The organism is Bacteroidota bacterium, from assembly GCA_016718825.1.
In the GTDB taxonomy this organism is placed as follows: Bacteria; Bacteroidota; Bacteroidia; order J057; family JADKCL01; genus JADKCL01.
Genome location: JADKCL010000028.1, coordinates 1 through 57671 on the forward strand (window position 1 = coordinate 1; position 57671 = coordinate 57671).

Sequence of the window (57671 nt, forward strand, 5' to 3'; positions counted from 1 at the left end):
CGAATTGAAGATCAACCCAAGGTTCAATACCATGGAATTCAACGAGGACAACGAGGAATACGGATTCTGATTGTTTTGCCACCAAGGCACGAAGACACGAAGAAAAGTACGCATAACTTGGTGTCTTGGTGTCTTGGTGGCAAAAAACTGCGGGGGCACATCCTAATTCGCTGAAATTTTGATATTTAGGCCCGAAGGTGTTCGTCCTATTCTTCGCGTCTTGCGTCCAAACCAAGTGGTGAAGACCACAAAACTGAAAAAAATGTCGTTAGCCCGACCCTGTGGCAGCCCATTGAATTCAAAAATTCCGTTATTTTATCATGACGTATCAATTGTTGCGTTGATACGTCATGCTGAAGAACCAAATGTATTGTAATACGATGTTAAATTCTGGAAAACTGCTTCTTCTATCTCTCTCGCTGTTGATTGCCTTTCGGGACAGGTGAATGGTCAAGCCTCCGCTACTGCGTCGGCACGCGCCATGTTAGAAACCGCGTCGCGTACGCTTGATGGCATGGTTACGCTGCAATGCCGCGTCAAACGGTATGAGCGCGTCAACGGAAAGATGGAAAGCGGGGACATCCGGGTGAAGGTGAATACAAGGCCGCACAAAGTCTACGTGTACAACATCAATCCAAACGAAGGCACGGAGTTGCTCTGGGGGCGAAGGCTACAACGACGGAAAAGCCTACATCCACCCCAATCAATTTCCTTGGGTCAACATCAGCCTGAGCCCCGATGGCGGACAAATGCTGGACGATCAGCACCATCACATACTTCCACGGGATTTGCTGCGGTGCAGCGCGTGTTGCGTCATCTGTTGGGCAAATGCAAGGACCTCGACGAACGCGCAAAATATGTCGGCAAGGAAAACTGGTACGGCAAGCCGCACGATGTCATCAAAATCACGCATCCTGACTACAAATTCGTGAACTACACCGTTGCGGCTGGCGAAGACCTCCTGAAAATTGATGCCAAGTTGGGCGTGCCGAGCTACAAGTATGACTATTTTGATGTGACCGCAGGGCAAGTCATCAAAGTCCCAACGGCCTACAGCAAAGAAATGGTGCTCGTGATCGATCCGACAACGCACCTGCCCGTGGTGCAGCTGTTCTACGACGACAAAGGCCTGTTCGAGAAATACGAATACAGCGAGATCAAAGTCAACCCAAGGTTCAGCACCCTCGAATTCTCCGAAGACAACGAGGCTTACGGTTTTTGAGCCGCGCAGCGGCGAACCCTCCGCGCTCACACTCGGACTCACACTGACTTGGTTCTGCCGGCTTTCCGCTTCGCCGTGCTGCTGCATTTCCCTGACGAGAATCAGTTTTCCGATTGACGCCGACTGTCAATGGTGCACCCAATTCCCTGCAGCTTTGTATTGCTCAGTTTGACCTGAGCGACAAAGCCCATGAAAGCCCGCGCAATTTTCTTGTTAAGATTCATCCTCCTCGCCACCTTCGGCTTGCCGGCGAAGGCAATTGTTGCCCAGACAGTCATCACCGAAGACTTCAACGACAATTCCCGCAGCTGGTGGACCGGCCATGATTTGGGGCGCGCCATCATCGCGGAAGTCAAAAATGGAAGTTATTTCATCGTCGGGGGCAACCAAGGATTTGTGACCGGCCAATATTTCCCCGAATTGCTCGGGCAGGAGAACTTCACGATTGAATTCAGTCTGCAAATGCTGTCCGGCGATCCCGGGCAAAGTTACGGCGTCATGTATGGCGATTTTCTCACTGGCAACAACCTTGACTTCGGCCTCAACGATGGAGGGGTATTCATCCGGCAGTCCATCAATCGAAATCTATCGTTTCTTCGAGGCGGTGCGGAACCCTGCCCGCCACGTGTGGGCGATCCGTTAGGCACGCCGGACTGTAAGATCAACAAATTCTCCGCGAATCAGCCTGTTCCCAATCGCTTCACCATTGTAAAAAACGGTACCCGCTATCAGTTTCTCCTCAACGATAAACTTCTCACCGAGTCAACGGTCCTGGAGCCTCAAATTAACCTGGTGGGCATCATGGTTTGGGCCGGACTCACCATCGAAGTCCAGAAGATCACCATTTTTCTTGGAGCCCAACAAGTCAATAATTCCCGTGGAAAATTGGAACTTTTGTCGGAGGATTTGTCCTACAACGCGGACAACATTGATGCAATTCGGAAGAAGGCGAAGATCGTTGTGGCAAAAGTCGAGGTGGACAATGATTTGCAACATGCGGTCACGGCCCACTTTTATGCGCCTGAACGGCCCACAGAAATTGCCTACTCCATGACCATTCCCGCAGGTAAATCGATGCGGCTTGAGGACGAATACGGCTTGCCCATGTCGATTGGAGACGATTGGGGGATTTCGCTCACCTACCCTGATGGTCGGAAAACGGCGGTGAATCCCGTCCTTTTGATCTATGCGAAGCGGTCGGGAGGTGCATTCATCGTGCATGCGAGCGAGATGTTTGCAGAGTAATCCACCGCGTCATTGGAGGCATTCCGGTCTATTCCAAGATAGCTGGATCAACATTGCATTTGCGGGCAGTTGATCTAATGGTCCCGTGAAAAAGTAGTGCCACTCTCGCTCTCAAACTCCGCTCTCACACTGCCTTTTGGGTGCGTAAGATTTTGTTCTAACTCGTTTTGTTCGGATTCACAAAAAAGTGCTGATTGCATAAAATGTTGTGAACGCCATGAAAAGAATATTTGTTTGGTCCCTGCCTTTACTGTTGTTGTTGGGTGCCTGTAAAGATCAAGATGAGCCCACCGCGCATGTCGGCGGTTCCATTCTTGCGGGGGAAACAGGTCCTGGAATCATCTCGGAGGAGTTTCCTGATGGGATTCAGCTTGTCGGTGGAGCAGCTTCGGGCTTTCAATATGAGGTCTTGTTAGACAGCGCCCTCGGCTACAAACTAGACTATAATACTTCGCAATATTCGGGCTCCAGTTCTGGTGTTTCCTACAATCACGGAACGAGTTCGGTCGTCAGTTCTCCCATTGCAGTAGAGATTGCCTTTGCGGAAGTGCTTGACACGATTTGGCACTGCGAAGAATGGAACTTAGACTCAACCGATGGCCATATTTATCATTACAACCGTGCCGCCGGAACGTTCTGCCAGAATCCATCTACCTTCGAAGTCCTTGATACCTTGCAATATCCCATTGCCCATGCATTCGGAGACACCATTCACAGCGGAAGTCTTTGGGCCTCCGATCGTTTTGATTTCGCGTTTTACCATTCCGATTTAGAAGTGCAATATGACGGTGCCCGTACGGTCATCGACGATAGAAAGACCCGCGCAGACCATTGGCAAAACCTAGGCCGTCGCTACGTCGCCTTCCGCTGGAAAAACGCCGGCATCTGGAAATACGGATACGTGGAGGTGGAGGTGGTCGGGGACCATATCTTGAAGATTTTTGGGTATGGGGTGGAGGGGTGAGGCCACCTTTTCCTAGGCGGGTATCAACCCCCGATACAACGCAAAGTTCTCCGCATCAAAGCAGACAAACACCACGCGTTCCAATTCTGAATTTTCCGCCAAAAATTCCTTCACGGACCGTACAGCGATTTTGGCAGCCAATTCTTTGGGGAAGCGGTAGATTCCAGTGCTGATGTTGGGGAATGCGATGGACTTGACGTGATGGGCGATGGCCAACTGAAGGCTGCTTTCGTAGGCTTTTTTGAGCAAGGCGGGTTCGTTGCTGTTGCCGTCGTTCCAAACTGGGCCGACGGTGTGGATCACATATTTTGCGGGTAATTTTCCTGCGGTGGTGATGACCGCCTCGCCGACTTTGCAGCCGCCTTGTTTGTTGCGGATGCTTTGGCATTCCTCCAAAATCGCGGGCCCACCTGCTCGGTGAATGGCGCCGTCCACGCCTCCGCCGCCCAATAATGAGGTATTGGCAGCGTTGACGATCGCGTCCACGGCGATTTTGGTGATGTCTCCTTGGAAAACTTGGATGATGGAATTCATTCTTGTAGCAAATTGGTTGGTGGGGAAGGGAGCAATCAGCGGGGCGAGTGTTCTTCCTAGGAGGTATGTTCATAGCCCTGGGACGGCTCAACCTCACTCCCCAAACATCCCTTTCAAATAGTCATTCAGAAACACGCCCTTGGGATCCAATTCCTTCCTTACGCGATGGAAATCAGCCCAGTTGGGGTACAATTTGGCGAGCGAATCTGCGGTTTGGGTATGCATTTTGCCCCAGTGGGGACGGCCGCCGTATTTTTTGAGGATGGTTTCCAGCGCATCGAAATATGCGCGGTGGGGCATGCCTTTGTACATGTGCACCGCAATATAGGAACTGTGGCGACCCTGCGCTGGACTCAGCCAATTGTCATCCGGCGCGGCCCAACGGCATTCCAAGGGGAAATGCACACGGAAATTCTTTTGTTCGATCAGGGCCACAATTTCCTTCAATGCCGGAATAAAATTCTCGGTCGGCAGGTTGTATTCCATTTCCTGGAAACGGACCAAACGTTTGGTCGCATACACCAAGTGGCTCCAATTGGTATTGGTGCTGCCGGAAACGCCCCATGCGCTGAATTTGGCAGCTGTTTTCGCCAGAAAGGGGAAGAAACGTGCCTTTTTGCTCAATATCCAGAAGACGCCGTTTTCCAGCAGGATGTCATTCAGCCATTTGCCGATGCCGCTCTTTTTGGGCGGTTCGTCCGTAATATTCGTTTCCTTGGTTTGCACTGTTTGGGTGAATGGAAACCAATAAAATTCAAAGTTGCGGTTGCGGGTTTTGTAGTCTTCCAATTGTGCAAGCACGTCATCGAGTTTGGCCTTTTTGGCGACGTATTTGAGCTTGTAAATCGGCCGGAGCTGCAATTCCATCCGCGTGATGATCCCCAAACATCCCAACGAAATCCGCACGGCAGGCAACAAATGGGCATTTTCCTTCGCATTCACCTGCAAAATTTCGCCATTGGCCGTCACGAGCGTCAGTCCGAGGATGCAAGTGCTCAATGTGCCGAATTCGAGGCCTGTACCATGTGTGCCGGTGCTGAATGCGCCTGCAACCGATTGGACGTCGATGTCGCCTTGGTTCACGAGCGCGAGCCCCTCCGCATGCGCGAGCGGCCCGAAGTCACGCAGGCGGGTACCCGCCCAAACGACGGCAGTATGTTTCTCCTTGTCCACCGAGATAATCCCGCTCATTTTGTCCAGCGAAATCAGCACGTCACCCGTTTCGATCAGCCGCGTGAAACTATGCGCCGCGCCGACCGTGCGAATGCGTTTGCCCTCCGCAGCACAACGTTTGACGATGGCGGCGACCTCTGCTTCATTCTCCGGATACAGGATTTCATTCGGCTGAAACCGCACGGAACCCGACCAATTGGACCATTTACTTCCCATGGCTGGAAATTAGTGAAAAGTGGGAAGGGAACAGTGAAAAGTGACGACGGACAGGAATTTTTGTTGGGTTTGGCAGCATTGCCAACGCATTCGCGGGTTTGGGAAACGGCTAGGGTGTGGAAAAGTTAACCGCGTTGCCAACCCTATCAGTGGCTGGTGTGTGGGTTGGCAACGCTCTTGCTGGTTTGGGTTGGTGTTGAAGGGGTTTGGACCCTACGTTCCGCTAACCGGAAAGGTCAAGGGCGTGGAAATCTGCTGGTTGGTCGCCGCCGGGGCGGTTGCCCGTTATGTTTGTCGCCTCAACCCCGGCCCTTCTCCACAGCTTTTCCTAGCGGAAAAACTGCGGAGAAGGGAGCCGAAAATGCTGATCTTTTTCCGAAGGAAAATTGGTTGTGTTGGCCCCCTTCTCCGCCGATGCGCTTGTGGCGCGTCGGTGGAGAAGGGTCGGGGATGAGGCGAATAGAACAGCGTCGCAGACGCCTAAACATGAATTTTACCATGAAATCAAGCAATCTTCACCGCTGCGCAGCAGCTACTTGCGACTTGGTCGCCTCAACCCCGGCCTTTCTCCACAGCTTTTCCTAGCGGAAAAACTGCGGAGAAGGGAGCCGAAAATGCTGATATTTTTCCGCAGGAAAAATGGCAATGATGGCCCCCTTCTCCGCCGATTGCGCTTGTGGCGAATCGGTGGAGAAGGGCAGGGGATGAGGCGAATAAAGGAGCGTCGCAGACGCCTACTGGAAAACTTTGGTGAATCCGCATCCACTCCCAAAGAAAAAGGATATGTTTGTCAGCCCAATGGTGTTTGTTGGGTGCTTGGCAGTTGGTTGGAAAGGACTGCCAAGTGAATGGATACTTCTTGATCATTCTGAAAATGGGAAAAACAATACTTTGGCTCTACATCCTCGCGATTGCGATGGGCCTGTTGGCTTGCGAAAAGAAAGCTGCAACGACGGAAGCAGCAAATCCGTCGACCGAAAACGCGACGGCGGCTGCGGAGACATCGGATGCCGGCGAGACCGTGCTCGCATTCCTGAAATGGTACAACCAAAATGAAATGGCGCTGTCCAAGATCGAAAAGGTCAAAACGGTCGAAGGCGAACCCTACGCACTCAACAAACCGGGTACTGAAGAATACCTCGCCAAACTGAAAAGCAGCGGATTCATTGCGGATGCTTACCTGGATAACGAAAGGGCCGATTTTGCTGAATTGGAGAAGGGATATTTGGCAAATCCTGAATTTGACGGACCTCCGAGCGGCTTTGACTACGATCGCATTTTGCAAGCTCAGGATTGGAATGACCTGGACCAAGCAAAAATCCTCAGCAAGGAACAGTCGGTAAATGAAGCAACAGTTACCGTTGATGTTGGAGGTCGTTTGCGGGTTGAATTAATTTCTCAAGATAATTCAACTTGGTTGATTTCCTCGATAACTCGCCTTTTTGACCATGAATAATTAAAGGATTGTCGATGAGCCTCACGCTTTTCATTTACCCCGAACAAAAGACCTCCAAAGGATGGAAACTTCCGTTGGGCACCATGGACAATCCCGATTTTGATACGACGAGCTCGCATTACATGTCTCGGCGGTGCCCTGTCGAATTGTTTTGGAGTACCAACAAGGCCTTGCGGGCGATTTTAGGATCTTCTGACAAACGCTTTTGCAGCACCACGGACTTTGAATCGGTGAAAATACAACCTGGGCTGCCGCCGGACCATTCTTACGGGTTGCTTGAGCGGTTTCCCTATGAGACCATCGGGGAAAATTCCGAAGTCTGGTCGATTGCGTTGGAAGACTTGATGGCTTTTCCGTTTCATTCGAAGACGATTGTGCGGGAGGCTGATGTCTCCGAAGATGTCGCGCACCATTTTAAGGCCACTTTGGATGGCCCAAGGAAAGGTTGGCCGTCAGAAATCCCTTTGGACTATTCCCTTGCAAAACGCAACGGGGTCAAAGTGGAATGGGTCGAAACCTACGCAGATGCAATGGGAGAAGATTTTTTTGAGGCTCTCAAAAAGCTCGAAGGATTGGAAGGCGAAATTCGGCTGGTTTGCATCGTCGAATGAATTTTGCCGATCCACCAAAACCGATATCTTTGTTCATCGGGATTTGAATCCGTTTGAAATGGGAAAAGCAATCATTTGGCTGTATTTGCTGGCGATTTTGATGGGATTGGTCGCCTGAGTCATTTTTTCGCAATTCCGCTTGTCGTCCAACGCAATAGTATGAAGCAAAGCCATCTCCTCTGTCTGTTTGCGAGCTTGCTTTTGTTCGCGGCTTGCCGTCGGGAACCATTCACGGATTGTCCTCCCGATTCGGATTTGTTGGAAGCGTATACCATTGACAAAAAGGATGTTGCAATCTATGTGGATGGCAAAGCATATCTGATCAAAAAGGGGGAATGCAGTTTCCTCACGCAATATTTTTCTCCCGACTTTTTCACTGCGAATTATGTGATCGACAGCAGCGGGGTCTGGATTCGAACCGACGACGGTCAGCTTTTTCCGACACACAACCGCTTTCAGGACGATTTTGAAGGTTATTCGGATCTTTTGGACGTTTTTGCGACGAGCATCCAGGATACCGGCAAGTTTTGGGTGACATTCACCGCGCAAAGCCCTGACAATCCGGAAATTGCTGATTACGTGGCTTTGCGGCAATGCATCTTGGATGGATCCTGCGATTTTTCAGACAACAAGATGGAGTTGATCGACGATCCCGATCCTGAAAATCTGGGCAACCGCCTCATTCGGTTCACTGCAGTGGAACCGAGGCGCAACATGGTGACTTCCAAGATGAGTTTTGATTCGCCATTGCCCTACTTTGTCAAGGGAATGGACCTTTGGTTTCAAGCAGAATTCAACATTCAAGGCCCATATCCTTACAGTTTGGTCGATTTTGAAAATCCTTTTTTCGAAGGCAGTCCTGGGCCACGGGTCGTGATTGACGATGGGGCGCTTGCGGTTGAAAACAAATTCGGAGAAAAGCTCAAGTTCCGGCAGACCAATCCTGTTCCATTGCCTCAAAATGAATGGTTTACCTTGAAGGTGCATCTTTTCTTGGACAATGGAAATAATGGCAGGATGGAAGTCTGGCAGAATGGAAACCAAGTTTTGAACGTCACCGCCAAGAATTTGCCGACGTTTCATTCGATTCAGAGTTCGCTGGAAGTCGGTATTTCCGCGACTTCGGAGGCGACGACCGTGTTGCTGGACAATTTTCGGATTTCAGACGTGCCGTTTTAAGGCTGGGGCAAATTGTTGCTTTTCTGGCTTCGAATGCGGATTTTAGGCTTGTATTCGCAGGATAAATGGCTATTTTCAACCCTTCATCCCACAATTGAAAGTAGAAAATGGCTAAGTCCCCCGAAGAGCAGATTCGCGACATGATCGCCAACCTGCAAAAAAACACTGGCAAAACCATCGACGAATGGAAGGCCATCGTTGCTGCCTCCGGTTTTCAGAAGCATGGCGAAATCGTGAAATTCCTGAAGGAAACCCACGGAATCGGTCACGGCTTCGCGAATATGATCACGCACGAATCCATGCAATCGCATGCCGGCGCCATGGTCGCCAATGAGGTCGACCTCGTCGCCGAAATGTTTGTCGGCAAGGAAAACATGCGTGCGTGGTACGACAAGGCGATGGAAATCATTCTCGCATTTGGCAACGACATCGAGCAAAGCCCGAAAAAGGGATATATGAGTTTGCGTAGAAACCGACAATTTGCCTGCGTGGGGCCGTTTACCAAGGCCAAGATGGACCTCCAAATCCACTTGAAAGGCCATGCCGACACCGACCGTCTCAAGAGCGTCAAAGCCGGCATGACGAGCCACGTCGTCAAAATCAACAGCATCGATGAGATCGACGCTGAGGTGATTGCCTGGCTCAAGGAGGCTTATGCGGCGTGTTGATGGGGAAAGTCCGGCGACGCAGGCGATTTCCTCAGGAGGATCTTTAGAGAATCGGTCATCCCTAATCCCTTGAAATTCAACCAAATTTTGGTTGCATTACGTGGATTGCTTTGGCATCCATCGTTATATTCGCTGACTGAAATGTCCGAAAACGATGGAATGGAAAAACCGCGAACGCAGTACCAATGTTGATGACCGTCGTGCGGGCGGCGGTTCAAACACCACGCCGTCCAACAATCCGGCTCCCAAACGGAATACCGGGTTGAAGGCCGCAGGCGGATTGGGTTTTGCAGGCATTATCATTGCCGTCATCGTGATGTTTTTGGGCGGAGATCCTGAGTCCGTCACTGAAAATACGCCCGCAACGGGTCAGCCCAAAACGGACATAAGTCCTCGCCCCAAGGGTCGTTCCGCCAAGGAAGAGGAACAGGCCGAATTCGTCAAGGTGGTCCTTAAAGACACCGAAAATGCCTGGCATCAGATTTTTGAGGAGCAACTTGAGCGCGAATACGTCGAGCCCACCTTGGTTTTGTTTACCAACAAAGTGAAATCAGGTTGTGGCAAGGAAACAAAGGAAACAGGCCCATTTTATTGTTCCTACGACGAAAGCCTCTACATTGACTTGAGTTTCTACGACGAATTGAAACGCGAATACGATGCTCCCGGCGACTTTGCCATGGCCTATGTGATTGCGCATGAAGTGGGACATCATGTGCAGCACCTCCTGGAAAGATGGAATGGGTCGATGAAAAATCAGAAAATCTGAGCGAAGCTGAAGCCAACAAGCTCAGTGTGCGGCTCGAATTGCAGGCCGATTTCTACGCGGGCGTATGGGCGCATTATGCGGAAGATCAGTTGGGGGTTGTCGAAAACGGAGACATTGACGAGGCACTCAATGCAGCTGCGGCACTTGGCGACGACGAATTGATGCGTGAAGCAGGGGAGGAGGTACGGCCTGAATCGTTCGACCATGGCACAAGCGCCCAAAGAAAACGTTGGTATCTCAAGGGGTACGAAACTGGCGACCTCAAACAGGGCGATACGTTTAAGGCGAAGAAACTCTGATGAGAGGTTGGAATTAGACCTTTACGATCATTTTGCCTTCGTTTTTCCCTTCGAAGAGATCCAAAAATGCCTGCGGAATCTGATCGAAACCCTCGACAATCGTCTCGGCGTTCTTCAATTTGCCTTCCTGCAACCAAGTCGCCAATTGTTTGACCCCTTCGGGAAACGATTTGTAATAATCACTCACGATAAAGCCGCGCATCGTTGCACTTTTGACCAGCAGAATCGGCTGTAAGCGCGGACCCATCGGCTGCTCCGTCGCATTGTACAGGGAAATCGCCCCGCAAATGATGATGCGGGCATGTTTGTTGATGTTGCCAAGCACCGCATCCGAAATCTCGCCGCCGACATTGTCGAAGTAGATGTCCACACCATTCGGACAAGCCGCTTGAATCGCTTTGTACATGTTGGGCGTGGTTTTGTAGTTGATTCCGGCATCGAATCCGAAGCTGTTTTTCAGCAATTCCACCTTCTCGTCGGACCCGGCGATGCCGACCACGTGGCAACCCAGCAGCTTGCCGATTTGACCTACAACGCTGCCCACAGCACCTGCCGCGCCGGAAACAACCAAGGTTTCCCCCGCCTTCGGTAGGCCGATGTCCGTGAGCCCAAGGTAGGCGGTCAGGCCCGTGAGGCCCAAAATGCCGATGTAGTAGGAGAGCGGTGCCTGCTTCGGATCGACCTTCATCAAACCCTTGCCGCTGCTGGTTTGGAATTGCTTCCATTCCAGGTAACCCATCACAAAATCGCCCTTCTGATATCCCGCAAGGTTGGATTCCACAACCTCGGCAACGATCGCCGATTGGATCGGTTTGTTCAATTCGAAAGGAGGCGTATAGGAATTTGCATCGTTCATGCGCCCCCGCAGGTACGGATCGACCGAAACATAACAGGCTTTGAGCAGCAATTCGCCATCGCCGGCCACGGGAATCGATTCGTCCACAAATTCGAAATTGGAAAGCGTGGGTTTGCCCGTCGGGCGTGAATGCAGCAAAATGACCTTGTTCATACGAAGCGTTTTTCAATTGAATGGATGGCCAAGTTCGGGAGAGGTTCTTTCGAATGCAATGGTAGCATGTACTCAAAGACAAAATCGCGTGTGCACGGCGAATGAAAATCCCGCTATCTTCGTTGCTTCGATCAGTGTTGCAAAGTACTTCATGGAAAAAATTCTCGGTTTTCTGACCCCGTTCATCGTGTATGCGGTCATTTTCGCGCTCAATGCCTGGATGCCGGGCCGCTGGGTGACCGGCTATGTGACCAAACCGAATTCGACAGAAAAACTCAGGTACCGCCTGAATGGCATCTGGGTTTTGTTCACCGTGGTCGGCGTCTGGGCGCTGCTCTGCTACAGGGAGTTGCTCGCTTGGGATTGGCTGTTTACCGTGCGTTGGTATGCTTTGGCAGGGGCGATCACATTCGGATTGGTCTTTTCCTTTGCCATCGTGGTCCCTTTTGAGAAGGTCAAAAAGTCATTCCTGGCGGATTTTTTCTTTGGACGGTTGGAGAATCCGCAGCTTTGGGGCGGTCGAATCGATGCCAAAATGTGGCTGTATTTGATCGGAGCAGTCATGTTGGCGCTCAACATTCTCAGTTTTGCCGCCCACCATCACATTCTTTACGGTGCGCAGGCATCTATGGGAATCTATTTTTCGACCGGCCTGCTCTGCTTTTTCCTCACCGAATACCTGAATTTCGAGGAGGTTCACTTGTACACCTACGACTTCTTTGCCGAACGTGTCGGTTTCAAACTGGGCTGGGGATGCATTGCCTTCTATCCATTTTTCTATTCGATCCCGCTGTGGACTACCGTCGAATTACCGAGCGCGCAAACGCCGATTTGGCTGCTCGTGATTTATTCGCTGATATTTTTCGGCGGATGGAGCCTTGCGCGTGGGGCCAACATGCAGAAATATTACTTCAAGAAGGATCCAAGCCGTAGCTTCTTGGGAATCAAGCCCGTCATGCTCACGGATGGTAAACGCACTTTGTTGGTCAGCGGTTTTTGGGGACTCAGCCGCCACATCAATTACCTCGGCGAAATCCTGATGGCGACCGGAATTGTGCTGTGCACCGGTTATCCTTTGTTGCCTTGGCCATGGTTGTATCCCTTGTACTATGTCGCGCTGCTGTTCCCTCGTCAAGTGGCTGACGACAAACGTTGCGCTGAAAAATACGGCCCGCTCTGGGAAGAATACGTCAAAAAAGTGCGCTGGCGGATCATTCCGGGAATCTACTAGGACACCACTCTCGAAATAGCTGTATCCCATTGATTGGTGTGAGGTGCGACCCCTCTGGGGTCGAATAAAACCTGCTGTAATTTTTTCTACAAATGTGAGACCCCTCTGGGGTCCTTTCACAACCCAATGGCAGTAGAAACAGGACCCCAGAGGGGTCAAACCTTTATAGAAACCCGAGGCACACCATGAATCGACCCCAGAGGGGTCGCACCTCGCGAAACATGAATCCTTCGCAATAGGCCTGTAATCTAGTAAATTGAATACTAGTATTGGACTCCAATTCTCTTTGGAAACAGAGGCTAAAGCCGGTACATCTGCCGCGTGGTATCGCCCATGATTTTGATGGCCATTTTGCGGGGCATGAGCCGCTGCATGAAAAACGAGGCGATGCGGTTGCCGCGTCCGGTGATGTAGGAGGGCCGTTTTCCGAGTTGTTGAAAGCATTCCTTCACGACATCGGCGGGCAGTTGGACCTTCGGGGCGAATGCGCTTGCTTTCTCTGGTTTCGTATTGAGGAAATTGGGGGTTGTGGTCGCGCCGGCACAGCAGGCGATCACGTCCACGCCCCGGTCCTTCCATTCGTACCAAAGGCTCTCGGCAAGCACGCGGTCAAAGGCTTTGGAGGCCGCGTAGGCAGCCAAAAATCCGCTGCCCTGGAATCCAGCCAAGGAGGCCATCATCACCACAGCACCTTTTCCTTTGGCCAACATCTGCGATCCGAAGATGTGAATCAGATTCATTGGTGTCACCATATTGGTCTGCGCGATCGCATTGTGGTGCGCAATCGGATCTTCTTCAAACCTTCCGATGAATGGAATTGCAGCGTTGTAAACCAGTATGTTAATGTCTTTTTCTTCAAGTGCTGCTTTCAGTTGCTGTGTGGCATCGGGCGACGCCAAATCGCAAGCAATTACCTGCGTTTGGATCCCGTTAAGCTGCATCAGCTCATCGGCCAATTGTTGGAGCGGCTCGATCCGGCGCGCCACAAGCACGAGGTTGATGCCCTCTGCCGCCAAGCGATGTGCAAAGGCTGCCCCAATGCCTTCCGATGCCCCGCAGATCAAGGCAAGTGAACCGTATTTCTGTTTCAGTGTCATCCTTCGAATTCAATTTCGTCCATCAGGCCAGGAGAAATATTGCATCACATAGCAGAGCCTGACAGGCCGCAGTTTCGGCAATCATTGGCAATTGTCCAAGTTCGACGAAGTTTATTCGAAGCCAGGGAGGGTGTTTCCTGAAAATTCCAACCAAGCCTTGCAGTAGGCACGGGAATGGGGTCCTACCAACCGATTCACTAGCTCAAGGAAGGGGGAATCGGCAGTGATTGGATTCAGAATAGATTCCAAAAAGCCAGTGCAAGCGGCATCCTTCACTTCCTCCGTTCCCTCAACAATCATGGATTCAATAAGATCAAAAATCACCTGAAGCTCTTGCTCCTTGAACTCCTCGATCAATGCATTGGCGTATGCTGCCAATTCAATCATGTCATTGGTGATGCCAGCGGGCTCGCCGTCCCAAAAATCGACATGCTCCTCCCAAATGGGGTGAAATCCCGGAACGGCCTCCAGTACTTGTTGTATCCAGTTGTCTTGGGTGAATTTCATACCTATAAGCTTATCCAGCATAAGTTCCATCTAGGGCATCTTTCAAATCTTCTTCCAAATCGAGTGCTGCTTCATAATCCTCTGGACTCAAACGAAATGGAGAACGATCATTCTCATGCTTATCCAACAAATTGGAAACGCCGTTCAACAAATCCTGACATTTTTTGATGTGATCGCAACCCCCGACCTTGGCACCGCCGCCCTTTTCGAAGGCACAAGCAGCAAGTGCGCTACCGTCGCCAATTGCCGCACCGCCAGCGGGTGCAGCCTTGAACAAGGCGTTGACAATGTTTTGAAGCTTAGGATTAGCGACGATCGGTTTTAGTTGCAACTGCATTACTGCCATCATTCGTTGCACGGAGGCAAGCTGCGTCGCCTTGGAAGGGAGCAGCTTTTCTATAACCTCCCCATCGCCTTTCATCTGCAAGGCCTTGGCACCCATGACATCGGCTTCATTTTCCAAGCCGGCATCGTCATTGATCGGAGTTTTTCCCTTCAATTGTTGGGTCGGTTGCACGCGGCCTTGCGCCTGTTGCACGACGTGCCATGCTTCATGCGGGAGATGTTTTTCCTGCCCCGGCGCTACGTGGATTTCGGAACCTTGCGCGTAGGCATGGGCATTTAGCTGCGCAGGCTTGTCGGAATTGTAGTGCACCTTCACGTGGTCCATGGACATTCCTGACAGTGATTCAATGCCAGTTTTTAAGCTGTCAGGTAGGCCGGTATTGTTTTCCTTGCGCTGAACCGGACTGCTATTTGCTGCTGCTTTCAACTGCAGCGCATTTTGAACTTGGGCACTGTTGTTGGCGGCAAGTTGCAGGGTTTTCAGTTGCTGCACTTGTGAACTGCTGTTGGCAGCGGCCTGCACCTTGCGTTGAGCAATCACATTGGGATGCCCAGCGGTTTGCAGTTGCATTGCTGAGCCTCCTTCAAACGATGCTTCTCCGCCCTCCATACTCGTGGGGGCATGACGATGTTGCGCCTTTTCGACCTGATTTTCCATAGAACACGTTGGTTTAGACAAACACACAAAAATTCACCGGTTGGCGTCGGTGATTATTTCCGCAACGAAGTTCGGTCAAATTAATGGATCATACAAGAAGGATTAACACAACTCGTCAATTCGCGGGCATAGACACTTTTGCTGGAATATTTTAAACACCGAACTGTGCCAAATGATGGTCTAAGTGCTTGTAAAACATTGCATTCCATTCGGATTCTTTAAGTTCTCCAAAGGAGTGCGATTCCTTGCCGTTGAAAAAGCTGCCACCCAATTGTTGGGTTTTGGTGATGTAGTCAATGAGGCGGCTTTTTTCCAGCTCAAAGTCCTGTGGGTCGGTGATTTTGAAGGCCGGTGCGGTTTGGCCATTGTGTTTATAGGGTTTGTCGCTCAGGACGGCTTTCTTGACGAATAGCTTGAGAAGGAACTTGGCGAATGCCCCCGGTTTGGGATGGATGTCATCATAGACCATCTCGTAGGTCACGTTGCAGTGGGCAAGCATTTGGCCGACCGACATTTTGCCCCATTTTGGCTGCGTCGTGGCCGTTAGTTGCTCGATGCGGCCAATGATTTCAGCGGTTACTTTTTTGTCGAAGATACTTTTCATTGCATACGTTGCTTGAAGGGTTTACATGATTCGGCAGCTATGCCGTTAATTTTTTCGGATGTGAAATTAAGGGATTTCTGACTTCGAAGAAAAAAAACGGTCGTTACATGGATTCAATTGTGCGCTTGATTCTCCTTTGTGACCATGGGACGGTTATTTCGTGACCATTCGCTCCAGGATCCCACGTACAACTTGGGAATTTCCAAGCCCGCGGCTGCGACTGCAAGCAAGGTATGGCAGGCCGTGACGCCCGAACCGCAATGCACGACGATGTCGTTTGGTTTGCGGCCGGCAAAAACGGACAGATATTTTGTGCGGAGCAATTCAGGCGACAAGAAAAATCCGTTTTGGTCCAAATTCGTCGAAAAAGGGACATTGATCGCACCCGGAATATGCCCTGCGATCAAGTCAATCGGTTCGCTTTCGCCTTGGTAGCGGTAATTATCCCGCACGTCGATCACAAGGTGCGCAGGATCTTGTGCAATGCGGTCGATTTCCTCGATGTCGGCCAAGGGCAAATTCCATTCGGCAACAGGGTAGGGGGCGGTCGGAGCAACCTCGGGAACCTCCGAACTGACTGGAAATCCAGCAGCCACGGCCGCTTGCATTCCCCCATCGACAACTTGCACCTTTGCATGGCCGATGGCCCTGAGCATCCACCAAAGGCGAGCAGCTGCATTGGCGGCGTTGCTGTTGTCGTAAATGACCACGCGGGTCGACGGATGGATGCCCAATCGGGTAAGCAATGCCGCAAATTTTGCAGGAGATGGCAATGGATGCCGCCCGCCAATGGCGACGTCCGGTAGAATGGTAGCCAACTCCGTGTTGAGATCCACGTGTTTGGCACCTTCCAAATGGGCTTTTTCATAGCTTTCCTTGGCCCCGGGGCCATTGCTTGCATCGATCAAAACCCATCCGCTCCACTCCCGCAGTTGCAGAAGTTCGGCTGCTTGAATCAGTGGCGAATTTTGCTCTAACATCTTGATCACTTTATTGCGCTACGAATGAAACCCGATCGGTCGACCTTGGATCGGCCCGCATCGAATTTACGAGTTTGATTCTAATTGAAGGTCCGAAGGCGAATTTGATCCCGGACCTTTTTCGGCAGCCGTCATTTGTAATCCATATGGGAGAAATTTCCGCTGGAAGCGGATGGATTTTGCGCGGGCGGTGTCGGAGGTACTTCGGGAAACAAATCCGGCTGCGGTACCGGGTGGATGAATATAAAGTTCCGCTTTAGCATCGGCTGTTGATAGCATTCATAACCAGGAAGATAAAGTCGCGAAACTTTTGCTTCTGCTTCCGAAATTTGCGCAAGCTTGGCATTTCCCGTTCCGATCGCGAGGCCCTTGAATGCTGCCAACGCATCTTCCGATTCTGCAATGACACGCAATTCCTGCACATAGCCGTTGCCGAACAAGTAGACGAGGAACATCAAATCCGTTTCCAAATTCCAGGATTCTTGACTGGGTTCGGCATCGGGAGGCGAACCGTTTTCGATGAGTTGGGCAAGGATGCGCATAGAATTTCCGGGTTTTGAATCAGTGGCTCACCACCAGCTTTTTCGTCATCGATTTTCCGCCGAAGGACGCATGCACCATGTACAACCCTGCTGGCAATGCCGTGCAATCCAGAAGCACCGGCGTCACCCCCTCTGTATTTTGCGTCCAAACCTGACGGCCTGCGGCATCCAAAAGTGTAATGCGCTGATTTTCTTCGGTCAGTGGTCGAATCAACACCTGCGATGGCGCCGGATTGGGAGACATTTCGAAGAGTTGAGTATTGTCGGCCGCTCGATCCACCAAGAGGGTCGACAAAAGGACAGAGGTTCCGTCTTCACTGCGTTGAATCAGTCGATACCAAGTATTTGTAAAAGGGGAATTGTCAGAGATTTCGTAGTTGCCTTCGGATAAATGCGCTGCGGAGCCCATTGGAAGAAAATGCTGCCCATCTGCGCTTTTTTCGAGCAAAAAGGTTTGACGTTGCCCTAATTCGGTGGTGGTCCAAGTCAATAGATTGGCTGTTGCCTCCGGCTTACCTTCGAAGGAGAGGAGATTCTGCGGCAAAACACTGCAGCCTCCACCCGTCGGCGTCATCGTCAAATTGCTGATCGAGATATATTGAACCGCAGGGCGAATTCCAACCGAATAGTAGGCATTGCTGGAATTGGTACCCACAGCAGGCCGATAAATGATCCGAATGGAACGTAACGGCGTATTGGCAGGTGGGGAGACGCTCACACTCGTCAGGTTGCAGGGCGTGGAAAAATAAGGTCCGCCCGTGACCACTTCTGATGCGGAATTGTGCCCGACGATTTTCTTCGAATTGCCGACGGTCATGACGGTTACATTCACTGGCGGGGTCACCACGATATTTCCCGGTGGAATTGCGGCGTTGTTGCCATCAATTGCCGAAATTTCAACGACATCGAGGAAATCCGTGAAACTCTCTCCGCTGTTGATGTCCCGAATCGTAAATGCGGCCGAATTGCAGGTGCCGTTGTTGCCGCCCGAGGTGAAATCCAGATCAACCTGCACCCGCGACGCATTGGCAAGATAGCTGTTAAAAAATCCGGTGTTGATGGCGAGGCAGCCTGCGGCAATGTAGCAATCCGGACTCGTGGATGTGCTGAATTTGGGCGTGCCATCGTTCATCGTCGTGTTCACCCTTGTGACCGTGGCCGTCATCAGCCCGTTGACGTAGGGAACGCCGAGCGATCCTGCCGGATATCCTGTCCAATTTTGCGCTTGCAAGCAGCCTGTGAGCAGCAAGCCCACTGTCAAAATCCAATTCGCTTTCATTTACTACCCCTTGTGGGATCCAAATTAATACGGGTGCACTTGGAAAACAAGGTGTCTGGCGACGAACGCGTGGGCCTTGTTAATATAGGAAAAGGCGTGGGGTGCCTCAAGTCCGATAGACCGGGAGGCTGTTGAAAGCCTCTGCCTGCTTTTCGTCCAGCAACATGTCCTTCACGGCCATGACGATCGCTTTGTTGGAGGTGAAAAGTTCGCGGTTGAAATTGAGGACGATGGTCATGTCGACATCTTCAAGCTTGGCTGTCAATGCATTTTGATAAAAGTCATTCAGGGATTCCTGATAGTTGTTTTCGACGAGATGGTAGAGCTGTTGGAGTGATTCATTGGCATTGGTGTCCTTGGGAGTGGCTTGCATAAGGTTGGCCAACTGCAAATAAAGCTCCCGTGTTTCACTTTGATGGTGTTGGAAAAACGAATATTTGATCTCCTTGGAGGAACTGTTGAGGTTGTCGATGTTGTTGCCGATGTCTTTGATGCACTTGGTCGAATACATCGCACTGCGCACCGCCGAAATCAATTGATTGAGTTCCACCATACCGGCCCCGCCTTCCATTTTGGCCCGCAAAGTCAGGTAAAAAGCCTGCAATTCGCCGGTCAATTCCTTCAAAAAGTCGTATTTCTGGGTGAGGTCCATTGCCGGCAGCTTTTTCGCAACATTGATCTGCTTAAATTCAGGATTCGCAGGCAAAACCTTCCGATCGAGCCCGAATTGCTCCAAGTTGAAGCGCATGGCATTGTAAACAAGATAGTTGGCTTCCCTCCGAAACAAGTCGAGTGCCGTTTCCGGCTCGGTCGCGATCGCCTGCCCGATGTAGGCGGCTGCCGCACGTGTGGAACCTTTGAAAAACCGTTCGAGAAACCGTGCAAATGGATCGAGAAAGGGCAAAAACAACAGGATTCCCATCAAGTTGGTCAGCGTTGAAAACAACGCGAGGCCGATGAGCGGATCTGAAATCGCAAACAGGTCGGTGATGATCCATAAAATGGGTTTCAACAAGGCAAAGACCACGATCATCAGCAGGAGGTTGAAGGTGAAATTGCCCAATGCCACGCGCTTTTTGACGGGTCCGCCCCCGATGGCGCTGATCAGCAATTTGATGATCGTACCCACCTCGGAGCCGAGCACGAGCGCTGCGGCAGGCGCAAACCCGAGCGCGCCCGTATGCAAGGCGCTGAGCGTAAGCGCCATCGTGACATTGCTCGACTGGACAATCACCGTGATCACAAATCCAAGCGCCAGGAAAATGAGCAACGGCATGTCGTTGAATTGGCCAAGGTTGAAATTCTGAACCTGACCTTCCATGGCCGTTTTCATGAATGCCAAAGCCACAAACAGCAATCCAAATCCTAACAGGAAAAAGGAAATGTAACGGGTGGTTTTGCGCTTGCCGCCGACCATCAACAAGATGCCCCCTACACAAATCGCAGGATAGGCGATCAATTCCAGGTCCATCGAGAAGCCAATCGTCGCAACAATCCAACTTGAGGCCGTTGTTCCGAGGTTGGCGCCCAAAATCAAGGCCAAGGCGGTGCGCATGGAAAAGATACCGGCCCCGACGAAGGCGAGTACCATGAGGGAGACCATCGAACTGCTTTGCAGGATAGCCGTCACGAGCGCGCCGCCGGCGGCGGCTCCGTACCGGTTTTTCGTAATTTTCTGCAACAACAGCTTGAATCGACGCCCCGAAAGGTTGCGCAGAGATTCCTCCAGCAAATACATCGCAAACAGGAACAGGCCGATACCGGCTGCAAGCCTTAAAAGATGCGGCAGCAAATCCATACAGCAAAGGTGTGGAATTGAAAGGATGAATGAAAGTAGACAGCAGTTGCAGTTCGATCCGAAAATCAACGCAATGGGCAATTCATTGCGTGCCTGAAGCGAAAGCTATTTTTCGGAATAATCCACGCTGAGCGTCAATTGTGGTTCGGATTTGCCCCTGAGCTGTCGGCAATCGACCCTGATTTTCATGCCATTGGCATTTCTCCATTTGGCTTCGCACATCCGTAGCATGTTCGCTTCCATTTCCTCCATTCCCCGGTACATAATTTCCTTGGAATAATATTCATCTGGGGCTCCATACACATTCTGCAAGGAATCAATCATCTGCTCCGCCGCATTCATGCAGCCTTGGATGGAATTTGCAGAAACTTCCCCGTCATAATGCGAAAATCCTGCAAAAGTCAATTTCCCTTCATCGAAATTGAAGGTCCATTTCCCTGGCAGGCCATTTTCGGTTGCGTCATGTTGCCATTGACCGGCCCACTGAACGCCTTCGGGAAACAATTCAGGAAATTCCTTGGCAAAGTCTTGAACATGCATTCCAAGCCAGAAACGGCATCCTTCTATGGGTTTCGGCTCCATTTTGGTCGGCACTCGTGTATAAACGATGCTAAATTCGTAGCTGGACCGCAGGCTTGGGCCATTGGGATGGTATTCAGGTTTTTCGGCCGAATGCTGTTTGCCAAAATCGCAATTCAGCCGGATGCGCATGCCCGAGGTGACCCAGACCGCCTCGTGAAAAACCACCCGTTCGCCATTGGTCAAATCATAGTCCGAAGGACGCTCCACATATTCTTGGGGACCCTTCCATTGCTCGGACGGTGGGCCAAACAACTCGGAATATTCTGCGACGACCGCACCCGCACTTTTTACCCAGGCATCAAATTCGGCCTTGTTTCCCGGCGAATTTTGCCCGTGGAATTGAGCCTCACCTAGCCGATTCTTGTAAAAGCCGATGCTCCAGGCCCCTTGAATCGCATTCATGGAATCCTGAAATGCCAATTGCTTCGAAAATTCCATTGCATCGGGTAGAATTCCCGGGTTTTGAGCGGAAAACTCAGCCGCAGACATACGCATTTGAATGGCATGCTGACCAAAAAGCGGAAGCGCATTCATACAGCAAATGGCAGTGAAGAATAAGAACAGCGACGATGAATTCCGTTTCATTGATGGAATCTACGGATTTTCGATGGATAGTAGCAATTAGAACCTCGCCGCCAAGACCGCTTTTGCGATCACGGCATTTTTATCGCCTTTCCCGGCATAGGGCACAAGGAGATAAATCACCTCATTTTCTGCGATTTCCGTCGGAAGTTTTTCTCCGGGGGCTACCACTTTGATCGTTTCGTCTGGCAAAAACTGCATGAAAAGCGGCTCCATCATGTCCCGGGCATCGTTTTCTTCCTGAATCGACCCCGCCCAGTCGGCGCTTTTGACAGCGGCTTCGGTGACTTCGGGATCACAAGCAGTCGTGACGTTCACGACCAGCAAATGCGACTTCCCATCCAAGGAAAGCCAGGCTTCGTCGTAATCGTCCGTTTGTTTGGTCGCTGCATTCACGATCCGCTGATAAAAAGACCCTTTTTCATCCTCGTGCATCCGGTACTTTTTCTCGTCCCCAGCGAATTCACGGTCGGGCAACGTGAGCGTGTTTCCGCCTTTGGTATCGAATCCGACAAACATATACGTGCCTTTTTCGAGTTCGCGGGCTTCAAAAGAATGCGGTGCGACTTTGCCATTTTCAATCAAGCCCTCCTTGGTGTCGTCGGCAATGACAAAGCCCAGCGTGTCATTCGTCGGATTGAAGAAGTTGACAATGCGGGTGGTCGGAACTTTTTCGGGCGCTGTGGCGGTACTGTCGTAGCTGATGACCGACGTGGGTTCGTTAGACGCGCCTTTGCCCTTGATCACCAACAGGTAAATGCTCAGGACGCCAAGCAACAAACCCCAGACAAACACCGGAATCCAAAAGAAATCGTGCTTTTTTTTGACCTTGTTGCCGTTTTCGTCTTCGCTGCTGCCCAACAAGGCCAAGCCGAGCAGCAAAATGACGATGCCGGAAAACAGCGACGTCCAACCGATGAAGTTGGGGTTGCCAATGCGAGTATCGGGATCGCCGCTTACCCATTTGACAATCAGGCCAGTAAGGAAAAAAATGATGGGAACTGCAATTCCCATTCCGCGCCAGATGAGCATCTTGTATTCAGATTAAGGGTTCAAATTCAATTTCGAAGGCAATATAAGGTGTTTGCCGTTCGAATGGAAACTTCCTCAGTGCGACTTCTTCCAATCCTCCTTCACGTGGTTGTTGAGCAGGTAAACGAATACCTTCTTGATTTCGAGGTCGGTGAGGGTTTCTTTGGTGAGGCTCGGCCGGTGTTCATGCGGCTTGAGGCGAATGAGATAACTTTCGAGCTGCAAGGGCAGAAACCGTGGTTCGACCTTTTTTCCGTCGACTTCCTTGGTATGGCAGGTGGCGCAGCGCGTTTGGTAAATGCTGTGCCCTTCCTTGTACTGAGCCAGAAAATCCTTGCGGTCCTTGACCTCATGCTTTTCGGGTATGCGGTATTCGGCCTCTTTGGGGAAGGAGCAGGCAGCAAGGAGCAGGCAGAGGAAGAAGGGGAGGGCCAAACGCTTCATGGGCTGAATATCGCAAGCAATTCGGTGGACGCCAAATTGGGAGTGAAAGTTGTCAATGCCCGCTTTCAGCGTCTTATTCTAATTCTGGAAAGCCTGTCGAAAAATTCGTTTTGCTTCCCCATGTCATCAGTTGCTTCTTGACACCTTCCATGGTTTCATTTTTGCCAATTTCTTCTCCCACCGCATTCAGCACGTGTCTTACGCTCCAAGGTATATCTCCAATTACCGCTGCTCCAGCATAGTAAACATGGTAATAAATGCTCCCTTGACCAGGATGGTCGATACTCCAACGCACGAAAAGCTCGTCAATTACCGCATATTCTGAGCATACATTGTTGTAATTCAGTGCTGTGGGATTCTTAAGCCAGTTTCGAATTGCATTGAGGAATCTGCCATAGTCGAGGTGATCCTCCGTAAGACAAGCCGCCAAATAAGCAACCAGCACACGAATGGGCTTTGGTTGTACCATGATGTATTCAGCCCAAGGCTCAAAGTCAAGAATCTCAGCGATACTGGTTGCCGACATCGCGTTTGGGTCGCCGTTCCTGGCCAGAAAATCCAACTTATTGAATTCCATCTTCTGCGTCCAAATACGAATTTAACAAATGATGCCTGAGCTGAAAACTCCGGTTATTTCCCTTCGACGTAGCGCTTGAAGTTGTCCAGAATCATCTGCCAGCCAGTTTGCTGCAATTCCAAGGAATTTTCCGTTTCGGCATCAAACGTCTCGGTCACGACCGTGTGGTCGCCGTCTTGCACGAATGTGATACGCACCCGACGGGCATCTTCCAAGCTGTATTCGATCTCGGCATGGGCTTCGACAACGTCATAAATCCCGTTGAAATCAAATCCGAAGCTGCCGTCCTTGGCTTCCATGCGGTAGCTGAACGATCCGCCGACGCGGAGGTCGTTGCTTGCAGCCGGTGTATGCCAGTCGTCGCTTGCATTGTTCCACTGTTGCACATCCGCCGGATTGGTCCAGCAATGCCAGACAGTTTCAATCGGACGGTTCACGGTTGTTTGAACGGTGATGGATGCTTTTTCTTGTTGCATTTTCGAAATTAAAATTTATGGGGGGCGGGGGCCCCGGAAACCCCCCCGGGGGGGGGCGAAAGAGGGCCGGGGGGTAAGTCTTTGGGCATGTCTTATCGGGGTGTGGCGTGTTTCGGGGGGCGTTTGATGTTTGCCTTGCAGTCCAAACGCTTTAAAGGAATTCAAACGTGGGTGATGTGGGGGATTCAAAGGCAAACTGGGGGGGGGACCCCCCCCCAAGGGGGGGGGGGGGAATCTCCCCAGTTGGTGGGGTTTTTTTTCCCCCCCAGGGATTTTTGCCCTGTGTTGGGGGTGGGGGGGGAGGGGGTGTAATTTTCCTTTTCCCCTTTGCCAACTTTCCCCCCCCCCGGGGGGGGGGGAGAGGAAGGGGGGGGGGGGAATTCAAACTTTGATCGCGCGGGCCATCGGCTTCCCGGGGCCCAGTCGAAGGGGGTTTGGGGGCCGGGGGAGGAAATTGGGCCGGGCCCCCGGGGGGTAATAGCCCCCCCCGGGGGGGGAGGTAAAGTCAGGGGGGGGGGTTTCCTCGGCCCCCCCCGGGGTTTGGGAGGGGGGGGGGGGGGGGGGGTGTTTTTTTCTCCGGCCGGGGGCTCCTCGCGGAAGGGGGGGGGGTTCCATAACAATAGCACGGGGGGGGTTTTGGTCTCCCGCTGTTTGGGGGGGGGGGTGGTTCGGTTTTTTTTTCCCGGGGGGCCTTGGGGGAAGAAAAAACTCCCTTGGGTCGGCTGGTGGATTTCCCCCCGATATCGGGGTGGTTTTTGGTCTTTTTTCTTCCCCCGCGGGGGGGGGGGGGGCCTTATTAACTTTGTCTTGGGGGGGGGCCCGTCGGGGATCGGGGGGATTCCGGGGTTGGAGTAGGCCATTTACCGTATTTCCCTTTCCTTTTTCCGAAAGGGGAAAAAGGGGGGGGGGGGTTGTGGGGGGTTGGAAGGGGGGGGGGGGGGCGTTGTTCCCCTCTTCCCCCCTTCTGAGGGGGAAAAGGGGTGGGGGGGGGGGGGCCGGTGGGATCCTCCGGGTTGGGCAGGATGGGTAGCCCTCGGTTGGGGGGGGGGGGGTCGGGGGCCAATCAAGAAGGGGGGGGGGGGAGGGGAGCCCAGAGGCGGGGTTTCCCCTCCCTCCCCTCGGGGGAAAGGGGCGCCCCCCCGCGCCCTTTCCCTTTGTGTCCTTCGTGGAAGGGCGGTCGGGGGGCGGGGGCCGTCGGGCGTCGGGCTTTGTTTTTTTTTCGTGTTTATTTGTGATATAGGGAAAAAAATAACCCTTTATTTGGCCCCACCCCCCCCTTTCCCTCAATTTGGGATTAAAGTTTGATTCCGGAAAAAAGGGAAATGAAGGCCTGGGGGGTGCGGGGGGGGGGGGCAAGTCGGGGGGCAGGGAAATCGTAAAATTGATGTGGACGCTTACTTCATATCCTTCCCTGGCAAATAACCACGCTGCAACAACAGACCGTGGATCGTATCTTTCATGTCCCAAAATTGTTGGGAACCGCTGACCTTCAGCGTAAAAACCAAGTCGGTAAATTCCCTTTCGAAGGTCATCTTGTAAAACAGGTTGGCAAATGTGATCGTCGGAAATTGCTTTTGGAATTCCCGCACGACGTCGATCAGTCCGCCATCGACCTTGGGTTTGTGCGGAATGCAATAGTAAGCCTTGCAGGTCGCGGGTTCTTGATTGGCTTCGGATAGGTATTCGGGAAATCGGCTGTTCAGGACTTCGAAGATCTTCCGTTCCAAGGCAGGGGCCCAAAACCGTGAACCATGAAGCTTTTTGCAGGCCGCGTACAGGGAATAGGCCTCGTCATGCCGACCGGCAAACTGATAAATCAGGTGCAGATCGCGGTAGATTTCGAGCAGCATGCCTTTTGCCGGGACCGAATTCGTCAGGACTTCAAACGATCGTTGCACAAACTGCTCTACATTTCCACGCAGGAGTTCTTCGCGCAGGGACAGAATCTGCTCCTCGGTCTTCCTTTCATCTTGACCATGCTTCAATTTCAAGGACTGCGGCGGAATGACGGGCAATTCCAGGGTCTTGCTCCGCGTTTCCGAACCCACGTATTGGCCCTCCGAGTTGGTGTCTTGCTGTTGAAGATGATTGTTTTCCATGCAATGTTTTGCCGTCCTTGAGCTTGTCGCAGCCATTGCCGCCGACGCAAGCATCAGAATCCTTTTCCACTGCGATTTTACACATTTTGCCCCCGAATTTCAAATCCGGCTTGCAAGTTCGCTGAGCGCTGCGAAGCAGATTGCCTTTGGATGCACGTTATGGAGTGGCCGGAAGTCACGTTGAACGGGAACTGTCACGGACTCCCCAAGGTTGGCAGAAAATTCGTTGATTTGCATTCTCAAAGCTGAATTGGAAATGAAGTTCAAGACAAATATCAAATGTGGCGGCTGCATCGCGGCGGTGACACCTGTTTTGGATGCTGCTGTCGGCAACGGCAATTGGCAGGTTGATCTCAGCGATCCGCTGAAGGTGCTCACCTTGCCCGAAAATGCATCGTTGGAGGAAATCAAGTCCAAGTTGACCGCCATCGGTTATCAAATGGAGACCTTGTAGTCCAAGTGTTTGCAGCATGAAAAAGTGGCTCGTCATCCTGGTAAAGGTGCTGATTCTCGCAGTGGCGATGTACGTGCGCTACCTTTCGGAATATGTGCCCAAGACGTTGACCGAACGCAATGTGGTGTACACCTCCCTGCGTTTGGTCATGGTGCTCATCGTGTTGAATCTCGTGTACGAGGTGATGAAAAGCATCTACCGGAGCCGCAACCGCATCAAAGGCTTGGTTCACGATGGATTTTTGCAAGGGCTCCGCAATTTGTTCATCCTCTTCTCCGGCCTCGTCGTGAGTGCCACCCTGTTCGGATTCTTCGGGATTGACTTCAAGACGCTGTTCACGACCTTGAGCATCGTCGCTGCAGCGATTGCCATCGTCACCAAGGAGTTCATCAACGACATGATTGTCGGCATCTTTTTGGGCTTCTCCAAAGACTTCGAAATTGGGGACTACGTCAAAATTGACGATGAGAAGGGTAAAATCGTGGAAATTGGCCTCACCAAAATCAAGTTGCTCAACGACGACGATGACCTCATGATCATCCCCAACAACAAGGTTTACGCCAGCGAAGTCACCAATTACACCAAACGCGACATTCGCATCTTAAGCATTGATTTCCAGATCGCGATCGCCAAAATCACGAGCATCGATGCCCTGGAAAGCGACTTGATCCATTCCTTGGATTCATTTGCAGAATACATCCACGAGGACTCCTTCTTGCTCAAGATTGTGGAAGTGAAGAAGGAGCATCTGGACCTCAAGTTCCAATACCGTTTGAAGAACCTCGACCGGGAAATGCAGCGGCAGATTCGACGGAAGACTGTGCGCCAAGTGTTGAGCTACGTGACACAAAAGCCTTCCTTGGACAAGGTGGAGAAGGCCTGACGTACCTTGGTTTTGTCTTGGAGATTCATCGTGCAGATGGCTGCTTGTGAGGCGCAAGGATTCGTTTTGTTCGTGAAAAACAGGCAATTCGAAGTCCAATTCGCCTTTTTTAACGAAAACATACAACAAATTCACAAATCAGCTGTTCCTTTGTCATCTAAATCTCGGTATGCGAATTCGTAGAATTTCTTTGTTGTTGCTGTTGTTGACGGCATCCCATTTCAGCCTTCAAGCCCAAAATCCTGCACGTGCGATCATGGACAAAATGATTGCGAGCATGGACAACATTCTCACGGTCAGTGCCCGTGTCAAGCGACTTGAGCGTTTGGCCGATGGCGAAGTGGTGACCGGCGAAATGGAGTTCAAAGCCATGTTTGAGCCGCGCCTCAAAGCATACGTACGCATCAAAAGTCCGCGCGAAGGAACTGAAGTTCTCTATGTCGATGGATGGAACGACAACAATGCCCTCGTCAACACGAACGGATTTCCATGGATCAACGTGAGCTTGGATCCTGAGGGAAGCACCATGATGGACAAGCAGCACCACAGCCTGCGCTGCATTGGTTTCCGGTTCACGGAGGGCGTTGTCAAGCACGTGTACAAACGCCATACCACTGATTTTGATGATCATGTCATCTACATGGGGCAGCAAAAATGGTACAACCGCACGACGCATGTCGTGAAGATCATCTATGATGACTATGGCTCATCCAAATACACCGTCCAAGGCACCGAAAACCTCTCCCAAATCGAAAGGAAAATTTTTGTTCCTGCTGCCAAAATCCTGGAAATGAACCCTGGAATGGACGATTATTGGGACTTGAAGCCTGGACAGGTAATCAACGTGCCAACGGTGTACGGCAAGGAATCCATCTTCATGATTGACACGGAAACCTATCTTCCGATCGTCCAAATCATCAACGACGAAAAGGGATTGTTTGAGAAATACGAATACCACGACGTCAAGGTCAATCCCAAGTTTGGCGCCAACGAATTTTCCAAGGACTTTCCCGACTACGGATTCTGAGCCTTTACAGAGCTGAGTCCTGAACGCAGGGCGAGGTAACCTGCAAACAGGAATCCTGACAGCACGATGGTCATTACCACTGCTTCTTTGTGTGCAAACGGGTGGATGAAGGGTTGCAGGCAATCCATTGCCAATCGCATGGGGTGTCTCAAAATATCCCAGCTGTTCCAACGCAACACGCGTCCGAGATAGATGCCATAGGCTGCGCCAATCGACGACAAAAGCATGATCGCCCAAGCGTAGGCAGGACGCACATGGTCTGCGAGCAAGTGATGCATCTGCTTCATGGAAAAGAATCCGAGCAGGAGGCCGTTGAAGGCAAAGCTTGTCATGAGCAGGATGTCGTACCAATAGGGCACGTGCGGACGTGGGCGCAGGTGCACAAGGTCGGTGATGATATAGGGTGCATTCGGAAGGAAAAGCAGCCAAGGAATGAAGAGGATGGCCCCGACGAGCAATTTGTTGCGTTTCAGCGTCAGCCCTTCGGCAAGGGTTGAAAAAAACACCGGCATCCAAGCCAAAAAGAGATTCCACCCCAGAAAGGAGAAGGCACCTTTGCCCGTCCATACGTAGCGTAGGGCCACAAGACTGATGCAATAAGCGGTGAACATGGCCAAAACACCGAGTTGATGGGAGGTTTGACGGCTAAGGGGAATGCCCAACGGGCGTTTGAAAATGTGCAACATCAGGGAACCGGATTTGAGGTACGGCTGCTGTACGTTGAATGTACCGCCCAGGTTGCAGCGAATTTTCAAAGAAAGTTCGGCGAATGATTGGAGAAAATTGCTACCTTTGCACTCCAAATTTGTTCTGGCGCGATAGTACAATGGATAGTACATGAGTTTCCGGAGCCCAGGATGAAGGTTCGATTCCTTCTCGCGCTACTTCAAAACGGATGCCAATGGTGTCCGTTTTTTTATGGGTTACCAGCAACACATTTCCCAAATGCTCAACAAAACGACTGTCCAATCAAGATTTTTCCAAGGGCAATCATCTTCGTGGTGCGTAGCCTGAATGGGAACCTAGCTTTGCGCCTGTTGGTGGGATGATTCTCATGAAGCGAGGTAAAAAAGTTCGTACATCTGGGTTTTTGTGGCATTGGTCAGATGTGCTTCTCCTTGCTGTGATTATCTTCATTGCGGCATTGCTGATGCTTTAAGCTGTCGATTGGGATAGGTAGTCATCGAAATCCATCAACTGGAAAAGTGAAATTTGGATATCTTGATTACCTTTAATACCTGTGAATAAGGCAAAATCCAGAATACTGAACTTTTCCTTTTGGACCTGTATCTTCTGGATGGGTTACATCAGTGCCTATTGTCAAACAGGCAAATTGCCGGAACGCAAGTTTTACTTCAACCATGTGGGCGTCGCCCAAGGGTTGCCCAATGGCTTTGTCAACGCAGTATTTCGTGATCACCTTGGAATGCTCTGGATCGGCACCTACAATGGATTGGCATGTTTTGATGGTGCCCATTTCAAATTCTGGAAAGTAGATATTAAAAACCCGAAATCAATTGAAAATTCTGTGGTACAGGGTATTACAGAGGATGCCAATGGCAATATCTGGTGCAGCACGGAAAAGGGGGTGAGCAGGTTTGACCATAAAGAATTCTTCAATTACCATCTCTTTGACCAAGAGACGGGGGAAATGTCTGTCATCTACAATTGGGCGGTTCAGCGCACACCGGCTGACGAAATCGTAGCCTGCGGCACAGGAGGCCTTTTTTTCTATGACGCAAAGGCTGACAGTTTTGTTCAAGCGATTCCCAAAGGTCCCGATGGCAACCGCTTGTTCAGAGGAGTTCACAAGAATAGCATGGCGATCGACAGTGTGCGCAATGGGATATGGCTTGGTACAGATCGCGGAGTCGCCTACTTTGATCTCAAGACGCGGCAGTATGTAGGAGCTTTGCACAATCCCAAAAATTGGAAAGCGCTGTCAGGGAATGTTGCTCACCCGGTGGTTTTGGACCGACAAGGACGGCTTTTTTACCATGACGAATTCCTTGAGGCGTTTGTCACGTGGAACCCGGAAACGAATGACAGTACCGCACGTTCCACGGCAAAATGGACGGACCGCAAACAAACATTTGCGACCTCCTATATCGACCCGCTAGGCAATATTTGGATCAGTAGTTGGCATCCGAACGCCTATTTTTGGGAGGCAGCAACAGGCAAGGTCTATCAGTTTGCGCACAATTCAGGTGATCAATACACCATTGCTTCCAATTTTTTCTGGGACGTTCACCGCGATGCAGATGGTACCATGTATTTTGGGACCGCCAACGGATTGAGTATCGTCAATCCGCAAAGCACCTTTTTCTCCATCCTTGAATTGCCTGATAGCATCGACCATCGCAGCAACTATGGGACGCCGCTGCTCCTCAACGTGGACTTGCAAGATAGGCTATGGCTTGCGCCCTCCTATGATTTCCTGCTGAGTTATGATTTGAAATCAGAGAAATTTCGGCGATTTGACCTCTTTGGTGTACCAAACCCTCGAGATCCGGATCGCAAGCGCGTTGCGAGCATGACGCCTACGAAAGACACCTTGTATTTTGGTACAACTGACGGTATCTATACCCTTGACCTCCAAACAGATCGTTTTGCAAAACTGCCTTTCCTTCCGCCTTCATTGGGCTTGGAAGGCCATTTTATCCTGGAGATCATGCTCAATCGTCACCACGAAATTTGGGCAGATGTCTCGCAAAAAGGTCTTCTCCGTTACAATATCAAGACGCATGCAGCCCAAATTTATCCGCATGACCCCAACGATTCGACTTCTTTCTCAAATCGTGGTGCGTATCAGATTTACGAAGATGAGAAGGGGGAGATGTGGTTCAATTGTGCGGATGAAGGCATCGTCCGATTTGATCGCGCTCATGATCGATTTGAATACCTGCCAAAATCCGTACAGACGAAGATCGGTTCTTGCAAAACATTTTACATCAATCGGCACGGTAATCCATGGATCCTCAACACTTTCAATGAGCTTTTTCATTACGACATCCAATCGAAAAAACTGACCCGGGACTTCCCAACCGTTGAGTTAGATCACTTGAGTTATGGCGACATGTTATTTGACAAGGATCAAAGGCTTTGGCTTACCATCCATAACGACTTTGCAATCGTGGATGGGAAAAAAGGCACAGTCACCAAATTCAGCATCAACCATAGCCCGGATGATTCACGTTGGGCTCATTCTCTTTATTCCCTACGCGATGGACGCATCCTCTCCGAAAGCCGGAATGCACTCATCTTTTTTGACCCGGATGTGCGGAAACAGTCCGTTTTGATTGATCCTGTGCTGATCAGTCATTTTTCAGCAATCGACACAACGATTACCTTTTTGGATGATCTTGAGACGATTCACCTGGGATATTGGCAAAACTATTTTTCGCTGGATTTTGGCAGCATTGGGTTGTTGAAAAGTGGCGAACGGCAATGGCAATATCGACTTGAAGGGTTTGATCCGATCTGGATCGACTGTGGTGAACGTCGCACTGCCTATTATACCAATGTTCCTTCCGGCGAATATACATTTCAAGTGCGCGTCAAGGACGGTACGGGGCAATGGCATCCGTCTAACCATCCTATCAAAATCAACATTGGCCGCATTTTTTACCGCACGTTTTGGTTCAAATCATTGCTGATCCTTTTCATCATCGCCATCGTGCTTTGGTGGATGAATACTTGGACTCAAAGAGCCAGAAACCGTGAGTACGAGCGTGCAATCAGCTATTTTGCCAACTCGATGCATGGCAGCAACCAAGTCCAAGACATTCTGCGAGACATCACCGACAATGTGATCACACGAACCAATCTGGTGGACTGTGTGATCTACCTTGTCGATGAATCGGGCCAAGCGTTGATCAAAGTCGCGGCTTATGGCGAAAACAATGCGGAAGAGCACGATGAGATCAATCCACTGTCTATTCAGATCGGCAGCGGCATCGTGGGCAAGGTTGCGGCATCTCGGCAGGCCATGGTCATTGCAGATACGCGCAACGAGCCAGAATACATTCCCAGTTTGTTGCAAGGCAGGTCAGAGATTGCAGTTCCGATCGTACACGATGGTCGTGTTTTGGGGGTAATCGATGCCGAACATCCGCGGCGGAATTTTTTCAAAAAAGCTCATTTGGACCTCCTCACGACCATTGCAAGCATCTCATCGAGCAAGATTGCCAATGCGCAAAAGGCAACGGAGATCGAGGAAAATGAACGCCGACTCAAGGAACTTCAGTCCATGGTTTCCGAAACCAGGCAATTGGCATTGCGGGCGCAAATGAATCCGCATTTCATTTTCAATTGCCTCAATTCGATCAACAGTTTCATCCTCGACAACGACCAGGAGACGGCAAGCCGTTATCTCATCAAGTTTGCCAAGCTCATTCGTTTGATCCTGGAAAATTCGAATTCGAAGCTGATCCCGCTCCAAAGCGAGCTCGACGCCTTGAAACTCTACATTGAAATGGAGGCCCTGCGGTTTGAACCCAAGTTCAGTTGGCAAATCGATGTCGACGAAGAGGTCGCGGCGCATCACGTGATGGTGCCCCCCTTGATCTTGCAGCCTTTTGTCGAAAATGCCATCTGGCACGGCCTCCTCCACAAGAGTGGGCCGGGCAATTTGACCGTCGCCGTCACGCAGCCGGAAAATACCTTGACCTGCACCATTACCGACAACGGGGTAGGGCGGGAAGCCTCCCGCCAAAACAAGGCTGCAAGCCTCAATCAGAAGCAAAGTCTTGGGCTCAAGCTCACACAAGAGCGGCTCGCGCTCATGCACGAGCAGGAACAGAAAAAATTCAAGGTCGAGATTTTTGACCTGCACGACAAGGAAGGGAACGCTTTAGGTACCCAGGTTGTGATAGAAATGGAACTCAACGATTAATCACGCACGCTATGATTACCTGCATTATCATCGACGACGAAACGAAATGCGTTCATACGCTGGAACTTATCATTCAACGCCATTGCCCTGAATTGCAGTTGCTTGCCAGTTGCGACAGTGCCGAATCCGGACTCGAAGCGATACGGACTCACCGTCCGCAGGTGGTGTTTCTTGACATCGAAATGCCCAAAATGAATGGCTTTGACATGCTCGACAAGGTGGGCAAAATTGATTTCCATGTGGTGTTTACCACGGCCTACAGTCAGTTTGCCATCAAGGCCTTTCAATACAGTGCCCTTAACTACCTTTTGAAACCGATCGATCCTGACGATTTGATCGATACCGTCAGCCGCATTCAAAACCTTCAGCGTCCACCACAACAGGAACAGATTGACATTTTGCTCGAAACACTTCGCCGACCTGAACCCAAGATGCAGCGCATTGCCTTGAGCACGCACGACGGACTGATTTTTGTGCAAACGACCGACATCATGTATTGCCAAAGCGAAAACAACTACACTTGGGTTTACCTGACCAAGGGCGGAAAACACCTCCTGGCAAAAACACTGAAGGAATTCGAAGAAACTTTGCCCGCGCTGGATTTTTATAGAATTCACAACAGCTATCTGGTGAATCTCAATGAAATTCAGCGTTTTGTGCGTGAGGATGGTGGTTATGTCATCATGAACAATGGCACCCAAATCACGATCGCGCGCGCAAGGCGGGAACAATTTTTCTCGTTGTTTGACAAGTTTTGAAGCCGATCGAGGGTTGTAAGTGAGCAGTTCAAACGCAAAGAAGGGGCTTCCCGTTTGAGGAGGCCCCTTCTTTGTATTCAAAATCAGTGATTAACGCTTGTTCAACTGCATCAAGACCTTGAAGATGGCGTCGCCATTGTCATCGGAATCGGTGCTGCGCATCAATTGCAGGGTAACGCCGGTGCTTTCGTAGAAGTAAATGTCACTGTCGACACGAGCCTTGAAACCCGCAGCGGTGTTAAGGCAACCGTCGAGCTGGGTTTTGATCGTCTTGAGGAAGGCATCGGCATCCGCTTCGTCAGAGATCAAGGTATAGAATTGAATCTTGCTTTTGCCTTCTGTGAATGTAGGAAGGATCAAGGCATGGTCAAAACCTTCGAGGCTTGCCGTGGCATTGAAGACGTCTTCGCCTTCCATCTCGGTTTCTTCATCATTGAGTTCGCCTTTGACCTCACCGAAATTAGTCGCGGCCATCTTGGTCGTCGATTTAACCGTGGTACAGAAGTCGGGTGCTTGTGCAGTAGCAGTTTGCGCAGAGAAAAGGATGCCTGTGGCGATAAAAAGGCCGAATACGAATTTTTTCATGTGATGTTGTTTAAACAAAGGATTGAACGATCGCTGCTCGGTTGTGAACAGCCGCGCAAAGGTAGGCCATGGCGGGTTCAATCCCAAAACGAAAAAAATGCCGGGAGAATTTGATGCAATGGCTCAAGGGTTTGCTTTGGTGCCGATGCCCCAAAAAACAAGCGGCACCCTTGTTAAAAGGATGCCGCTTACTTTTTACAGCGAAAGTATTAGTGACGAACGATCACTTTGCTGGTCAACGTGGCGCCATTGGCACTTGTGAGCTTCACGAAATACGTTCCGTTGTCCAAAACGCTCGCATCGATGGTGGTTTCGTGGGTGCGTGCTTTTGTGACATAGCCTTGGACGCCGTCCACAACACGACCGGTCATGTCATATACCTGCATCGAGACCATTCCTTCGGTTTCAAAGAAGAAATGAACCGTCACCAAGTCCTGTGCAATGGTTGGATAAACCTTGATCTGATTGCCGACGTTGTCGCCTTTGCCCGGATCAAGCTCGATGTCCTTCATTTTTCCGGCGCCAAAAGAGAACAAATTGACGCAAAGCAGCATCAGCACCATGGAAGCCACAAACAGATTTTTAGTAAATTTTTGAATCATACGATGTTTCATTAAGCGTTGAAGATCAAAATAATGAAATGAAGTTAGCGGGATTCGGATGCATTTCCAAATCTCCTGTTCAAAATCATGATTCGATGGGTATTGAAGTTTTCAACACCGTTTTTCAACAGCGGGAGGGATGTTCCACTATGTTATGCCCGCATTTTACTCAAAGCCCGCATCGCAAGCCAAAGCATCAAGGCGGTAAAGGCAACCATGATGACAAATCCCTTCCACACCATCGGATCCTCCGGATGTGCCTCAAACAGCGCCCGCGAACCTTCCACCACATAATAAAAGGGATTGAAGCTTGCCGCTGTTTGCAGCCATTGCGGTGCTTGGTCGTTGATCGGAATGAGAATCCCCGAAAGCAATGTCACAGGCAAATAAAAGGTGTTCGTAATCGACGCCAAGGCGCCTTCGTCCTGTATCGTCAACGAGATTGCATAAGATGCGGCCGACATGCACATGCCGATCATCAGCACCATTACCATTGTCAAAGCCAATCCGCCAAGGGAGACGTCCAAACCGAAGAAAAAGGCGACCGTGATCAACAGCACACATTGCAAAATCAATGTGACCAACTGATTGCCGACCAAACTCAAGATGATACTCAGACGCGAGGCGGGCGTGACCAACCACCGTGCGATGATACCCGTACGGATTTCATCGATGAAGCTGAATCCGGCAAACAATCCCCCCATGCCCATGATGATGAGCATCCCCGGCGTGAAGCTGCGCACAGTTTCCACCATCGTTTGGGATTGGCCATTTTCGCCGGGCATGTTTTTGAGGAGCGGCATGTACAGCAGCAGGTACAAAACCGGCTGCAACATCCCGATAAACAACCACATGGGTTCCCGAAGGGTCTTTTTCAAGTGCCGCATAAACAGCAACCACGTGTCTTTGAAGAAGTTGGTCATGGTCTATTCCTTTCCGTCCTCCCTCAGGGACCGTCCTGTTTGTTGCAAAAACACATCGTCGAGTGAGGGTCGAGACATCGCAATCGTTTGAATGGCAATGCCTTCGCGGTCGAGGATGCGGAGCACCTCGGCAATCAAGGCGCCACCATCCCTAACATACAGATGCAATTTGAATTCTTGGAGAATCGTCTTTTGAATGAATTCACGTTCGCCCAGCAACTTCAGCGCTTGCTCGGCCTGCGCCTCGTGGTTGAATCCCACCGTGATACATTCCCCGCCGGTCTGCTTCTTCAGTGCCTCCGTCGTATCCACGGCCACAATCGTGCCGTGGTCGATGATCGCCACGCGGTCACAAAGGTTGTCGGCTTCCTCGAGGTAATGCGTTGTGAGAAAAATCGTCATTCCCTCATTCTTCAACCGCACGATTTCCTCCCAGAAATAGGCCCGACTTTGCGGATCAAGTCCTGTGGTCGGCTCGTCCAAAAATACAATCGTCGGATTGTGGACGATGCCCAATGCCAGATCCAGCCTTCGTTTCTGACCTCCCGAATAGGTTTTTGCTGCCCGGGAGGCAAATTCCGTCATCTGAAACCGTTTGGTCAGATCCGCAGCGCTTTTGGCTGCCTGCGCCTGCGAGAGCCCGTACAGGCGTGCCTGCAACACGAGATTCTCAATGGCATTCGAATAGGTATCGGTTCCGCCAGCTTGGGAGACGTAGCCGATGTTTTCGCGGACTTTCTGCGGATCTCGGAGCAGGTCGTGGCCGACAATCGTGGCCTTGCCGCTGCTCGGCGCGAGCAAGGTCGTCAGCATTTTCAAGGTCGTGCTTTTGCCTGCTCCGTTGGGGCCGAGAAATCCGAAGATTTCACCCTGGCGCACCTCCAAATCGACGCCTTTGACCGCCTCCACAGTTTTTTGTGCCTTGCCACGGCCCGTGACAAAGGTTTTGGTGAGTCCCGCTGTTTGCAGGATGATGGATCCGGTCATGGAACGCGCTTATTCGCCCTCTTCCGTTTCGTCAAACTCTTCCTGCAACTCGTTCTCCTCCAATTGAATGTTGTGGTAGTTGGAGAATGACTTCTGCGCTGACTGAAACTTCTCGTCGACCACCGCCTCATTGGTTTGCACCTTGACGAGGATTCCCTGCATCAACTCCATGTCAGGTGTTTCGGTGTACAATTGATCGATAATCGTGCGATAGTCGGTATCCATGATGTCATGGTAAAACTGAAACAACTCAATCGCGGCTTGACGCATCCCGAATTCGTTGGGGATTGCCTTGAGATTGTTCATGTTTTTGATGCCATCGGTGCATTTTGTGATCACAACATCGAGCTGTGCAAAGGTCTCGCCTTTGTCCTCGGGAAGCGCGTCAAACATCGCGATCAACTTCAGAAGTTCTGTCCCGATGATGTTTTGCTGCCCGACAATGTAGTCATTGTATTTGACGGGATCTGTGATTTTGAGCGTTTGTGCGTTCAATCCCGCAATGGTCATTGTCAGGAGAATCAACAGAAACGACTTTTTCAACAATGCGTACATAGTTTTCATGCTTTTAAACCAACGTGAACAAAGTTAACAACTTGCCCGAATAATTGTCTTCCTTCAAATTCCTTGCCAAAAGCCAGTCGGGCGAGGCACTGCATGAGAAAAACAGGCAATCAATTGTTTTTTAATTTCAATTCGACAGGGCCAAATGAAAGCTCATAAGACCGCTTCCATTCTTCTGCAACACCTTCCAACTGAATCGCGACCTGTAGAGAATAGGGGGAATGCGTGTCCAGGATCGGAAGCAGGCAAGGATAGCCCGTTGATTTGGCATTTTCCAGCAACAAAGCTTTGGATTCCGTTTGCTGACCACCTTGACTTACTTGGTAGCGAATTCTTGCAATCGGTGGCAGCTTCCCGCGTCCCACAGCAAAAACAGCCGCCTGAAGGTGGGGTTTACCTTCCAGAAATTCAGGTGTGAGTTTGATGTCAATTTTCGCGAAATTTTCAGATTCAGGCGCTTTTGCCTCGGCCAAATAGGCGACCAAACCTTCTCTTGCATGGTTGTAATGGTAGGCAAAACTCATTCGCCCATAGCCGCCCTCGCCCCATTGAGGTCCCCAGGAATTCTTGAAAATGAAACTGCTGTCTTGGTAGCCGACGATCAAAACCGTGTGTTGACCCTTTGGACGGTGTTTTTTTTGCTTCAAGCGAAGAATTCCGTTGGATTTTGCCCATTCTTTGGGGCAGTAGGCGTAAGTGACCACGATGCCTTTGATGCCTTCGTTGAGAAAGGAAACAATTTTTCCCGGTTCGCTGATCTTGGAGGCATCTGAAAACGACAAGACGGAGCCCGTGGGGCAGAGGTAGCGCGTGAATTCCTTTTGATTGGTCGAATCCATATCGGATTCTTGACGCAAAATGCCCTGTCTTTCAAGCAAATATTGGTAGTAGAGCGCCAAGGAACCGGCCTCTCCACGTGCTTGTTCGTGTGCGCGTAACGCCTCTGCATCCAACTGCAAGGGTACCCCGGTGAAGGTCTCCATCATGTCGCAAACCGCGTAGGCAGGCGATTTTGGGCCCATGGGAAGCGAACGAACGGCACTTTGTGCATACCGGTAGTCAACGGATTTTCCCTCCGCAACTTCAGGAGCCGCAGACGGAAAAAATAAGCCAATCAACGCAAAAAGGGGGATGAAGATGTCAATCATTGCCAACAAAACTGCGCAAAATCCTCGAAATGGAAGCCCAAGATTTCAAAGGCACGTAACATCGATTCCGGGGGTGCTGCTTCGAATCTCATTTTTTCACCCGTAATGGGATGCTCCAAATCCATTCGCCAGGCAAACAACTGCATGGTCGTTATCCCGTAATGCTGTTCCCAGGCATGGTTGTGATGCCGGTCGCCGCGCTTGAAATCGCTCAAAACCGGATGACGAACATGCGCAAAATGTCGCCTGATTTGGTGCATGCGTCCCGTATGCAATTTGATCGCTGCCAAGGAATAACGTGCCGTGGGATACCGGTCGACAGGCATCGGCAATTCGGAAGTCGCGAGGCGACGGTAGGAGGTATGCGCCGTTTGCAACTCGCCGGTGCCGTCCTTTTCCAGTGGCGTGTCGATCAATCCGCTGTCAGGAATCCAGCCCCGCAAAATTGCCAGGTAGGTTTTGGTCGTTTGCTCGGATTCCAAGGTCGCCTGCAATGCTTTGGCCCCTGCTGAGTCGAATGCAAACAGCAAAACGCCTGCCGTGCCGCGGTCCAACCGATGCACCGGATAGACATGCCTCCCCAATTGGTTCCGCAATTCCTGCAAAACAAATATCCGATCCGCCGAAATGCCGGTGCGGTGAACGAGAATGCCAGCCGGCTTCTCGATTGCCACGAAAAATTCGTCCTGAAAAAGAATGCGGAACTCCATCGCTGTGAAGTTCCGCATTCCTGCCGCGACGGACAAGTAAAAAGGAAATCAGTCGTGAACCATCAGCTTTTTGGTCAGCGACCGACCGTTGGACAGGTCCAAACGAATGTGGTAGCTACCTGCCTCGAGGTTTTCGCGCAGAATTTCGATTTCAGATGCATTTTCCACTGCCACCGATCTACAAATACGTCCGACATTGTCGATGATGCGCAGGGTTCCTGAAACCGGTTCGCCTTCGACCACCAAACGGCAGCCATCGTTCATCGGATTGGGATAGAGCCTCGTCCGATAGGCGGGATTGACCTGGACTTCAATCACATCGCTGAAGGAAAATGCATTGTCTGCATCCACTTGTTGAATGCGGTATTGGTTGATGCCGGAAACAGGGTTGGCATCGATGAAGTCGTAGCTGCTCGGCGTTCCTTGGGCATCCACTGTTCCGATCGGGGTATAAGTGCCATCTCCCGCAAGTCTCTCGACGATGAATTCCCGGACGTTGACTTCTTCTGTCGTGGTCCATGCAAGTTTCACGGATTCGTCCAATTGCTGCCCGGAGAAACTCGCCCATTTTACCGGAACAATCACAGTACCAAGAATTTGAATATTGTCAAATGCAAACTCCTCGGTACCTCCGGCTTGGTCGGCATCAATCCGCCAACGTAGACTGGACCCCGTACCAGGGATTGTAAATGTATATGTGGCGAATGTAGTTTGATCCACGTTGGTTACCGGATCAGCGCCGGTAATGGCTCCATCAAGGTTGGAGTCGATTCCGAGATTGCTTCCGACCGTGGGCGTTCCTTTGCCCATGAACCGGCCAACCGTTCTGAAGGCTCCGCCGTTGATACTTGCCTGCAAATTGACAGAATCCGCACTTTCCCACCGTGCACCATTGTTGTTGGAGCAGGCGACATTGATGCGCATTTGGAGGCTTCCATACGAGGTGATATTGATCAGTGTGGATGTGATTTGGCCTGCACTACGACAACCGACACAAGCGCCGGTACTGCCTCTGATATCCTCAAATACCCACATGAAGGTTCCTGTGATGCCCGTTAAGGCAGATCCAAACACAGTAATTCCGCAGGTCGGCGCTCCCAAGGGATTCATGTTGGTGCGCATGAAAACGTCTTGTTCAGTAGCACAGTCCATGAATGTGTTGCTGGTGTAACGTGAGCCTTCGCCGTCGGTTTCAAAGCTCTCTGTGTTCAGCACGGTCTGCGAAAGTAGCGTACTCGCATGGAATAGATACAGTGCGCCTAATGCCAACACTTTTTTAAGTGTCGAATCAATTTTTTCCATAGTCTAGTTGGTTGAGCGGAAGTCCGCAGTATCAAATAATCGGTGTGCAAATTATGACAATGGTCAATATTTTCCAAAGCAATTTGTTATGAATTCAACACATAAGCGTACAAATGTGTCCAAATAATCGTTCATACGGAGATCATGGGGCTGTTGCCCAGGTTTGTTTACTTATATGGAATTCAAAAATTCGCGCAGGTCGGTTTCAGGTCCGAGTCCCATCTTCTTTTTGAGCCGGGTTTTGGCGATACGCACAGACGCCGGAGCAATGTTTTTGCGCAAGGCAATGTCCTTGGAAGAATGTCCAAGGCGCAACATGCCACAGAGTTCCAATTCACTGCTGCTCAACCCCGGGAACTTCTGCTTCAGGTCGTCAAAAAAGGCATGATTCACTTTTTCGATTTGTTCTGCCTCCAAACTCAATTTTCCTTCCCCTTCGATTTTGCCTTTCAGCGTCATGATCAAGTCCTGTACAGCTTTCTCCGGATTGGGTTGTCGCCTGATTTGCTTGAGGTTGTCCAAAATTTCCTCAAAAGCATTCCGCCGCTGCGAATACACCAATGCATAGTCGGTAATGTCGCGGCGTTTCATTTCCAATGCCTGATTGAGCTGTGCATTTTGCAGGCGTTCATTCTTGAGGTTCAACTCAGCGAGCGCTCGGGCATAGGATTCCTGCGCATGCCTTGCATTCTCTTGGATGGCACGACGGCGCAGATTGATCAGGACGATGGCCAAAATGAGGATTGCCGTGATCGCGGCACTTGCGACCAGCAAAATTTGAAAGCTCGCTTTGGCTTTGGCTTCCGAAGCTACACGCCGCGAAAGGTAAATTTCGGTGTTGAAATGCGTGGTTTTGTCAATGAGCATGCCCTCCAAGGTCCTGACTTTCGTCTGAAAAGCCTTGCCTTGCAGACTGTCCCGCAGTTGAATCAGTTCTTGCTGAAATTGGGAGGCAACTTGCCAATTGTGCGTGTTTTGGGCGACCAAAATGCTGGTTTCAAGCAAATCCAAGCGGTAACGCAGCAAAATGGAAGGAGCGCTTTTCGCGGCAAAGGCTTTCATCGTCGCCAACATTTGTTCTGCCTCAGATAGGCGGTTCATCGCTACGAATGTGTGTACAAGCCTGAGTCCCGCTTGCAGGTGCACACCCTGATTCGGACGAAGGTCAAAATCATCAAAATTCACTTGGAAATAGGGGAGGGCCTCCAATGCACGGTTGGATTGCAAAAGCCCATCTCCGATGTTGTCGCGCACGCTGACGGCAAATCCCTGATCAGTTTGGTCGGTCGGATCGAGCATTGCAAGCGCAGTTTGATACAACCTGAGGGCAGAGTCGAGGTTGCCTACATGGAGCAACGCCATTCCCAAATTGTTGCGTGCAGAGGCTTCCCAGATGGGCTCATGGAGTTCGGTTGCGATGTTGATGCAGCGTTGGTAATAATGGAAGGCGCTGTCAAGTCTGTCGGCTTGCTGAAAGCAAATCGCAGTTGCGCTGCAATGCCTGAATCTCCGGGGGGTGGGTGCTTGTTCGCGTGCTTCGTCGATGGCAAGTGCGAGTTTGTAGTGGGGCAAAGCCAAATTGTGGGCTTCAAAGTCAGTGTAGGTTCCGGCGATGTTGCGGTGGATCCGTTGCCGGATCGGGGATAGCGGATCAATGAGGGAGTCCAGCGCAAGCACTTGGTTGATCCAGTCAAAAGCCTCGGAAACCCGTCCTTGACGGAGTAATACAGCCGCGATCTCGGTACCAATGATGCCCTGCGCAGCAGGGTCCGCGGATTGTGTGGATTCTTTCCACAATGCCTGGTACTGCGCAAGTCCCTCCACGGGATCGGCCTCGCACAATTGCTGACTTGTCAAGAACCGCGCACCGAATTCAGGTCTTTTGAAGAATCGGGGATCGGTCAGGCTCACCGAGTCGGGCACTTGAATCGGGTGTGCCGATACATTTTGGGAAAGCAAGCAGATCACAAGACCCAATACCAAACGTATACAAGCGCGTTGCAAATCGCCCGATCGCTGCAACGCTATCCCTTCGGATTTTTGAGGCATATTCATGGACATTCCATCGAAATTTAAACAATCACGCCGATTTGAATGCGAATGAATTCAAGGAACAGCCCGAAGGAAACCAAATTTTAGTGTTTACAACGCGTTTACAGGGCGTTTGCAATTCTGCTTCTGTTCTCATCATTGCGCCATGAAGGTGATCCCAGCCATCCGACATGTTGAGATTCAAAAGGTGAAACCCAAACGTCCAAATGTGCGGTTTTGTACACCGCGGCAACTTGAATCCCACAAAGAAGCAATTTGGTCCATCAACGCATCCTTGGTTGATTGGAGCCGGGAGGAATTTGATGCAGACTTTGGTGCTGCAAAGCTGTTTGCGGCCTTTTTTGTGGATGGAAAGGTCGTCGGTTTGGCAACGGTGATGGAGGAGGAATTTGAAATCAATGGAAAACGTGTTTTTACCATTGGGTTGGGCAAAGCGGTGATACAGCATGCCTACCGCAATCAGTTTTTGGTGCAACGCGCTTTGATCTTTCGGTGGATTCGAAGGTTTTTGCGCAAGCCTTTGCAACCGATTGTCATTTGGGGGAGCTGCGTGAGTTACAAGAGTTATCTTTCCTTCGTCAAGGTTCTGAGGGTCGTCTATCCGGTTGCAGGTGTACCGATACCGGAAGCACAGGAGCAAGTGATGGATAAAATCGGCTTCCATTGGTACGGAGATCACTATCAACAAGCCTCCAAAGTCGTCAAGGTTCCCAATTTCCGTGTCAGCGATGAGGCTGCGGTGCCTCGAAAGGAGGATCTGAATGATCCTGCCATTCGATTCTACTTTGACCGCGTCCCTCAAACAGCAGAAGCCACATTTGGATTGCTCACCATTTCGCCCTGCATTCGCAGTAATTTCTTTCCCATGGGGGGTTCTTGGGCCAGAAACTTCTTGAGGAAGGCGCTGGGAATCAATCGAAAAGCAGCTAAAGCAACAAATTGACCAAAGTCATGAAGATTTTGCCCATCTAGCTGCGCGAGCGGCAACGCAGGGATTCATATTTTCCGTAATTTTGCAGTATGTTGATACTCGGATTGTTTGTCATTCACTGGTATGCCTCGCTTTTTTTCCAATCGTTGTTCAACCATCGATATGCGGCGCATCAAATGTTCAAGATGAGTCCATTTTGGGAGAAGACTTTCTTTATCGGAAGTTGGATCGCCAATGGATCATCTTACTTGAGTCCTACGGTCTACGGCATTTTGCATCGGATGCACCATGCCTACGCCGACACGGAGCTTGATCCGCATTCGCCCAAGTATGACAAGAACATTTTTGCGATGATGTGGCGCACCCGTGCCGAATACCTCTCCATCGCCCACAAGACCAAGCCGATTGATCCGAAATTCACCAAAAACATGCCCGAATGGGTTGCTTTTGACCGTTTTGCCGAGCACATCGCGACGCGTATCGGATTCGGATTGCTGTATGTCGGCGTCTATGCGCTGTTGGCAACCGCATGGTGGCAGTGGCTGCTCCTGCCGATGACCATCGTGATGGGGCCGCTCCATGGTGCCGTCATCAACTGGTTTGCGCACAAAATCGGCTATACCAACTTCGAATTGAAGGACACGAGCAAGAACTTCCTTCCGGTGGATTTCCTGATGTGGGGCGAAAGCTACCACAACAACCACCACAAGAATGGCTCAAATCCCAACTTCGGCCACCGTTGGTTTGAATTTGATCCGATGTGGCCTGTCATCAAATTTTTGAACTGGGTGGGCATCATCCGACTGCGCAACAAGGCTGAAAAGACCAATCTGCGTGTGCGGTTCACCAAGCGCCAAACCGAACGCATTACTGCGGCGTTGGCGAGGTTGCCACATTTTGCAAATGTCCCCAAAATCAAGCCGGAGCGCCGTTTGGGCCAATTGGTCAATTCTTGGAAGCATTTCGTGGACAGTGATTGGAAGGGCAATCTCACCGATTATTTCAACAAAATCTCCGTGCGGGAGGAGTTGGAGGTCATCATGCAAAATGCCAATGGTTCACTTCGTCGGCAGATCGCGAGCATGATTGAGCCGTTTGACAAGCGATTCCAGTCCAAAATGAAGCCCGTTGACATGAAAAAGTTCAGCGACCGCTGGAAGCTGAACGGAAAACATTTCTGGCAGACGCATACGATTTTCCAAGGCGAATTGGCCTAGGTCAGTGATTCGTCGACAGCAGGCGCTACAATCTCGAATTGTAGCGCCCCCCCCCCCCCCCCCCCCCCCCCCCCCCCCCCCCCCCCCCCCCCCCCCCCCCCCCCCCCCCCCCCCCCCCCCCCCCCCCCCCCCCCCCCCCCCCCCCCCCCCCCCCCCCCCCCCGCCCCCCCCCCCCCCCCCCCCCCCCCCCCCCCCCCCCCCCCCCCCCCCCCCCCCCCTTTTGCTGCTCTTTGGAGGGTTTTAGGCGCCATTTTCAGAGGTCTTCCACTCCGCTGTTTAGTCTTTTGGAATGGACGGTCTGTGACGTGGAAAAGTTTCCCGTATCAACCCGAATCGAAGTTGGAAATGCTGGAATTTCTTGGTACTTTAGGCGTGAGTTTATAGGGGATACGCCCATTTTGATCAATTGCCAATTGTCAACTATGAATAAGAACGCCAAGATTCAGCGCAAGAAGACGGACAATCCGTTGCCGATGCAACACAAAGAGAGCACATCCAAAACGATGGCTCCTCCTCCGTTTGCGCTCACTTCGTCACCTGTCCAGAAAAAAGAGGAGCCCCAAAGTGGTGGCGCCAACAAATTGCCTGAATCGGTGCGTGGCAAAATGGAATCCACCATCGGTACGGATTTCAGCGGCGTTAATATCCATGCCAATTCGGGCAAAGCCGTCGAGGCGGGTGCCTTGGCTTATGCGCAAGGGTCCGACATCCACTTCGCGCCAGGGCAATACGATCCAAATTCCAAGAGCGGTCAGGAATTGCTCGCCCACGAACTCACCCACGTGCAGCAACAGAGCGAAGGTCGCGTAAAAAGCACAGGGCAAGTGTCAGGCATGCCCTTGAATGATGACAAGTCGCTTGAGAAGGAGGCTGACGATATGGCTTCCAAGGCTGCAGGCGCTGACATGTCGGCAGCCGGCACCCAAAAACAGCTCAAAAAAGGGACAAAGGGGGATGCCGATGGCACTCAAAAGCAACTCAAGAAAGCAACGGCTAGCTCCACTGCTGCACCTGTGCAGCGTTTCAAAATGCGGGACAGCGACATCGCGCGTTATCCAAAATTTGCGCAGTTTGTCTCCACTGACATGCCCAATAATGTCAACGATCCGCGATTGGCCTACTTTCTCAACAAATTTGGCACCAACGAGGGCGATACAAAACGCGACATTCGCAGTGATCTTGCTTGGGGCAGTGGACCGGAGATTCACCCATTCAGCTTGCCGACCAACAAGGTGAGTTTTGCAAGCAATGGTGGCTCTGAGATCATCCGTTTGAGCCGCGGCGACATTGAAGGCTACGAGAAAAACGATACCTATCAGCAGAATTTCCATCGACTTTCGCTGGAATCCAATATCCTGAATGGTTATACACAATTCCTTGATGATCAAGATGGAAAGGATCTTTGGGGCAAGGAAGGCGCTATGCTCGAAAAGGCCGAATTTGGCCATGATATCAATACGGTTTGGGATGCCAAAGATGCACGCCGCTGCAAATTTGGGCAAGGACAGTGGGAAATGCAGGTCGTGAGTGCAGGCGGAGCCAATGCACAACGCATTCGCCTCTGGAACTCAGGGGATGCTGACGGTGCCTATGCAGCCACTCCCGGCTCTACGGTGAGTGTCAAGTCCCGCAAAGGTGTCGATTGGAGCATCAGGACCCAGTATTTGCCCAATGGAGCCGAAGGCAAAAAAGACAGCAGTTGGAAATGGAGCGAAATGCTCACCAACAAAGTCGGCAAAGATGAATTCATGGTGCGCTCGGAATTTACCGGCGACAAAGACAGGACGGACTTGGTGTTGCGCGTCAAGCGCGTTGGCAACGCCTGATTCTCCCGATAGTACAATTTTGGAATGGCCACTGCTTGCATGTGGCCATTCTTGTGTTCCGGCCAATTTTTACCGGCATACTTCTGATATCCATTTGCCGTGGTCGCGCATCGATCGATTCTCAGATTCAACGTTTTTTCATGGAATTGTTAGCTTTGGTTGTGCGTATGCATTGATTTTGAGTTAGTTACGTTTTGTGATTGCTGTGGATAAAAAATGTGCAGGACGATTAAAAAATGCAACACAACAAAGGTAAAAGTCGTATTGTTGCCGACACGTTTAAAGCTTAAACTGACGTTAATTGAAGACGGTTTCACGATGCAAACCATGCGCCGATTCCCAGCCAATTTTGGCTGCCCAAAATGCGCCATGGTCGGTAATAAGTGGACCTGATTCCCGAATTTGGACTTGAATATGATTCACCCTTCATTAGAACTACGAATGATCAGCCCTGAAGTGGGCTATGGTGTTTTTGCAACCGAGTTGATTCCAAAGGGAACCATTACCTATGTGGAAGACGAGTTGGAAGTAAGGATTCCCGAAGCTCAGTTTCTGAGTTACCAAACACCGATCCGGGCAATTTTGGACAAATTCAGCTACATCGATGCCCACGGCGATCGGATTTTGAGCTGGGATTTTGGCAAGTATGTCAATCACAGTTGTGATTTTAATTCGATTTCAACTGGTTATGGCTTCGAAATTGCCATTCGTGACATCGCAGCTGGCGAGCAATTGACGGACGAATACGGGATTTTTAACCTGGAGCAGCCGATGGAATGCTTCTGCGGAAGTCCGAAATGCCGTGGAATGGTGGGCAAGGAAGATTTTAAGAAGCTTTATCCTGAGTGGGATACGCTGATTTTGGAGGCTTTGCCTTTGATGTCAGAGGTGGCGCAACCGCTGTGGAGTTTGATCGATGAAGAGACGTTGAAGTCCTTGGACGACTTCCAAAAAGATCCCTCACTTTACCGAAGTGTCTTTTCCCTTTACCGGGCACCAAAGGCAGTCGGAGTAGAGCCTGCAAATTAAGGGTTGCCAAGGTGGCTGAGGCTTGAATGCGTACAGCAGCAAAACCGTTTCCACTTGAAGGCGATTACAAAACGAGATAAAAGTAAAAAAGGGCTGCAATTGCAGCCCTTTTTTATGCTCGATTGGAAACTGCAATGCAGCCCCGTGTCAGTCGTCGATTCCCTCGAAGGATGCATCCTCCTCATAATCGTCATCTCCTTCTGCATCGGGGCTATCCTCGCGCTCGAATTCCTCACCCTCTGCGGCTTCCTCTTTCTCCTCAGCTTCCGTGAAATTGGCGCGAATGTAATCGTCCATCTTCACCAAGTACAAGGTATCAGCGTCTGCATCCAGAAGCTCCACGCCTTTGAAGCGTTTGCCTGTATGGTCCTGAAAGGTCAGCACGATACCAAGGGAAATGCCCTCTGGAAATTGTTTGATGAACAATGCCTGTAAGTTGGCATCCATCTTTTCATAACTCTTGATAACTCGCTTCATGCCGAAAAATATCTGTATCCCAACAAACTTCCGCTATCCTTTTCTTTTTCCATCGCGGATCATGGCAGTTGAACAAACACTGTTCCGTTTCTGCGGGCAAAGTGCAAAAAAAGTTTGAATGCCAGAAAAAAAAACATTCCCACTATGATTTTGCGACTAAAATAATCTACAAACCCGCAAAAATTGTTTCCAGGGCCTATTTTGAGCCAGTTTTTCTCCCGAATTCATCCCCGATTCAGCCTGTAATGAAGGTTGTGGACCTCCCAAATCACAGGCTGGGACACCGATTTGTGGAAAAAAAGCCCTCAGGATCATTGAACCACGAGCTTTTGTGTCACCTGCCGACGTGTTTCGGTCCCCGTGATGCGCAAGAAATACATCCCTTTGGGCAATTCCTCCGTCTGCAAACGATGGATTCCAGTTCCTACTTTTTCCTTGCTCAGGACCGTACCGGTGACATCCAGGAGTTCCAAAGAAAACCAGGGATCGCCGGAATCCTGGATGCGGAGCTGGCAGTTGGAAAGGTCGCCCGAACTTGGATTGGGCCAAAGGTCGACCCTCAATTCGTCTCCTTTGGCTTCCATTGCGACAGGCTGGGAAATCGGGATATGGTAGTCACCGCCACCGTTGTTGTCCCATGTGTTGTTGTCGTAGTGAATTACGAAATCCACCATGGAAACGGATTGGGAGACGTTGTTGAATGGCCCCAATTGGATCAACAATTCACCGCTGAGCGTATCCATCCGGGATTGGAGCGCAGGTCCGGTGCCTTGGAAGAGTGTGGAACCAATGGGCCAATAGGCTGCATGGGGTTGGGTCCAGCCGTTGACGCCCCAATGGAGCAACGCGGTGGTATCGGGAGCGGGAACGTGAATGGTCACCGTGTCGTTGATCGACGGGTACGTTGGCACCCAATAGATGCCATTTTGGCCGCTCCCGGGTTGCTCGCGCCCACATACACATGTTGAATCGGCGTTTTCGTCAAATTCCCGTTTTGGTCGACGGCCTCGATGTAGTAATCCACCAGGGTATCGTGCAGTCCGGTGATTTCAGCATAGTACTCCGTGGCAATGTAATCGGGCAGAATGAAGAAGTTGATGCTGCCGTTGCCAGTGACATTCCCCGTTGGAAAGGTCCTTGACGTCATCGTCATCGATTGCCACGTCGTCACCCCGCCTCCGCCCGCATAAACCTCATTTTCATCGCTCGACATCGGATTGCTGCCATCCAGGTCGGTGCGGAACTTGAGCGTGACCGATTGCATGCCGGAAACATCATACGCAAAGGTCCATACATGAAAGTCACTGCTATTTTGATGTTGCTGATAACCGTACACGGGGCCGAATCCAATTCCACCCGGATTCCATGGAAAACGCTGCGGAATGAATACATTGGGCGGGGTGTTGTCGGTCCCTGCATGCGCATTGATGACTTGGTTGGCGAATCCACAAGCAATATTGGCAGCCAAACTGGGCTTCACCTCCATGTCCAACGAGGTACCGTAATACATATAGCCGCTGTTGAAGGCCGGCATCAGGTGATGCCAAGCGCGTTCCGCGGCGTTGGAGCCTGAGGTTGGTGCCACGATGTCTTGAATGTCAAGGGTGCCTTGAAGGTCTTCCGCCATTTGGACGCGGTTTTCCGCAGCGACGAGCACAGCCCAATTGCGTGCATCTTCTGTCCAACCATTGGGGTCGAAGCGTTTTCCGCTATTGTACATCGGCCAAAGCCAGTTGATGAACTGGGCATGCCCCCAATCGTTGTCGGCATTGACCCAAGCACCGTCTTCCACATGCACCACGTCGTTGTTGGGGACGGGATGATCCGTCAAAAACTGCTGAATCGTCGTCGGAACATAACCTTGACCGACGGCAGCATTGGCAAAACCCGGCACCGAATTCGTATAATAATCATAGCCTCCGCCCCAAGCATTGTCGCCATCATGGGCCATCAACACCAACGACGGTTGATTCGGATTGTTGTAGGGAGCGATGTGCTGATCAATTTCGCCGGTTCCCATCAACGAATAGCCGTCCTTGTAGCTGAGGAGATCGCACATCGGCACTACTATCATCTTATATTCTTGGCCGGTATTGGGATCAACGTAGCGCGCCTTGTGCGCTTGGTAGCAATAGGGAGCAGCGAAGGCGCCTCCACGTCCATCAATTTGCCCATTCCATCAAAGGCTGCCGTTGGCGGTGACTTTGTCGGCGCGATTCGGTGGATCATAATTGGTTCCCGAAGTGCCGTAATTGACTGGATAATCGGCCAACGTGCGTGCCAGATGACTGTTGGCGACGACCGACCATTCGAAGCCTTCCTGAACCAACACCTTGATAATACGCTCACTGAAAGCGCATTCCGCCGGGAAATAGCCTTTGGAATAGTTGGGATTGGTGCCGAAGGTCTGATTGTAGAGATAGCGGTGTGCCTGAATTTCTTTGGCAAGCGTCCGTTCTGAAACCAAGGGCGAAAGTGCATGGTGAAACGAGAAGCCTGTGACATCCATCCGCGGTTTGCCTCCGGATGTGTTCCATCCTCGTGCCGTCGTGAAGTTGTTTGCCCAGCCATTGCCGTACCCCCATTGATTCGCCGCTGCCAACGAATTGATATTTTCGATGAGGCATCCACTGTAATTCACCTGCGCACCGGCCTCGGGATGCCCGAGCAATGACTGCACGGCGTCTTTGCAGCGGTATTGGTAGGCAGCGACACGGTCGGCATTGGAAAAAATCTGCGCCAAATCATTGAGCGGATGTGCCTGATTGTCAGAATAGACATTCCCTCCCGAGAATTTCAGATCATTGGACTCCCTGACGAGTTGATACCGGTAGCCGTTGGCCTGACTGACCTCCGGCCAATAGTTGGGCTGTTCGAGGTGCCAAAGGTAAGTTGTATGCACCTGTGCGTTGCCGGTGATTACCGCACCAAACAAGAGGCAGAAAGGAATGACCCAAGCCTTCATGGAGAAAGTGTTTAAGTGACACTATGAAGGTAGAAAAAAAACGAGGATGTAAAAAAAAGTGCTATATTACAAGCTGAAACCATTTTATTGCTAACATCATGAAAGCCGCGATTCTTGCCTTTTGGGCGCTTAATCTGGGAATGTTTCTTACAGGGTTCACTCAAAACCATGCTAATCGGTGGTATTTTGGATACAATGCAGGAATAAATTTCAGTACAGGAAATGCTATCGCCGTTAGTGGGGGACAGCAGTATTCGTTTGAAGGCTGTTCGAGTTATTCGGATCATAACGGGAATTTGCTCTTTTATTCTGATGGCTTAACCATTTGGAACAAAAATCACTTGCCCATGACCAATGGTACCGGGCTAATGGGGGGGCTTTCATCAACGACCTCTGCCTTGGTGGTCCGTCATCCAGGTAATTGCCATCAGTACTTTCTTTTTACCGTTGGAGACCACATGAGTACAACGAATTCGCTCAGATACTCTATTATCGATATGTCGTTGAGTAGCGGACTAGGTGCAGTTGTCGTTGGAAGTAAGAATATTCTAATTTCGAATGGTTGTGCAGAGAAGATCACCGCCATTCGACAACAAAATGGTGTAGATTTTTGGATTGTAACGCATAGGCTTTCTAGCTCTGCGTTTGCATCTTATTCTTTGACATCCGCGGGACTAGCACCCGTACCTGTCCTTTCCTTTGTTGGGAGTTTTACAGCCTCAAACTGCATGATTGGATTCATGAAGCCGAATCATGCAGGAACTAAGCTTGTTTCAGTTCAAACATTTTGCAACAAAGCCGAGATCTTTGATTTCAACAGAAATACTGGAACATTAACTAATCCGCAGACAATTTTATCCAATCTTCCGGGTGCTTATGGAATCGAATTTTCTCCTGATGACAATATTCTTTATTTGAGCAAAGGGTATGCTGGCTGTGCGTTGTATCAAATAAACCCTAACAATGTTCTGTCTACCAACCTGATCACTAGTATTGCAGGTGATTACGTAATTGGGGGGCTTCAATTGGGACTGGATGGGAAGATCTATGTTGCCAGAACCAATTCTGGATTTTTGTCAGTAATAAATAATCCCAATATTTGGGGAGTAGGCTGTGGATATGTGGCCAACGGGTTTTCTCTTAGTCCAGGCACCTCAAGTGGTTTCGGAATAATAAGTTTTCCGCCAGAGCAAACAATTTCCTATTTTCCAAATGGATACACGATTCATGTTTCGGATACCTGCTATGCTGATAATACACAATTTGTTTCCAATGGCGTTGTTGATTATGACTCGATTGTTTGGAATTTCGGGGATCCGTCTAGTGGATTGTTGAACCACAGCGTTGGGCAATCAAGCAACCATGTGTTCTCGGCTCCAATGTCATATTCCGTTACAATGATTGTTTTTGGCTGTGAGCCGGATACAATTGTTAGGACGGTAACAATTTTACCTTGTGTCTTGCCGGTAATGCTCGAGTTGGAGGTAGAGATTAATGACGGCTTCCCAGTTCTAAATTGGTCTTCTAATATCGTTGGTGGAGCGAACTATTTCGTTGAAAAGAGCGAAAACGGAATTAGCTTTCAGGCAATAGCCGTGGCAGTCGCGAATGATCAATCAAACGACGATATTCGATTTGTCGACGGGGTACCCAATTTCGCCTCAGAAATTTGGTACCGTATTCGTTATGATGATCAGGCTGGATTTGTTACATTTTCTAATATCGTTTCAGTTCATTTGAATGATCAGGTAAGTAGGTGGATTGAAATTTTTCCCGTGCCTGTCTTGGTGGAGGAGGAGATTTCGATTGTAACAAGGATTCCAAGGATGGATTGGGTCGAAATTGAGGTTTTTGATAGTTATGGGGCATTTGTATTGAAAAAATCACTTCTAGCAAAACCTCCAATCTCCCGTTTTTATCTTCCCACAGTTGATCTTGTCTCCGGGTACTACGTGGCTCGTGCTACGTCATCCATGGGGAGCGAATCGTTTAGATTGCTAATAAGATAGAACAACATGATTGGTCTTAGGGACTTTTATTTCATTCAGGATTGAAGATATTGAATTCTATTGAACAATTCGTAAGAGTTTGAGAGCCTCTAGGCTAAATGCGGAAAATTTGAAGTTCATGAACAGATATACTCTTATATTTCCGATCTTCGATGCTAAACTCAAGATAGTCGTTACATATCAATGATTAGAATCTGTTGTAAATGCTTGTTTGTAAATGCATTGCGTTGTCTCCCTCAATGGTGCGTTCTGAAATTTATTGTCTTGATAATTTCGATCTTTCTAGTTGAGGTTGTTTACGGGCAAGCATTGCCAACATCGTTTTCACCATGTTATATTCACTTCAATGAGCTTGATGGCCTGCCAAGCAACAATATTTTCGGGGCTTTTGAAGACTCAGAGAAGTATCTTTGGTTTGCAAGTGACAACGGAGTTTCACGGTTTGATGGAATACGGTTTCAGAATTTCAGTGTAAATGACGGCCTTACGGACAACGAGGTGTTCTCGATATGGCAAGATTCCTACGAGCGGATTTGGTTTTTGACGTATTCAGGGATACCCTGCTTCTATTTTAAGGGTGCTATATTCAATCCGAATAACACAGGGTTTCTGAAGTTGATAAAGCCAGGAAACTTTCTTTCCGCCGCGTACGAAGACCATTTCGGCAATGTGTATCTAGGCTCCAAGAGTGGATTTCTTTATCGAATAGATCGCTCGAATGGCGTAACTGAAATGGCGAAATTTGAAGGTGGAGCAATTTACTCGATAATGGAGAGCCAGGATCGAAAAGTGCAAGCAATATTTTCACCTCATAAATTGGCGATATTTGGCAGCCATACCGTTACCACCATTTCATTTGGTGATTCCGTTTATTTTTATCCACCGCGGGTTGCAGCCCTGCCAAAAGGTCGATTCTTGATCGGCAATGGAAACCGATTAGAATTGTACTCGGCAAATAAGAAAGAGAGGAATTTTCAATTCGAAGAAGTCTCAGAGAATGGTGTGATTATCAATATTTTTGTTGATAAAAGTGGAAATTATTGGGTTTCAACAACGAATGGGGCATACAGAAAATCTGCTGAAGTTCCATCTTGGGATAAATATTTGGTTGGACACCATATCAGTGGAACAATCATCGATCATGAAGGCGGTGTTTGGTTCACATCCAATAAGGGAATTTATTATTCCCCGAACACTTCTATTCGATCAAATGTGAATATTGAGTCATGTGAACAAAAAGAGATAACCTGCCTAACCAAATTCAATGAAAATATCATATATGCTGGAGATCAGAACGGGAGGGTAACTTCAATTGATGTACAGAGTGGGGCGGAGCAATTCATTTTCGAAGTCCGGAATCAAGATGGGCACGAGGCTCGAATAAACCAAATTGTTGCTAATGGAGGAAATCAACTGGTGATTTTGTCCCAAGATGGGGCCTATTTGTTATTCAGAAATAATGTATTGAAACTGACGAAGGCAAATATTCGTCGGATGTTGCGGCACTCCATCTTTCAGGACTGTATTTGCTATACGTTTGGTTGGAAGAGCTTTGAGATGGATTTGTTGAATTCGTGGGAAATGGAATTGCCTTCGATGCAAGTTCCGGCACTTCGAGCTCGATGTTTCGATTTGGCGTATACTCCTTCAGGAAAGGTATGGGCGGCAACCGCTGGAGGAATTTTCGAGATCGATAACAAGGATTCAGAAGTTCCGAAGCAAATCCTCAGTCCCATTGAAGGGTTGAGGATTACCTGCCTTAGATTTGATTCGACGGGGGCATTATGGATCGGTACTGCTGGAAGGGGGTTGGTTCGTATCGATCAAATGGGGGATTTCGCAATGATGTCAGACCCTTATTCACCGAATACAACGATAAATTCCATTGTATTTTCTGGATCCGGGTCTGTTTATGCAGGGACGAATAATGGGGTGCTTCGTGTTTTAAGGTCTCAGGCGAAAGGTGACTGGCAATTGGACTGGGTGGGTAAGGAAGATGGCCTAGCGCAAGCTAGGGTTAGTGATTTGCTTCGAATTGGAAATACAATTTGGGCAGCAACTAGTTCTGGAGTAGTGGTGTTTCATGACTCCCTGTTTGACCGACATGCATTTGCTCCGTCTCCTAGAATCAATCGTTTGTCTGTCGATGCAAGTGATCGGCGGGTTGAAAGCGAGGTTATTCTGCCCTATCATCAAAATGCAATAGGGATTGGATTCATCGGGACTTCCTTCAATAGCCTTGGTGATGTTCGGTACCGCTACAGGATGGTTGGGCTCGACACCAATTGGACATATACCTCAAGGGATTTTGTTGAGTATCCCAATGTTGAGCCGGGAACTTATCGTTTTGAAGTTCAAGCCAACACGCGTAAGGGCGGTTGGAGTAGATCAAGTGCTGAACTTGGCATCATCGTTAGTGCCCCTTTTTGGAGAACGGGCTGGTTTCTGTTCATATTTCCCTTTTCAGTCTTGTCGGTTGTCATCATTCTATTGGTTGCACGAATTTCAGGAATTCAGAAGAAGAACGAGGCGGAGCGCAGAGCACTTGAGGCGGAACAGAGACTTTTGTCAGTTCAGATGAACCCGCATTTCATTTTTAATGCACTCAATTCGATGCAGGGGCACTTTTTTGTGGGGGATCTTGCCCGGTATAATGAATATTTGACAGATCTCAGTCGTGTAATTAGAACAATCTTGGAACATTCTCGAAGTACGCTAATTGGCCTCGATGAAGAAATAAGGTTTGTCACTGAATATACCAAATTGCAGGCAGCTAGGCTCAACGGGAGGTTCTCCTATCAAGTGAGTATTATGAAAGGGATGAACCCCTCCCAATTTAAAATTCCACCAATGTTGTTGCAACCATTTATTGAAAATGCAGTTCTACATGGCTTATCTCCCAAAAATTCAGAGGGACGGTTGACAATTTCGTTTTATTTAGAAAGTGGATTGATAGTATGCGTGATCGAAGATGACGGTGTTGGAAGGAAACAAGCTTCGATGGTGCCAAGCCAACAGGAGGTAACTAATAAGAAATCGCTTGCATTAGAGATTACCCAGGAACGTATCGAAATACTGAACAAGACCAAAAAAGCTAGGATTCAGCTAGTGATTGAAGACCTTGTTGATAAAATGGGTGGGGCAACAGGGACAAGAATCACCCTCCGAATGGCTAGTGATATACAATGGTGAATGGTCAGCCAACGGAATTCGCGGATGTGGAATATTTTCTGTTCTAGGCGGTTGCTTGGTTGCCTCGATCAAGGTGATCGACTTAATTTCTAGTGAACCGTGAGTTGCGAGCTGTTTTCTATTGATTTTAAAGAATGAATTCGGTTAATTTGGATTCTAAAAATTTCTATTAGTGAATATCGTTACAGCTTTTAAGAGAAGAATAGTTGCTCCAGCGCTTTACTATTCCGGATTTCCATTTCGGTCGGTGCAAAGGGGTGCCCGAAATGTGATTTTTAATTATCATGGAGTGGTGGAGGATTCTACTCGTCGTATTAACAATCGACATTTATCGAAGTCCCAGTTTGAAAAGGATCTAAATTTCTTTAATAAACGGTTCACGGTAGTACCATTAAAGGAAATATTTGAGCATCCTAGTAAGCAAAATGACGGGGGCAAAGCCAAGTTGGCGATTACTTTTGATGATGGATTCGAAAATAATTTTAAATACGCCATTCCTCTTCTTGAGAAATATAATTTTCCTGCATCAATTTTTGTGTTGTCTGCTACGCTCGATGATCCATTGTTTGTAAACTGGGCTGATTTGCTCGATGTGATATTCGCTGTAAAGACTCCTCCTAAAATTGACTTTCTTGGCTTGGAGTTTTTTCGATCGGATTATGGATACTACACAAGATCGATCCCGATTATCGCCTTGTCAGATTTCATCAAAGACCAAGGGGCTTCTAGGTTGGAACCTTTAAGGCAACTGGCTCGAGATTTGTTTAGCGATGGGGAGGTAATAAAGAGATTTGATGATCAAGTCAAACTTATGGATGCTGATCAAATTCGTGCTTGCGGAAAGAATAAACTTATTGAAATTGGTTCGCATTCACGTTATCATTTTAATCTTGGACGTATTGCTGTTGACTTGGCTAGACTCGAGATGGACAATTCGAAAAAAGAATTGGAAAGCGTGCTC

The 57671-nt window shown here is 49.9% G+C and carries 51 protein-coding genes, 1 tRNA gene and 1 pseudogene (1 of these 53 running past the window's edge); 22 read left to right on the plus strand and 31 right to left on the minus strand.

Going from position 1 to position 57671, the window contains the following annotated elements:
• The first annotated feature begins 481 nt into the window (after positions 1–481).
• The 3 genes from IPN95_22770 to IPN95_22780 all read left to right on the plus strand — a co-directional run bounded on the left by IPN95_22770 (position 482) and on the right by IPN95_22780 (position 3431).
• Entirely contained in the window at positions 482–1222 is a 741-nt protein-coding gene (locus tag IPN95_22770; protein ID MBK9452191.1) for a DUF1571 domain-containing protein, read from the plus strand.
• Between the two features lie 189 nt (positions 1223–1411).
• On the plus strand, positions 1412–2467 hold the full coding sequence (locus tag IPN95_22775; GenBank protein MBK9452192.1) for a hypothetical protein: 1056 nt from the start codon (positions 1412–1414) through the stop codon (positions 2465–2467).
• 217 nt (positions 2468–2684) lie between these two features.
• A complete protein-coding gene (locus IPN95_22780; protein ID MBK9452193.1) occupies positions 2685–3431 on the plus strand; it encodes a hypothetical protein in 747 nt (248 codons plus the stop codon).
• Between the two features lie 12 nt (positions 3432–3443).
• Here IPN95_22780 and IPN95_22785 read toward each other — a convergent pair whose 3' ends face one another.
• Together IPN95_22785 and IPN95_22790 are read right to left on the minus strand one after the other, a co-directional pair.
• Positions 3444–3965, minus strand: a complete 522-nt coding sequence (locus IPN95_22785) for an O-acetyl-ADP-ribose deacetylase (GenBank protein MBK9452194.1) — start codon at positions 3963–3965, stop codon at positions 3444–3446.
• 93 nt (positions 3966–4058) lie between these two features.
• Positions 4059–5354: an FAD-binding protein gene (locus tag IPN95_22790; GenBank protein MBK9452195.1), complete on the minus strand. Its 1296-nt coding sequence runs from the start codon at positions 5352–5354 to the stop codon at positions 4059–4061.
• 874 nt (positions 5355–6228) lie between these two features.
• Between IPN95_22790 and IPN95_22795 the strand changes: the two genes are divergently transcribed.
• The 5 genes and pseudogenes from IPN95_22795 (at position 6229) to IPN95_22815 (ending at position 10333) form a co-directional block, all read left to right on the plus strand.
• Positions 6229–6810 (plus strand): hypothetical protein, encoded by a 582-nt coding sequence (locus tag IPN95_22795; GenBank protein MBK9452196.1) that lies wholly within the window; start codon positions 6229–6231, stop codon positions 6808–6810.
• Positions 6811–6824: 14 nt separating this feature from the next.
• Positions 6825–7421, plus strand: a complete 597-nt coding sequence (locus IPN95_22800) for a hypothetical protein (GenBank protein ID MBK9452197.1) — start codon at positions 6825–6827, stop codon at positions 7419–7421.
• Positions 7422–7580: 159 nt separating this feature from the next.
• Complete coding sequence (locus IPN95_22805; GenBank protein ID MBK9452198.1) at positions 7581–8600, plus strand: heparin lyase I family protein; 1020 nt, start codon at positions 7581–7583, stop codon at positions 8598–8600.
• Positions 8601–8707: 107 nt separating this feature from the next.
• Positions 8708–9268 carry a DUF4287 domain-containing protein gene (locus IPN95_22810; GenBank protein ID MBK9452199.1) on the plus strand — a complete coding sequence of 187 codons (561 nt, stop codon included), beginning with the start codon at positions 8708–8710 and terminating at the stop codon, positions 9266–9268.
• A gap of 154 nt (positions 9269–9422) precedes the next feature.
• Positions 9423–10333, plus strand: a pseudogene (locus tag IPN95_22815) (zinc metallopeptidase).
• Between the two features lie 13 nt (positions 10334–10346).
• Here IPN95_22815 and IPN95_22820 read toward each other — a convergent pair.
• On the minus strand, positions 10347–11342 hold the full coding sequence (locus IPN95_22820; protein MBK9452200.1) for an NADP-dependent oxidoreductase: 996 nt from the start codon (positions 11340–11342) through the stop codon (positions 10347–10349).
• 151 nt (positions 11343–11493) lie between these two features.
• Between IPN95_22820 and IPN95_22825 the strand changes: the two genes are divergently transcribed.
• On the plus strand, positions 11494–12573 hold the full coding sequence (locus IPN95_22825; protein ID MBK9452201.1) for a DUF1295 domain-containing protein: 1080 nt from the start codon (positions 11494–11496) through the stop codon (positions 12571–12573).
• Between the two features lie 299 nt (positions 12574–12872).
• On the opposite strand, the gene IPN95_22830 is transcribed toward IPN95_22825, so the two are convergent.
• From IPN95_22830 to IPN95_22895, 14 genes are all read right to left on the minus strand, one after another.
• Positions 12873–13670 (minus strand): SDR family NAD(P)-dependent oxidoreductase, encoded by a 798-nt coding sequence (locus tag IPN95_22830; protein ID MBK9452202.1) that lies wholly within the window; start codon positions 13668–13670, stop codon positions 12873–12875.
• A gap of 111 nt (positions 13671–13781) precedes the next feature.
• Entirely contained in the window at positions 13782–14177 is a 396-nt protein-coding gene (locus tag IPN95_22835; GenBank protein ID MBK9452203.1) for a hypothetical protein, read from the minus strand.
• Positions 14178–14187: 10 nt separating this feature from the next.
• Positions 14188–15093: a DUF4157 domain-containing protein gene (locus IPN95_22840; protein ID MBK9452204.1), complete on the minus strand. Its 906-nt coding sequence runs from the start codon at positions 15091–15093 to the stop codon at positions 14188–14190.
• A 238-nt stretch (positions 15094–15331) separates the two neighbouring features.
• Positions 15332–15784: a DUF1569 domain-containing protein gene (locus tag IPN95_22845; protein ID MBK9452205.1), complete on the minus strand. Its 453-nt coding sequence runs from the start codon at positions 15782–15784 to the stop codon at positions 15332–15334.
• Between the two features lie 113 nt (positions 15785–15897).
• Positions 15898–16764 (minus strand): sulfurtransferase, encoded by an 867-nt coding sequence (locus tag IPN95_22850; protein MBK9452206.1) that lies wholly within the window; start codon positions 16762–16764, stop codon positions 15898–15900.
• Positions 16765–16895: 131 nt separating this feature from the next.
• Positions 16896–17306: a hypothetical protein gene (locus tag IPN95_22855; protein MBK9452207.1), complete on the minus strand. Its 411-nt coding sequence runs from the start codon at positions 17304–17306 to the stop codon at positions 16896–16898.
• Between the two features lie 19 nt (positions 17307–17325).
• On the minus strand, positions 17326–18585 hold the full coding sequence (locus IPN95_22860; protein ID MBK9452208.1) for a T9SS type A sorting domain-containing protein: 1260 nt from the start codon (positions 18583–18585) through the stop codon (positions 17326–17328).
• 106 nt (positions 18586–18691) lie between these two features.
• Positions 18692–20383, minus strand: a complete 1692-nt coding sequence (locus IPN95_22865) for a Na/Pi cotransporter family protein (GenBank protein MBK9452209.1) — start codon at positions 20381–20383, stop codon at positions 18692–18694.
• 105 nt (positions 20384–20488) lie between these two features.
• A complete protein-coding gene (locus tag IPN95_22870) occupies positions 20489–21550 on the minus strand; it encodes a hypothetical protein (GenBank protein MBK9452210.1) in 1062 nt (353 codons plus the stop codon).
• Between the two features lie 36 nt (positions 21551–21586).
• Positions 21587–22579 (minus strand): hypothetical protein, encoded by a 993-nt coding sequence (locus IPN95_22875; protein MBK9452211.1) that lies wholly within the window; start codon positions 22577–22579, stop codon positions 21587–21589.
• A gap of 75 nt (positions 22580–22654) precedes the next feature.
• Positions 22655–23023, minus strand: coding sequence for a cytochrome c (locus tag IPN95_22880; GenBank protein ID MBK9452212.1), 369 nt, complete (start codon positions 23021–23023; stop codon positions 22655–22657).
• Between the two features lie 73 nt (positions 23024–23096).
• Positions 23097–23600 carry a hypothetical protein gene (locus IPN95_22885; GenBank protein ID MBK9452213.1) on the minus strand — a complete coding sequence of 168 codons (504 nt, stop codon included), beginning with the start codon at positions 23598–23600 and terminating at the stop codon, positions 23097–23099.
• Between the two features lie 53 nt (positions 23601–23653).
• On the minus strand, positions 23654–24076 hold the full coding sequence (locus IPN95_22890) for an SRPBCC family protein (protein ID MBK9452214.1): 423 nt from the start codon (positions 24074–24076) through the stop codon (positions 23654–23656).
• Positions 24077–25470: 1394 nt separating this feature from the next.
• A complete protein-coding gene (locus IPN95_22895; GenBank protein MBK9452215.1) occupies positions 25471–26175 on the minus strand; it encodes a hypothetical protein in 705 nt (234 codons plus the stop codon).
• Positions 26176–26425: 250 nt separating this feature from the next.
• Between IPN95_22895 and IPN95_22900 the strand changes: the two genes are divergently transcribed.
• From IPN95_22900 to IPN95_22910, 3 genes are all read left to right on the plus strand, one after another.
• The gene (locus IPN95_22900) at positions 26426–26629 is read left to right on the plus strand and encodes a hypothetical protein (GenBank protein ID MBK9452216.1); all 204 of its coding nucleotides are present in this window, start codon (positions 26426–26428) and stop codon (positions 26627–26629) included.
• A 16-nt stretch (positions 26630–26645) separates the two neighbouring features.
• Positions 26646–27512 (plus strand): mechanosensitive ion channel, encoded by an 867-nt coding sequence (locus IPN95_22905; GenBank protein ID MBK9452217.1) that lies wholly within the window; start codon positions 26646–26648, stop codon positions 27510–27512.
• Positions 27513–27681: 169 nt separating this feature from the next.
• A complete protein-coding gene (locus IPN95_22910; GenBank protein MBK9452218.1) occupies positions 27682–28539 on the plus strand; it encodes a DUF1571 domain-containing protein in 858 nt (285 codons plus the stop codon).
• Here the strand turns inward: IPN95_22910 and IPN95_22915 are convergent.
• Entirely contained in the window at positions 28527–29294 is a 768-nt protein-coding gene (locus tag IPN95_22915) for a DUF1361 domain-containing protein (GenBank protein ID MBK9452219.1), read from the minus strand. The two genes, IPN95_22910 and IPN95_22915, sit on opposite strands and share 13 nt — an antisense overlap.
• Positions 29295–29351: 57 nt before the next feature.
• Here IPN95_22915 and IPN95_22920 point away from each other — a divergent pair.
• The 3 genes from IPN95_22920 (at position 29352) to IPN95_22930 (ending at position 34191) form a co-directional block, all read left to right on the plus strand.
• Positions 29352–29423: transfer RNA gene (locus tag IPN95_22920), tRNA-Arg, on the plus strand.
• Positions 29424–29836: 413 nt separating this feature from the next.
• The gene (locus IPN95_22925; GenBank protein MBK9452220.1) at positions 29837–33433 is read left to right on the plus strand and encodes a histidine kinase; all 3597 of its coding nucleotides are present in this window, start codon (positions 29837–29839) and stop codon (positions 33431–33433) included.
• Between the two features lie 11 nt (positions 33434–33444).
• Complete coding sequence (locus IPN95_22930) at positions 33445–34191, plus strand: response regulator transcription factor (GenBank protein ID MBK9452221.1); 747 nt, start codon at positions 33445–33447, stop codon at positions 34189–34191.
• Positions 34192–34281: 90 nt separating this feature from the next.
• Here the strand turns inward: IPN95_22930 and IPN95_22935 are convergent, their stop codons facing one another.
• The 9 genes from IPN95_22935 to IPN95_22975 form a co-directional block, all read right to left on the minus strand.
• Positions 34282–34776, minus strand: a complete 495-nt coding sequence (locus tag IPN95_22935; protein ID MBK9452222.1) for a hypothetical protein — start codon at positions 34774–34776, stop codon at positions 34282–34284.
• Between the two features lie 209 nt (positions 34777–34985).
• Positions 34986–35378, minus strand: coding sequence for a T9SS type A sorting domain-containing protein (locus tag IPN95_22940; GenBank protein ID MBK9452223.1), 393 nt, complete (start codon positions 35376–35378; stop codon positions 34986–34988).
• A gap of 152 nt (positions 35379–35530) precedes the next feature.
• Positions 35531–36301, minus strand: coding sequence for an ABC transporter permease (locus IPN95_22945; protein ID MBK9452224.1), 771 nt, complete (start codon positions 36299–36301; stop codon positions 35531–35533).
• A 3-nt stretch (positions 36302–36304) separates the two neighbouring features.
• On the minus strand, positions 36305–37273 hold the full coding sequence (locus IPN95_22950; protein MBK9452225.1) for an ATP-binding cassette domain-containing protein: 969 nt from the start codon (positions 37271–37273) through the stop codon (positions 36305–36307).
• Between the two features lie 24 nt (positions 37274–37297).
• On the minus strand, positions 37298–37852 hold the full coding sequence (locus IPN95_22955; protein ID MBK9452226.1) for a hypothetical protein: 555 nt from the start codon (positions 37850–37852) through the stop codon (positions 37298–37300).
• A 110-nt stretch (positions 37853–37962) separates the two neighbouring features.
• Positions 37963–39000, minus strand: coding sequence for a hypothetical protein (locus IPN95_22960; GenBank protein ID MBK9452227.1), 1038 nt, complete (start codon positions 38998–39000; stop codon positions 37963–37965).
• Complete coding sequence (locus IPN95_22965; protein MBK9452228.1) at positions 38997–39728, minus strand: pseudouridylate synthase; 732 nt, start codon at positions 39726–39728, stop codon at positions 38997–38999. Before IPN95_22965 ends, IPN95_22960 begins: the two co-directional genes overlap by 4 nt.
• A 30-nt stretch (positions 39729–39758) precedes the next feature.
• Positions 39759–41012, minus strand: coding sequence for a T9SS type A sorting domain-containing protein (locus IPN95_22970; protein MBK9452229.1), 1254 nt, complete (start codon positions 41010–41012; stop codon positions 39759–39761).
• Between the two features lie 171 nt (positions 41013–41183).
• Positions 41184–43073, minus strand: coding sequence for a tetratricopeptide repeat protein (locus IPN95_22975; GenBank protein ID MBK9452230.1), 1890 nt, complete (start codon positions 43071–43073; stop codon positions 41184–41186).
• A 136-nt stretch (positions 43074–43209) separates the two neighbouring features.
• On the opposite strand from IPN95_22975, the gene IPN95_22980 reads away from it, so the two are divergent.
• The 4 genes from IPN95_22980 (at position 43210) to IPN95_22995 (ending at position 48067) form a co-directional block, all read left to right on the plus strand.
• Positions 43210–44007 (plus strand): hypothetical protein, encoded by a 798-nt coding sequence (locus tag IPN95_22980; GenBank protein MBK9452231.1) that lies wholly within the window; start codon positions 43210–43212, stop codon positions 44005–44007.
• A gap of 77 nt (positions 44008–44084) precedes the next feature.
• Entirely contained in the window at positions 44085–45212 is a 1128-nt protein-coding gene (locus IPN95_22985; protein ID MBK9452232.1) for an acyl-CoA desaturase, read from the plus strand.
• A 422-nt stretch (positions 45213–45634) separates the two neighbouring features.
• A complete protein-coding gene (locus IPN95_22990) occupies positions 45635–47038 on the plus strand; it encodes a DUF4157 domain-containing protein (GenBank protein MBK9452233.1) in 1404 nt (467 codons plus the stop codon).
• Positions 47039–47452: 414 nt separating this feature from the next.
• Positions 47453–48067, plus strand: coding sequence for an SET domain-containing protein-lysine N-methyltransferase (locus tag IPN95_22995; protein ID MBK9452234.1), 615 nt, complete (start codon positions 47453–47455; stop codon positions 48065–48067).
• Between the two features lie 147 nt (positions 48068–48214).
• On the opposite strand, the gene IPN95_23000 is transcribed toward IPN95_22995, so the two are convergent.
• The 4 genes from IPN95_23000 to IPN95_23015 all read right to left on the minus strand — a co-directional run bounded on the left by IPN95_23000 (position 48215) and on the right by IPN95_23015 (position 51509).
• Positions 48215–48544, minus strand: a complete 330-nt coding sequence (locus IPN95_23000; GenBank protein ID MBK9452235.1) for a hypothetical protein — start codon at positions 48542–48544, stop codon at positions 48215–48217.
• Between the two features lie 311 nt (positions 48545–48855).
• Positions 48856–49455 (minus strand): T9SS type A sorting domain-containing protein, encoded by a 600-nt coding sequence (locus IPN95_23005; GenBank protein MBK9452236.1) that lies wholly within the window; start codon positions 49453–49455, stop codon positions 48856–48858.
• Entirely contained in the window at positions 49422–50603 is a 1182-nt protein-coding gene (locus IPN95_23010) for a hypothetical protein (GenBank protein MBK9452237.1), read from the minus strand. Before IPN95_23010 ends, IPN95_23005 begins: the two co-directional genes overlap by 34 nt.
• A 120-nt stretch (positions 50604–50723) precedes the next feature.
• Complete coding sequence (locus tag IPN95_23015) at positions 50724–51509, minus strand: hypothetical protein (protein MBK9452238.1); 786 nt, start codon at positions 51507–51509, stop codon at positions 50724–50726.
• Positions 51510–51607: 98 nt separating this feature from the next.
• Here IPN95_23015 and IPN95_23020 point away from each other — a divergent pair, with 98 nt between their 5' ends.
• The 3 genes from IPN95_23020 to IPN95_23030 form a co-directional block, all read left to right on the plus strand.
• Complete coding sequence (locus tag IPN95_23020) at positions 51608–53518, plus strand: hypothetical protein (protein MBK9452239.1); 1911 nt, start codon at positions 51608–51610, stop codon at positions 53516–53518.
• Between the two features lie 264 nt (positions 53519–53782).
• Complete coding sequence (locus tag IPN95_23025; protein ID MBK9452240.1) at positions 53783–56710, plus strand: histidine kinase; 2928 nt, start codon at positions 53783–53785, stop codon at positions 56708–56710.
• A 172-nt stretch (positions 56711–56882) separates the two neighbouring features.
• Positions 56883–57671: the 5' portion of a polysaccharide deacetylase family protein gene (locus tag IPN95_23030; protein ID MBK9452241.1), read on the plus strand. It continues 225 nt past the right edge of the window; only the first 789 of its 1014 coding nucleotides appear in the window; it begins with the start codon at positions 56883–56885; its stop codon lies off the right edge, out of view.

Coding starts and splice junctions, on each gene's coding strand:
- IPN95_22975 (MBK9452230.1), bottom strand. CDS start 43,073: ATGTCCATGAATATGCCTCAAAAATCCGAAGGGATAGCGTTGCAGCGA.
- IPN95_22960 (MBK9452227.1), bottom strand. CDS start 39,000: ATGATTGACATCTTCATCCCCCTTTTTGCGTTGATTGGCTTATTTTTT.
- IPN95_22865 (MBK9452209.1), bottom strand. CDS start 20,383: ATGGATTTGCTGCCGCATCTTTTAAGGCTTGCAGCCGGTATCGGCCTG.
- IPN95_22835 (MBK9452203.1), bottom strand. CDS start 14,177: ATGAAATTCACCCAAGACAACTGGATACAACAAGTACTGGAGGCCGTT.
- IPN95_22910 (MBK9452218.1), top strand. CDS start 27,682: ATGCGAATTCGTAGAATTTCTTTGTTGTTGCTGTTGTTGACGGCATCC.
- IPN95_23000 (MBK9452235.1), bottom strand. CDS start 48,544: ATGAAGCGAGTTATCAAGAGTTATGAAAAGATGGATGCCAACTTACAG.
- IPN95_22880 (MBK9452212.1), bottom strand. CDS start 23,023: ATGAAGCGTTTGGCCCTCCCCTTCTTCCTCTGCCTGCTCCTTGCTGCC.
- IPN95_22980 (MBK9452231.1), top strand. CDS start 43,210: ATGAAGGTGATCCCAGCCATCCGACATGTTGAGATTCAAAAGGTGAAA.
- IPN95_22795 (MBK9452196.1), top strand. CDS start 6,229: ATGGGAAAAACAATACTTTGGCTCTACATCCTCGCGATTGCGATGGGC.
- IPN95_22925 (MBK9452220.1), top strand. CDS start 29,837: ATGGGTTACATCAGTGCCTATTGTCAAACAGGCAAATTGCCGGAACGC.
- IPN95_22930 (MBK9452221.1), top strand. CDS start 33,445: ATGATTACCTGCATTATCATCGACGACGAAACGAAATGCGTTCATACG.
- IPN95_22990 (MBK9452233.1), top strand. CDS start 45,635: ATGAATAAGAACGCCAAGATTCAGCGCAAGAAGACGGACAATCCGTTG.
- IPN95_22840 (MBK9452204.1), bottom strand. CDS start 15,093: ATGCAACTGCAAACCGCTGGGCATCCCAATGTGATTGCTCAACGCAAG.
- IPN95_22825 (MBK9452201.1), top strand. CDS start 11,494: ATGGAAAAAATTCTCGGTTTTCTGACCCCGTTCATCGTGTATGCGGTC.
- IPN95_23020 (MBK9452239.1), top strand. CDS start 51,608: ATGAAAGCCGCGATTCTTGCCTTTTGGGCGCTTAATCTGGGAATGTTT.
- IPN95_22820 (MBK9452200.1), bottom strand. CDS start 11,342: ATGAACAAGGTCATTTTGCTGCATTCACGCCCGACGGGCAAACCCACG.
- IPN95_22830 (MBK9452202.1), bottom strand. CDS start 13,670: ATGACACTGAAACAGAAATACGGTTCACTTGCCTTGATCTGCGGGGCA.
- IPN95_22970 (MBK9452229.1), bottom strand. CDS start 41,012: ATGGAAAAAATTGATTCGACACTTAAAAAAGTGTTGGCATTAGGCGCA.
- IPN95_22785 (MBK9452194.1), bottom strand. CDS start 3,965: ATGAATTCCATCATCCAAGTTTTCCAAGGAGACATCACCAAAATCGCC.
- IPN95_22805 (MBK9452198.1), top strand. CDS start 7,581: ATGAAGCAAAGCCATCTCCTCTGTCTGTTTGCGAGCTTGCTTTTGTTC.
- IPN95_22770 (MBK9452191.1), top strand. CDS start 482: ATGTTAGAAACCGCGTCGCGTACGCTTGATGGCATGGTTACGCTGCAA.
- IPN95_22860 (MBK9452208.1), bottom strand. CDS start 18,585: ATGAAAGCGAATTGGATTTTGACAGTGGGCTTGCTGCTCACAGGCTGC.
- IPN95_22945 (MBK9452224.1), bottom strand. CDS start 36,301: ATGACCAACTTCTTCAAAGACACGTGGTTGCTGTTTATGCGGCACTTG.
- IPN95_22905 (MBK9452217.1), top strand. CDS start 26,646: ATGAAAAAGTGGCTCGTCATCCTGGTAAAGGTGCTGATTCTCGCAGTG.
- IPN95_22965 (MBK9452228.1), bottom strand. CDS start 39,728: ATGCGGAACTTCACAGCGATGGAGTTCCGCATTCTTTTTCAGGACGAA.
- IPN95_22875 (MBK9452211.1), bottom strand. CDS start 22,579: ATGCTCATCTGGCGCGGAATGGGAATTGCAGTTCCCATCATTTTTTTC.
- IPN95_23015 (MBK9452238.1), bottom strand. CDS start 51,509: ATGAAGGCTTGGGTCATTCCTTTCTGCCTCTTGTTTGGTGCGGTAATC.
- IPN95_22870 (MBK9452210.1), bottom strand. CDS start 21,550: ATGAAACGGAATTCATCGTCGCTGTTCTTATTCTTCACTGCCATTTGC.
- IPN95_22775 (MBK9452192.1), top strand. CDS start 1,412: ATGAAAGCCCGCGCAATTTTCTTGTTAAGATTCATCCTCCTCGCCACC.
- IPN95_22995 (MBK9452234.1), top strand. CDS start 47,453: ATGATTCACCCTTCATTAGAACTACGAATGATCAGCCCTGAAGTGGGC.
- IPN95_22800 (MBK9452197.1), top strand. CDS start 6,825: ATGAGCCTCACGCTTTTCATTTACCCCGAACAAAAGACCTCCAAAGGA.
- IPN95_22850 (MBK9452206.1), bottom strand. CDS start 16,764: ATGTTAGAGCAAAATTCGCCACTGATTCAAGCAGCCGAACTTCTGCAA.
- IPN95_22890 (MBK9452214.1), bottom strand. CDS start 24,076: ATGCAACAAGAAAAAGCATCCATCACCGTTCAAACAACCGTGAACCGT.
- IPN95_22780 (MBK9452193.1), top strand. CDS start 2,685: ATGAAAAGAATATTTGTTTGGTCCCTGCCTTTACTGTTGTTGTTGGGT.
- IPN95_22790 (MBK9452195.1), bottom strand. CDS start 5,354: ATGGGAAGTAAATGGTCCAATTGGTCGGGTTCCGTGCGGTTTCAGCCG.
- IPN95_22985 (MBK9452232.1), top strand. CDS start 44,085: ATGTTGATACTCGGATTGTTTGTCATTCACTGGTATGCCTCGCTTTTT.
- IPN95_22940 (MBK9452223.1), bottom strand. CDS start 35,378: ATGATTCAAAAATTTACTAAAAATCTGTTTGTGGCTTCCATGGTGCTG.
- IPN95_22935 (MBK9452222.1), bottom strand. CDS start 34,776: ATGAAAAAATTCGTATTCGGCCTTTTTATCGCCACAGGCATCCTTTTC.
- IPN95_22885 (MBK9452213.1), bottom strand. CDS start 23,600: ATGGAATTCAATAAGTTGGATTTTCTGGCCAGGAACGGCGACCCAAAC.
- IPN95_23010 (MBK9452237.1), bottom strand. CDS start 50,603: ATGTGCGATCTCCTCAGCTACAAGGACGGCTATTCGTTGATGGGAACC.
- IPN95_22955 (MBK9452226.1), bottom strand. CDS start 37,852: ATGAAAACTATGTACGCATTGTTGAAAAAGTCGTTTCTGTTGATTCTC.
- IPN95_22895 (MBK9452215.1), bottom strand. CDS start 26,175: ATGGAAAACAATCATCTTCAACAGCAAGACACCAACTCGGAGGGCCAA.
- IPN95_22855 (MBK9452207.1), bottom strand. CDS start 17,306: ATGCGCATCCTTGCCCAACTCATCGAAAACGGTTCGCCTCCCGATGCC.
- IPN95_22810 (MBK9452199.1), top strand. CDS start 8,708: ATGGCTAAGTCCCCCGAAGAGCAGATTCGCGACATGATCGCCAACCTG.
- IPN95_22845 (MBK9452205.1), bottom strand. CDS start 15,784: ATGAAAAGTATCTTCGACAAAAAAGTAACCGCTGAAATCATTGGCCGC.